A 57,244-nucleotide genomic window follows, 5' to 3' on the forward strand; every position below is an offset into this window, starting at 1 on the left:
GCCAGAAGGGCGCGGGCCGGCTGGAGATCACCACCAACGCACCGCACGGGACCCGCGAGATCCATCTGGAGTCGGGCGGCGAGACCGAACGGTTCCGCGCCGAGGGCGAGGCCTCCGAGCTGGCCGACGGCGACTTCCTGACCGCCGACGCCGCGACCTCGACCCCGGTCTTCCAGCGCTTCCGCCGCGTTGGCTGGCTGGCCCAGTGGCAGGGCTCGCACCGCGAGACCTATGTCCCGCACCCGGCTTCGGCGCCCGTTATCGAGCGCTTCTTCGCCTTCTGCGGCTGACCCTCTACTGACCCTCCAGCCCGCGCTGCTTCTCGGCGGGGGTCTCATCGGGTTCGCCATCGGCGTCCGCGTCGGTGAAGCGGGTGGGGCCCATCCGTCCCGGATTGAAGGCCATGCTGAACAGGACCCCGATCAGGATCAGGACGCCCAGTCCGACGATGAAGGTCTGCATGAGTGCTCTCCGAAGCTACTGCTGACCAACGCTGACCACCCGCGAGGGTTGCTTGCCCGCGCCTCCTACCAAAGACATGTCGCGCCCGGACCGTGGCCGTAGGAATGTCCGGGTTCGGGCGCCGTTCTGACAAGGATCAGGATCACAGCGCCAGACGCGACTTCCCGCACCGATCGCCGATATCCATGACCGACGCCCCGAACGCCTCGCCCCCCTCTCATGGTCATGGCCACGGCGGAGGCGGCAAGCCTATCTTCCTCGACGCCACGGGGCGGCGGGCGCGGCGGCTGCGCTGGGCGGCCATCGTGGTGGCGGCGGTGGCGGCCGTGGTCCTGGCCAGCTTCGTCGCCAGTCTGGTGATCCTGCCGCGCCTGACCCATCTGGCGGTGTCCAGCCCGGCCTACTCAGGCCATGTGAAGCACGGCGGCCGCCATGCGGGGAACGCCCTGCTGCGCCGCATCGCCCTGGACGACCGCAGGAACAAGGCGAAGCCCGTCGCCGCCGAGGGCGCCATCGCCGGGGCCTGGTTCGCACCCTGGGAAGACGGGGCGCTGGACAGCTTCCGCCACCACGCCGCCGATCTGACCCACGTCTATCCGACCTGGCTGGAGCTGAGCCCCGACGGCACGAGCGTCCTGACGAAGGACTATGACCCCGCGAAGAACCCGACCACCGCGCCCCTGGTGCAGGCGGCCCGGGCCAATGGCGTGCGCATCGTTCCCGTCGTCGGCAACGCCACCGAGGGTCTGTTCGACCCGCACCGCATCGACCGGATGCTGGAGGGGCCCAACGCCGATGCCGTGCTGAACCAGTTGGTCGGCTTCGTGGATCAGCATGACTTCGCGGGCCTGCAGATCGACTTCGAACAGCTGACGCCCGAGCAGATCCGCCGCGTCACCCCGTGGCTGAACCAGCTGCACCAACGCCTCGCCAGCCAGGGCAAGGAACTGTCCATCGCGCTGGAGGTCAGCCTGTCGGACGCCGACATCCGGACCCTGGCCGCGACCGTCGATTACGCCGCGGTCATGGCCTATGACGAGCACGGCGAGACCAGCGTCCCCGGCCCCATCTCCTCGGCCGGCTTCGTCAACCGGTCGCTGGACCGGTTCACGCGGCTGGTCCCGGCCGGCAAGCTGATCCTCGGCGTCGGCGTCTACGGCTACGACTGGAAGGTCGGGACCGAGGCGGCCGATTCGATCACCAACACCGCCGCCCTGACCACGGCGCAGGGCTATCGGCCCGAGGACGCTCCCGCCGACGTCATCGACTTCGACTCCGTCGCCCTGCAACCCACCTTCAGCTACCGCGACGATCAGGGCCGGATGCACGAGGTCTGGTTCCAGGACGCCGCCTCGGTCGCCAACGCCATGACCATGGCGCGCGGACGCGGCCTGCGCGGCGCGTCGCTCTGGGCCTTGGGCGAAGAGGACCCGACCAGCTGGAAGGTGTTCGGCAAGCACGCCGTTCCGGCGCCGCAGGCCGACGCGGCCATGCGCACCGTCACCCTGGCCCAGGCCATCGCCTTCACGGGCGAGGGCGAACTGCTGACCGTCACCCACGAGCCCCGGGCCGGACAGCGGACGCTGGAGCGCGATCCCGCCAGCGGCCTGATCACCGACGAAAGCTGGAGCGCCTGGCCCTCGGCCTGGACCATCCGCCGTCGCGGCGCGCCCGACCACGTCCTGGCCCTGACCTTCGACGACGGTCCCGATCCGGAGTGGACGCCGAAGATCCTCGACATCCTGAAGCAGAAGGGGGTCAAGGCGACCTTCTTCATGATCGGCGACGAGGCCGTCGGTCACCCCGATCTGGTCCGCCGCGTCCAGGCCGAGGGCCATGAGATCGGCAACCACTCCTTCACCCACCCCAACATGGCCCACGTCGGCGACGAGCGGGTCGAACTGGAGCTGACCGCCGCCGACCGGGCGCTGGAGAGCATCACCGGCCGCCAGATCACCCTGTTCCGTCCGCCCTACAACGCCGACTCCGAGCCCGACTCCTACGGCGAAATCGCGCCGATCGCCGTGGCCTCGCGCCTCGGCTATTCCACCGCGGGCGAGTCGATCGACCCCAATGACTGGGACCTGACCCGGGCGAACCCCGGCGGCACACACCGTCTGACGCCGCAGGAGATCGTCGCCTCGGTCCTGTCACAGGCCGACAAGGGCCACGCCGTCCTGCTGCACGACGCCGGCGGCGACCGGTCGGCGACCGTGGCCGCCCTGCCCGCCATCATCGATGGCTTGCGGGCGCGGGGCTACACCCTGACCACCATCGGCGGTCTGGTGGGCCAGACGCCGGACCAGACCATGCCCGCCCTGCCGAAGGACGAGCAGTCACTGATCGCGGCGGATCAGGCAGCCTTCGGCTTCACCCATATGCTGGGCGTCATCCTGTTCTGGGGCTTCAGTCTGGCCATCGGTCTGGGGCTACTGCGGATCGTGCTGATGCTCTGGCTGGCGTCGGGCAAACGCGCCCGGCCCCTGCCCACCGTCGAAGGCGCTCCGCTTCCCAAGCTCGACGTCATGGTCGCGGCCTACAATGAGGTCGAGGTCATCAACCGGACCATCGACAGCCTGCTGACCAGCCGTGACGTCGATGTGAGGGTGCTGGTGATCGACGACGGCTCGACCGACGGGACCTTCGATGCGGTCAAGGCGGCTTTCGGTCAGGACCCACGCGTCCTGCTGCGGCGCAAGCCCAACGGCGGCAAGGCCTCGGCCCTGAACGTGGCGCTCGCCGAGGCGACGGCGCCGATCGTGGTCGGGGTCGACGCCGACACCCAGCTGTCGCCGGACGCCCTGTCCAAGCTGGCGGCCTGGTTCGCCGATCCCCGCGTCGGCGCCGTCGCCGGCAACGTCAAGGTCGGCAACCGCCACAACATCGTCACCCGCTGGCAGGCGCTGGAGTATATCACCAGCCAGAACGTCGACCGCCGGGCGCTGGCCCGACTGAACGCGGTCACCGTGGTGCCCGGCGCCATCGGCGGCTGGCGCACGGAGGTGCTGCGTTCCGTCGGCGGTTATCGCTCTGACACCCTGGCCGAGGACATGGACCTGACCTGGCGGGTGCGCGAGGCCGGCTGGGTTATCGCCAACGAACCCGAAGCCCTGGCCTTCACCGAGGCGCCGGACACCCTGGGCGGCCTGCTGAAACAGCGCTTCCGCTGGAGCTTCGGCACCCTGCAGTGCCTGTGGAAGCACCGCCGGTCGGTCGGCAAGCACGGCTGGTTCGGCGGCCTGGCCCTGCCCAGCCTGTGGCTGTTCCAGATCGCGGGTCAGGTGCTGGCGCCCCTGATCGACCTGCAACTGCTGATCGCTCTCCTGATCCGCCTGCTGTCCTGGTGGGCCGCATCCCAGCACGCCGACATCAGCGCCAGCCCGGACACCACCCTGTGGCTGACCCTGACCGTCTATGCCGCCTTCACCGTGCTCGAGCTGGCGGCCAGCTGGATCGCCTATGGCTTCGATCGGGAGAGCCGGCGCGATCTGTGGCTGCTGCCGACCCAACGTCTGGTCTATCGCCAGATCATGTACGTCGTCGTCTGGCGGGCGCTGGAGCGGGCCCTGACCGGTCTGGGCCAGGCCTGGGGCAAGCTGCGCCGAACCGGGGACGTGGTGCTGGAAGCGGGAAAATGACACCGCTGGACATCTTGCCGTTCGGTCAAGATTAGTCATACAAATCCTCTCAAGAGATCGGCCCCGGGACGACGCTCCGTCCAACCCGTGGCGTCCCCCGGAGGAAGACCCATGCTGACCCGTCGTCGGTGGCTGCTGAGCGCGGCCGCCCTGCCCCTTGCTGCGAACCTCGCACCCTCATTCGCCTTGGCCGAGGCCGCGACGCCTGAGACGGTGAAGGCCGCCATGAGCCGCGCCACCGCCTTCATGACCGACAAGGTCGCGGTCCACGGCGGCTATGTCTGGTCCTATCTGGCCGACGGCTCGCGCCGCTGGGGCGAGATGGAGGCTTACCCGACCATGATCTGGACCCAGGCGCCGGGCACCCCCGAGATGGGCCAGATCTTCCTCGACGCGTATCACGCGACCGGCGACGAACAGTATTACCGCGCCGCCGAACAGGCCGCTGACGCCCTGATCGCGGGCCAGCACCCGGCCGGCGGCTGGAACTACATCATCGACTTCGCCGGCGAGGACTCGCTGAAGCGCTGGTACGAGACCATCGGCAAGAACGGCTGGCGGCTGGAGGAATTCCAGCACTACTACGGCAACGCCACGTTCGACGATCACGCCACGGTCGAGTGCGGCCGCTTCCTGCTGCGGCTGCATATGGAGAAGGGCGATCCGAAGTACCGGGCGGCAGTCGACAGGGCGGTCGGCTTCGTCCTGGACAGCCAGTATCCGAACGGCGGCTGGCCGCAGCGCTTCCCGCGGATGGGCCAGTTCTCCAATCACGGCCGGCCGGACTACACCGGCTATATCACCCTGAACGACGAAGTGGCGGAGGAGAACATCAGCTTCCTGCTGGTGGTCCTGCAGCAGCTGAAGGACGAGCGGGTGCGCGCGCCTCTGATCAAGGCGATGGAGCTGATCATCGCCCTGCAGCAGCCGCAGCCGACGCCCGGCTGGGCCATGCAATACACGGCCGACCTGAAGCCCTCGGGCGCCCGGACCTATGAACCCGCCTCCATCACCCCGCACGGCACGGCGGCGGCGGTGGAGCAACTGCTCGACTACTACCGGCTGACCGGCGAGCGGAAGTATCTGGCCCGCGTCCCGGAGGCCATCGACTGGATCGCCAGCGTCGAACTGCCACCCGAGAAGCGGGCTTCGGACGGCCGCAACTTCTATCGAAACTACGAACCGGGCACCGGCCGGCTGATCGGCACCCACCGCCGCGGCTCGAACGCCCAGAACGGCGAGTACTGGTCGGACTTCAACACCGAGAACAACCGGCCCGAGAAGCACATCAATGTCGCCGCCCTGCGTCAGCACTATGAGCGGGTCGCGGCCATGACGCCGGAGCAGGCGACGCGTGATTCGGCTCTGCTGGGACGCGGGCCGTCACTGCTGCCCCGCTATATGATCACCTCGGACGTCGGGGGATCGGACCTGAACGTCACCGAGACGCGGCAGGCGGCGGACGACGCGACCCTTCTGGTCGGCGAGCTGAACGCCGAGGGTTACTGGCCGCTGGAACTGCGCACCACCAGCCATCCCTATCAGGGCGACGGCCCGGCCAGCCCGCCGCCGGGCTTCGTCGACCGCGGCCAGGTCGGCGACGACTGGGACACCTCCCCCTTCACCGAGCCCTCGGGTCCGATGGGCATTTCCACCGGCACCTACATCAACAACATGAGCCGGCTGATCCGCTATCTGGAGGCGCACAGGGCGGCGGGCTGAGGCGCGCGGTCAGAACCAGACCACCACGAAGGCGATCAACAGCAGAATCCCCGTCGCCCGGGCCACGGCCCACAGGGCGACGGCGGCGGCCTTCACATAGGAGGTCGCCAGCTTGTGCCGGAACCAGATGGTCTGGATGACCATGAACCAGAGAGCGCCGGCCAGGGTCGCGATCGCGCCGATGATGTTCGGGATCTCCGGCCGCTGCAGGACGATGGCGCCCGCCGAGACGAAGGCCGCGCAGGGCGCCGCGAGGTAGCACTGGGCGTAGAAGGGCGCGCGCAGGGTCTCGCGGCTCAGCTTCTTGCCCTGTCTGCGGACTAGGCTGGCCGCCGAGATCAGCGGAACCAGGCTGAACATCAGCGACCGGAACAGGATCAGGTTCTGCTGCGACGTCGCCAGGGTCCGTGTGACCGTCGAGGTGGCCTCCAGCTCGGGCACATGGGCCGCGAAGGCGATCAGGTTCCACAGGACGATGGTGGCCAGCAGCACCAGCGGCGGGCTGAGCGTATCATTGTAGCGCCGGTCCTCGGCCTCGTTCTGCTCGCGGTCAGAATAGTCCATGGTCGCCAGCGGACGGCGAATGATCCGCCACATCGTCAGCGGATAGAAGATCAGCCAGCTGGCGGCCTCGAAGACGAACTCCTCGAAGCTCCGCAGGATTTTCATGAAGTCCATTCGGGCCTCTCCGGTCCTGAACACCAACCTGACGAAGAGCGGCGGGGCATTCAAGCCGGGGCAAACCCCTGCGCGGGGCGCGCACGCACGCCTCGCCTGAGGCGGAGGCCAGTCGAGATTTTCGGTGGTGGGGGAGACCGGCGCGAGGCCTGTGGTCGATCCCCCATGGTACGTCCTCTCGGGCTCGAACCGAGGACCCTCTGATTAAAAGTCAGATGCTCTAACCAACTGAGCTAAGGACGCGCCGTGGGGTGGGGGGCCTTCTGTTGCATCACGCCATTGGGGTCAAGCCTTGCTTCGCAACATCGACGCAGGAATCTGTCTGAAGCCTGCCGAATTGGCGCACGGTTTCGCCGCCTTAGGGGTGACCGGGGGACGGATGGGCGGTATGGAACGGGTCTGTCCGGAGCGCGTTTTCGCCGGACGGGGGAGGACGACGATGAAACGACTGATTCTGGCGATAGCCATCTGCGGCGCGGCGGCACTGGCTGCTTGCGACGACGTCCGTCAGCCCCAGACCGAAACCGCTCCTCCGCCGCCCGAGGCTCCGCCGGTCGCCGAGGCCGCGCCGGATCACACCGCGCCCGCGTCTGACACCGTGCCCACGCCCCCGCCGCCGGTCGAAGGGACCCTGCCGCCCGACCAGCGTCCGTCCGAAGAGACGGTGAAGCCCGAAAGCGAAACCCTGTTCTACTGACCCCCGCCACAGGGTCGCCATCAGGGGATGATTTTCGCATCCCCGGGGCGGGCTTCAGGCAGACGAAGGCTCCAGTTTGATTCCACGGCCATTCCAGCCGGCCGCGAGGGGCCAGTTTCGGACTGAAGCCCTGCGGCTCGCCCTGGTCGGCGCCCTTTTCGCCGCCATGGCCTCCCCTGTTCTGGCGGCCGAGCCCAAGGCCCAGATTCGCGGCGAGATCGACAGCGCCCTGCGCGCCCAGCTGGCCCGCGCCGTGGGCGAGGTCGACGACGCGCCGGCCAACCGGTTCGAAGCCCGCCGCCGCGCCCGCTCCTCGGTCGAGCTGGCCCAGGCCCTGCTGCGCTCCGAAGGCTACTACCAGGCGACGGTCGAGGATGTGGTCGAGGGCGAGGACAACCCCGTCGCCGCCATCAATGTCATTCCCGGGCCGCGCTTCCTGATCAGCCGGCCGGTCATCGACTGGGTCGCCCCTGCCCCCGCGCCCGATGTGGCGACCGCCGTCAACGGCGAGATCGGGCTGAACGTCGGCGATCCGGGCCGCGCCGTGGACGTCATCGCCGCCGAGGGCCGGATCGTCGCCGGCCTGACACGTCGCGGCTATGCCGACGCCAAGACCGAACCGCGCCGGGTGGTGGTCGATCACGCCGCCTTCACAGTGCAGCCGACCTACAAGATCGTCTCGGGCCTGCTGGTCCGGCTGGACGGGGTCAAGCTGGACACCGAGGGCTCGACCAACCCGAACTGGGTCGCGGGTCTGGCCCCCTGGAGCGAGGGCGACGTCTTCGATCCGGACAAGGTCGCCGAGCTGGAGCGTCGGCTGCTGGACACCGGCGTCTATGACGGCGTCGGCGTGGCCCTGGCGCCGGCCGATCAGGCCAATGCCGACGGCAACCGCCCGGTTATCGTGAGCCTGAACGACCGGCCGCGCCGCATCCTGGAGGCCGGGGCCAGCTTCTCGACCGCCGAAGGCTCGGGCGTTGATGTCATCTGGACCTGGTTCAACCACTACAACCGGGCCGACACGATCAAATTCCAGGCGCGGGCCGCCAATATCGACAGCCGTCTGGGCGTCGACCTGTCCCTGCCCCACTGGCGCCATCCGGGCCAGACGCTGAAGCTGTCGGTCGCGGCGGTCAACGAGGACACCGACGCCTATACCCGCACCGCCCTGTCGACCTCGGCCGACCTGCAGCAGCGCATCGGCCGGACGTCCTACTACAGCTACGGCGTGGGCGTGGACGCCGGGCGCTACTACGAAAACCGGTACGACCCGGTGACCCAGCTGCCGTTGAGCTTCGACCGCGACCTGGTCATCCTGACCGGCCGGGCCAGCGCCTATCTGGATCAGTCCAACAATCCGCTGAACCCGACCAAGGGCTATCGCGTCACCCTGAACGTCCAGCCGACGGCGGTGGCGGGCGAGGACACGGTGCTGTTCCTGCGCGCCGAGACCCAGGGCACGATGTACATCCCCGTCGAGAAGGATGCCCACACCGTCCTGGCCGGCCGGATCCGAATCGGCTCGATCCTCGGCGGGCAGGAGCTGACGGTGCCGTCGGACCGCCTGTTCTACTCGGGCGGCGGCGGGTCGGTGCGCGGCTATGAGTACCAGGGCGTCAATCCGCGCCTGCCTGACAATACGCCGCGCGGCGGCCTGTCCCTGTTCGAGGGCTCCATAGAGGTGCGGCGCGACATCGGCGAGAGCTGGCAGGCCGTGGCCTTCGTCGACGCCGGCGCCATCGGCTTCCAGGAGACGCCGAACCTGACGAACATGCGCTACGGCGCCGGTGTCGGGGCCCGCTTCAAACTGCCGTTCGGCCCGGTGCGCGCCGACCTCGCCTTCCCCCTGTCGCCGCAGCCCGGCGACAGCAATTTCCAGATCTACATCAGCATCGGTCAGGCGTTTTGACCGAAGAGCCGGACATCGTCGAAGCCTTCAAGGCCGAGCCTGACACCCCGGCCAAGAAGGCGGTCAGGAAACGCACCCGGCTGCAGCTGGCGGCCTTCGTCGCCGGGATCGTCACGGCCTCGCTGGTCGCCATCCTGCTGATCGGCCTGATCGGCGGGCGGATGTATCTGCTGTCGGACTCGGGACGCGGCCTGGTCACCAGCTTCGTCACCGGGACCAAGATCAGCCGCTATGGCCGGATCAATGTCGAAGGGCTGAAGGGCGACCTGTTCAACGACTTCACCCTCGACCGGGTCACCATCACCGACAGGAAGGGCGTCTGGCTGGAGGCGCGCAATGTGCGGGTCGACTGGTCCTATCTGCCGCTGCTCACCCGCCGCTTCCACGCCGACGAGATCAGCGCCGACAAGATCACCCTGATCCGCCGCCCCGAGATCGACCCGCCGGACGGCAAGCCGCCCCAGCCCGCGCCGATCAGCGTCGATATCGACCGGTTCGCGGCCAATATCGAACTGCTGGAAGGCTTCTCGAAGGAATACGGCAGGTGGCGGCTGACGGGCTCGGCCGACATCCCGCGCTTCGGGGCCAAGGACGCCGAGGTCAACGCCTACAGCCTGAACCGCCAGGGCGACTATCTGCGGATGACCGCGACCTTCGGCGGCAAGCCCGAGGACCTGCGGCTGAACCTGCGCGCCAATGAGGCGCAGGGCGGACCGATCGCGGGCTCGCTGGGCTATTCGCCCGACCAGCCCTTCTCGGCCGCAGCCCTGATCAACGGCGAGATCGTCGACGCGACGGTGAAGACCGGCCAGTTCGTTCCGCTGGTGGTCAAGGGCCACTACGGCAAGGCGGGCGCACGGATTTCGGGCTATGCCGACTTCAGCGGTTCGGACCTGCTGGAGCCCTTCGTGCGCCGGATCGGCCGCACTGCCCGCTTCGGCTTCGCCGCCGTGCCGGACGCGACCCGCAAAGGCTATCAGGGCGTCGGCTGGCGCTTCATCTCAGAGAACTTCAACTCCAACGCCCGGGGCCTGATCCGGATGTCGGACCGGTCGGCGCCCGACGGGGTCCATCTGGAGGTCGAGACCGGCTCCCTGACCCGGCTGCTCGGCCTGACGCTGGGCGGGCGCACCGCCTGGAGCGGCGTATTCAAGGGCGACGCGGCCACCTGGACCCTGACCGGTCGCGCCACCATGCTGGCCGCCGACATCGCCAGCTACAAGGCGACGCGGATGACCGGCCCCCTGAACGTTCAGGTGAAGAACGGCCGAATGGACATCGACAGCGACCTGATCACCAACGGCGGCTCGACCGAGGGCGTCATCGGGGCCCTGTTCGGCGCGACCCCGCACCTGAAGGTCGAGGCGGCGCGGATGAAGGACGGCGCCATCCTGTTCGAGAAGCTGGACCTGGTCGGCCAGGGTCTGCTGGTCAACGGCACGGGCAATCGCAACCTGACCGGGGGTCTGAGCTTCCGGGGGCAGGCGCGGATCACCGACATTGGTCGCGTGCAGAAGGGCGCCAGCGGCCAGCTGGCCGGGACGATCACCGCCTCCAACCGCTCGGGCCAGCCGTGGCGGCTGGGCTTCGACGGGCGTGGCCAGAAGGTGCTGACGGGCCTGTCCGAGCTGGACCGCCTGCTGGGCCCGACCCCGCGCGTTCAGTTCGACGGGCGGATGGAACATGAGCTGACGGTCGACAAGCTGCTGGTCACCGGGACCATGGGCGAGGCCGCGGCCCGGGGGCTGATGGGCTTCGACGGCAGGCTGAGGCTGGCGCTCAACTGGAATGCGCGCGGGCCGTTCGGCGTCGGGCCGATCGCCATCGACGGCGCCATGGTCGGCAACGGCGCCCTGACCGGCACCCTCGCCCAGCCGCGCGTGGACCTGACCGCGGGCTTCGACAAGGTTGACGCCGGGCCGCTGAAACTGACCCAGACCCAGCTGATCCTGAGCTTCAGGAAGGGGCTCGACGCCTCCGACGGCCGGGTGACCATCACCAGCGCTTCCAACTACGGTCCCGCCGCCGCCTCGGGCAGCTTCTTCCTGGGCGGCAAGGCCGTCCGCCTGACCGATGTCGACGTCGATGCCGGCGGGGTGAAGGCGCAGGGCGCGATCTCCCTGTCGGACAGCATCCCGTCCAGCGCCGACCTGACCTTCAGCGCCCGGCCCGGCGCCTTCATCGCCTCGGGCAGCGCCGAGGGCCGCGTGCGGCTGACCGAGGGAGGCGGCGACGACACCGCCATCCTCGACGTCACGGCCAAGAACGCCCGCCTGACCGGCTCCACCTACACGATCCGCAGTCTGGATCTGGAGGGTCACGGCACCCTGTCCCGCCTGCCCTTCACCCTGGCGCTGGACGTCGGCGGCGACGTGCCGATCCAGTTCAACGGCTCCGGCGTCTATGCCCGGCCGAACAACACCGACCAGAGCGTCACCCTGCGCGGCGGCGGCCGGGTGCGGGAAATCAGCTTCACCACCCGTAATCCGGCGGTCATCGCCCTCGCCGGCGACGGCAAGGTGGCCCGCGTCGATCTGAATGTCGGCGGCGGCGTCCTGCTGGGCGAGCTGCGTCAGGACTCGAATGCGGCGGTGATCCAGGCCGATCTGAGCGCCGTCGAGCTGGGCTCCCTCGTCTCGGACCTGCGCGGCCAGATCACCGGTCGGGTCTCGCTGCGCGGCGCGGGCGACGATCTGGACGGCACGGCCAATGTGACCCTGAAGCAGATCCGCAGCGTCGACGCCCCGCGCGGCCTGGCCGTGGACGGGACGCTGAACGCCACCCTGAACAACGACGTCCTGCACGTTGTCGCCGCCGCCAACGACGACACCGAGGTGCGGGCCAATGTCGATCTGACCCTGCCGGTCGAGGCCTCGGCCGCGCCGCTGAGGCTGGCCGTCGTGCGGACCCGTCCGATGTCGGGCGCCGTCTCGATCCAGGGCCAGATCCAGCCCATCTGGGACCTGTTCCTGGGCGGCGAACGCTCGCTGGCCGGTCAGGTCAGCGGCAATGCCACCATCGCCGGCACCATCGCCGAGCCGCGCATCAACGGCCGGCTGGACGTCAGGGACGGCGCCTTCCGCGACAACGCCACGGGCCTGCGCCTCAATGCCCTGACCCTGGCCAGCCGGTTCGACGACACCACCGCCCTGATCGAGACCTTCACGGCCAACGATGGCGACAAGGGCGCGGTGACCGGCGACGGACGCATCGGCCTGCGCGAGGGTTCGGGCTCCAGCTTCGAACTGGCCCTGGCGAAGTTCAAGATCATCGACAACGACATCGCCGAGGCCCACGCCTCGGGCCCGATCACCGTGGTGCGCGGCGCCGACGGCAACATCACCCTGACCGGCCAGATCGCCGTCGATGACGCCAAGATCGAGGCCAATCCGCCGGGTGTGAACGGCGTGGTCGGCATGGACGTGGTCGAGATCAACCGCCCCGGCGGCGATCCGCCCGAGGCGGACACGGCGAAACAGCGCGGCCCGCAGTTCGGCCTGAACATCCGGCTGACCTCGCCCGGCGGCGATATCCGGGTCGTCGGGCGCGGCCTGAACGTCGAGATGCGCGTCAACGCCCAGGTCACGGGCACCATCGCCCAACCGGTCCTGACCGGGAACGCCAGCGTGGTGCGCGGGGACTATGAGTTCGCGGGCAAACGGTTCGTGTTCGACGACCGGGGCACGGTCGCCCTGTCGACCGATCCCAAGCTGATCCGGCTGAACCTGTCGGCGACGCGCGACGACCCGACCCTGACAGCCACGGTCAAGGTGACCGGCACGGCCGACACGCCCAAGATCGAACTGACCTCGACCCCTGCCCTGCCTCAGGACGAGATCCTGTCCCAGGTGCTGTTCGGGCGGTCGGCGTCCCAGCTGTCGGCCTTCGAGGCGGCGCAGCTGGCTTCCGGGGTCGCGGCTCTGGCGGGCGGCGGCGGCTTCGATGTGATCGGCAACCTGCGCGAACTGGCAGGGCTGGACCGGCTGTCGTTCGGCGGCGAGGCCTCGGCCCTGACTGTCGCAGGCGGCCGCTACATCACCGACAACGTCTATCTGGAGATCATCGGCGGCGGCGAAGGCGGGGCGGCGGTCAACGTTGAATGGCAGGTCCGCCGCACGCTGGCCATCAGCTCCAAGGTCGGCGGCACGGGCGACGCCACCCTGTCGATCCGCTGGCGACGTCAGAGCCGCAACCCGGGCGCGCGGACGGACAGCCGAGCGAACCGGAACTGACCGGGCGATGACCCTCCTCGACCGCCTGGGCGTTTCGCTGCCGATCTTCCAGGCGCCGATGGCCGGGGTATCGACGCCGGAGATGGCGGCGGCGGTGTCCAACGCTGGAGGACTGGGCGGGATCGCTGTGGGCGCGACCGACGCAGCGGGGGCGGCGGCGATGATCACGGCGGTCCGGGCCCTGACCGACCGCCCATTCAATGTGAATGTCTTCGTCCATGAGACGCCGGTGGCGGATGCAGTGCGGGAGGCGGCGTGGCTGGAGGCCCTGTCGCCCCTGTTCGCGGAGTTCGGCGCCGAGCCACCGCCTCGCCTCAAGACGATCTACCGCAGCTTCGCTGACGATGAGGCCATGCAGGCCCTGCTGGTCGAGACGGCGCCGCCGGTGGTCAGCTTCCATTTTGGCCTGCCCGACGCGGGTGTGATCGCGGGCTTGAAGGCGGCGGGTTGCGTCCTGCTGGCGACCGCGACGAGCCTTGAGGAGGCCCTCGCCGTCGAGGCCGCCGGGATCGACGGCGTGGTCGCACAGGGCTGGGAGGCCGGCGGTCATCGCGGGGTCTTCGATCCGGACGCGTCCGACGACCGGCTGGGAACGATGGCCCTGACCCGGCTTCTGGTGGAGCGGACTTCGCTGCCCGTCATCGCGGCGGGCGGGATCATGGACGGACGCGGCGTGCGGGCGGCGCTCGATCTTGGCGCCGTGGCCGCCCAGCTGGGCACCGCCTTCATCGCCTGTCCGGAGAGCGCGGCGGACGGCTTCTATCGCTCAACGCTGGCCAGCGAGGCGGCAGAGCATACGGTCATGACCCGGGTGATCTCGGGCCGCCCCGCCCGCTGCCTGGCCAACCGCTTCACAGCGTGGGACGACGGGAGCCGCCCGCCGGCTCCCGCCTATCCCATCGCCTATGACGCCGGAAAGGCGCTCAACGCGGCCGCCAAAGCGCGGGGTGATGGAGGCTTTGGGGCCCAGTGGGCCGGTCAGGGCGCGCCGATGGCTCGCGGCCTTCCGGCGGCGGAGCTGGTCGCGGCCCTCGTATGGGAGATGGACAAGGTCGACTGAAGCCAAGCGACGCGAGTCTGGACTCATCCCCTCCAGGGGGATAGGAGCGGCGGATGACCCCGCTTTCCGAACTGCTGCAACAGGGCGCCGCCCACGCCTGGCTCTTCATCCCCAGCGCCATCCTGCTGGGCGCCCTGCACGGGCTGGAGCCGGGGCACTCGAAGACGATGATGGCCGCCTTCATCATCGCCGTGCGCGGAACGGTGAAACAGGCGGTGCTGCTGGGTCTGTGCGCCACCCTGTCCCACACGGTCATCGTCTGGATCATCGCCTTGGGCGGCCTCTATCTGTGGCGCGGCCTCGCCCCGGAGACCATCGAGCCCTACCTGCAGCTCGGCTCGGCCGTGATTATCATCGGTATGGGCGTCTGGATGATCTGGCAGGCGCGCCGCGAGCAGCGCCTGTCGGCCATGGGCCACCACCATGACCACGGGCACGACCATCATCACGGGCATGACCACGACCACGGCCATCCTCACCACGACGACGAAGACCGGCTGATCGACACCGGTCACGGCGTCCTGGGCCTGACGATCTTCGAGGACGGGGTTCCGCCGCGCTTCCGCATCTATGCCCAGTCCGGACGGCTGGACGCGGCGGGCAATGTGCGGATCGAAACCCGCCGCCCCGACGGGACCGGCGAAACCTACAGCTTCGTGCTCGCAGACGAGTATCTGGAATCGGTCGAGGCGATCCCGGAACCGCATGACTTCGTGGCCCGGCTGACGCTGGCGCACGGCGACCATTCACACGCCTATGACCTGGTCTATGCCGAGCACGACCATGTCCATCCGGAGTTGGACGACCTCAGCCTGACCGCCGGCTATCAGGACGCCCACGAACTGGCCCACGCCAACGACATCCGCCGCCGGTTCGCGGGCCGCAGTGTGACCACCGGCCAGATCGTCATCTTCGGTCTGACGGGCGGGCTGATCCCCTGCCCCGGGGCGATCACCGTCCTGCTGCTGTGCCTGCAGCTAAAGGCCTTCACCCTGGGCGCCGTTCTGGTGCTGTGCTTCAGCATCGGCCTGGCCCTGACCATGGTGACGGCCGGGGTCATCGCGGCCCTGAGCGTCAAGCATGTGTCGAAGCGGTTCAGCGGCTTCGGCGACATCGTGCGCAAGGCGCCCTATGTCTCGGGCGGCGTCATCCTGCTGCTCGGCCTCTATCTGGCCTGGAGCGGCTGGACCCATTTGCCCAACTGAGGAGCGACGTCATGAGCCACGCCCACAACGCCGATCTGATGAACCGCCTCAAGCGCGCCCACGGTCACCTCGCGACCATCATCCGCATGGTCGAGGAGGAGCGTGACGGGCTGGAGACGGCGCAGCAGTTGCAGGCCGTGGTCAGCGCACTCGACAAGGCCAAGACCATCCTGGTCACCGACCATATCGAACATCATCTGGAAGACGTCGTCGGTCCGCTCTCACGCGAGGCCCGCGAGAAGCTGGGCCGGCTGACTGATCTGGCGAAGTACCTCTAGAGGACTTCCAGCACCCGCTCGATGGGACGGCCGATGCGGGCGCCCTTCCCGGTCTCGACAATCGGGCGTTCGACCAGGATCGGCTCGGCGATCATGGCCTTGAGAATAGCGGCGTCGCTGGCGTCGGCGGCGAGGAGGGCCTTGGCGCCCTCCTCCTTGATCCGCAGCAGGCCGCGCAGGCCACCGCCGGTCTCCGAAGCCAGCCGGTTCAGCGTCGCCGCGTCCCAGCCGGTCTTCAGATATTCGACGATCTCGGGCTCGACGCCCCGCTCCCGCAACAGCGCCAGCGCGTTTCGCGAGGTGCTGCAGCGGGGATTGTGGAAAAGCGCAACGGGCAAAATCAGTAGGCCGAGTTGGCTGCGTCCAGTTGAAGCTTGTCCAGCTTCGAGATGCCGCGCAGGCCGGTGACGTGCAGGAGGACCTGAACGACCATGATCACGCCCGAAAGGACGATCTGCCACAGCGGCGTGACGGGGGCGTTGGGATTCATGGTCGCGGCCAGCGGCGAGGCCAGCACACCGACCAGGCCGATGACGAGCAGGACCAGGAACAGGATGGCGACCCACTGCTTGGGCGAGCGCCACTGGATGAAGGCGAAGATCGCCTGGACCACGATCATGGCGTAGCCGAACCAGATCGTCCCCTGCATGGTGGCGGAGACGATGGCGCCGGCGCCGGGGGTCTGGGCTTCAGCGGCGGCGATGGCCTGTTCGGCGATCTGGGGCTGGGTGGCCATCCAGATGGCGCCCGCAATACCGACCACCACCCCGATGATGATCGAGATGGCGCTGGCCTTTGCGGCCTTGGCGGCGTCGGTTTCCGTGTTGATCGGGGTCGTCGGCAATAGATGGGTCATGGGTGCTTCCTCAAGCTGACAGAGGGCAACCCTAGCTTGCCGAACGGCGTAACGAAACCATCGACCTTCACCTTTTCGTCGGGGAAGCCTAGGGTCCGGCCGATGCGGATTCTCACCCCCGATCAGACCGTGCTCGACCATGTGGCGGCGCGGGAGGCCACGATCATCGGCCGGGCCGTGGACTGGGCCGGGATCAACTCGGGCAGCCGCAACGCCGCCGGGCTGAACGCCATGCTGGAGGTGCTGGAGGCCGAGGCGCGTCGCCTGCCCGCCGAGGTCGTGCGCATTCCGACGCAGGGCTCGACCACCGTCGGCGACGACGGATCGGTGAAGGCACAGGCCCATGCTGACGCCCTGCAGATCACCGCCCGGCCTGAAGCCCCGGTGCAGGTCGTCCTCACGGGACATTATGACACCGTCTTCCCGGCCGAGAGCGGTTTCCAGACCGTGACGACGCGCGCCGACGGCGCCCTGAACGGCCCGGGCGTTGCCGACATGAAGGGCGGCATCTCGGTGATGTTGGCGGCGCTGGAGGCGTTCGAGACCCACCCCGACCACGCCAATGTCGGCTGGACCGTACTGTTGTCGCCGGACGAGGAGATCGGATCACCGGCCTCCGCGCCACTGCTGGCCAAGCTGGGTGCGGCAGGTCATGTCGGCATGACCTATGAACCGGCTCTGGCCGACGGAACCCTGGCGGGCGAGCGCAAGGGCAGCGGCAATTTCCACCTGATCGTCACGGGCAAGGCAGCCCATGCGGGCCGGGCCTTCCACGAGGGCGCCAACGCCGTCGCCGGCGCCGCCATCATCGCCGCCGCCCTGCACGCCCTGAACGGCCGCCGCGAAGGGGTGACGGTCAATGTCGCCAAGATCAGCGGAGGCGGCGCCCTGAACGTCGTCGCCGACAACGCCGTGGTCCGTTTCAACGTCCGTGTGCCCGATGCACAGGCCGCCGCGTGGGTTACCGACGCCGTGCACGAGATCGCCGCTACGCCGCCGTTCGAGGGGCTAACGCTGGACCTGCACGGCGGCATGACGCGGGCGCCCAAGCCGATGGACGCCAGCCAGACGGCCCTGTTCGAAGCGGTGCGCGAGACCGGCGCCCTGCTGGGTCAGACCATCGCCTGGACGCCGTCGGGCGGGGTCTGCGAGGGCAACAACCTGCACGCCGCGGGCCTGCCCAATATCGACACGCTCGGGGTACGCGGCGGCGACATCCATTCGGACCGCGAGTTCGCCTGGCCCGACAGCTTCGTCGAGCGCGCCCAGCTCTCGGCCCTGATCCTTTGTAAGCTGGCGAGTGGCGAGATCGACGCCCACCGCCTGAAATCCCTGCGTCTGGAGACGATGTAAAAGATGCTCGTCGTCCGACCTGCCCTGCCCGCCGACCTCGATCACCTGCTGGAGCTGGCCATCCTGTCCGGCCCGGGCTTCACCAGCCTGCCCGAGGACCCGGATCAGCTGACCGAGCGTCTGGATCTCAGCCGCGACAGCTTTGCGGGCGCGATTTCGCCCGAGCAGCGCTGGTACACATTGATGCTCGAGGAGAGCGACACCGGCGACATCGACGGCATCGGCAGCGTCAAGGCGGCGGTGGGGCTGAAGCGGCCCTTCTTCTCCTATCGCGTGGTCAACAACGCCTCCTCCTCGCCGTCGCTGAACATCCGGCTGGAGCACCAGACCCTGGTGCTCGTCAACGAATGCACCGGCTGGACCGAGGTCGGCTCCCTGTTCCTCAAGGCCGACCGGCGCAAGGGAGGCGCCGGACGGCTGCTCAGCCAGTCGCGCTATATGCTGATCGGCGCCGAACCCGAGCTGTTCGCCGATACGGTTCTGGCCGAGCTGCGCGGTGTCTTCACCCCCGACGGCGCCTGCCCCTTCTGGGACCACGTCGCGCACAAATTCTTCCCCATGCCCTTCGATCAGGCGGACATGATGACGGGATCGACGGACAAGCAGTTCATTCTCGACCTCGCGCCGCGCCATCCGATCTATGTCGACCTGCTGCCCGAGCCCGCCCGCGCGGTGATCGGCAAGGTGCATCCGCAAGGGGTGCCGGCCATGGCCCTGCTGGAAAGCGAAGGCTTCCGCCCCAACGGCCTGATCGACATCTTCGACGCCGGCCCGACCGTCGCCTGCGGCCGCGACAATATCCGCACCGTCCGCGACGCCCGCTCCATGACCGTGGCCATCGCCGACGAGGTCGAGGCCGAACTGCCGTCGCTGATCTCGACCGACAGCGTCGGGGCCTTCCGCGCGGTGCGCCAGCGTGTCGCGCTGGACGGCGACGTCGCCACCGTCTCGACTGAAACCGCCGACGCCCTGAAGGTCCGGGCGGGCGACACCGTACGTATCAAGGCCTGAGTGCAATCATGACCGTGTTCCAGTCGACCAACCCCGCCACCGGCGAAACCGTCTGGGAGGGCGAGGCCGCCTCCGCCGCTGACGCCGCCGCCGCCGTCGCGACCGCCCGCGCCGCCTTCCCCGACTGGGCCGACCGCCCGCGTCAGGACCGGATCGACGCCGTGAAGCGCTACCAGACCGCGCTCAAGCGGCGCGCGCCGGAAATGGCCGAGGCCATCTCCAGGGAGACCGGCAAGGCCCTGTGGGAGACCAACACGGAACTGGCCTCCATGGCCGGCAAGGTCGATATATCGATCCGCGCCTATGACGAACGCACCGGCGAGCGGACCACCGAGACCGCCTTCGGTCACGCGACCCTGCGCCACCGTCCGCATGGCGTGGCGGCGGTGCTGGGCCCGTTCAACTTCCCCGGCCACCTGCCCAACGGCCATATCGTCCCGGCCCTGCTGGCCGGCGACACCGTCGTCTTCAAGCCGTCGGAAGAGACGCCGCTGACCGGCCAGCTGATGGCCCAATGCCTGGCCGAGGCCGAGCTGCCGACCGGGGTGTTCAACCTGATCCAGGGCGGACGCGACACCGGCGCGGCCCTGCTGGACCAGACCATCGACGCCCTGATGTTCACCGGCTCGGGCGCTGCGGGGGCGTATTTCAGGAAGAAATTCGCCGACGATCCGCATGTGATCCTGGCGCTGGAGCTGGGCGGCAACAATCCGCTGGTGGTCTGGGACGCGGCCGACGCCGAAGCCGTCGCCGGGATCGTGGTCCAGTCGGCCTTCGTCACCACCGGCCAGCGCTGCTCCTGCGCGCGGCGTCTGGTGGTGCCCGAGGGACCGCAGGGCGACGCCATCGTCGAGGCGGTGGCGGCGCTGTCCGACCGTCTGGTCTTCGCGCCGTGGAACTCCTCGCCCGAGCCTTATGCCGGGCCGCTGATCTCGGAGAAGGCGGCCAACGCCGCGCTTCAGGCCCTGCAGCAGCGCATCGATCTGGGCGCGAAGGTCATCCGCGCCAGCGGCCCGGTCGGCAATCTGCCGGGCGCCTTCGTCAAGCCGGCCATCATCGACGTTACGGGCCTGAAGGTGCTGGACGAGGAGATGTTCGCGCCCTTCCTGCAGGTGATCCGCGTCCCGAGCTTCGAGGCCGCCGTCGCCGCCGCCAACGACACCCGTTACGGCCTGTCCGCCGGTCTGGTCTCGGACGATCCAAAGAACTGGGACCACTTCATCCGCCGCATCCGCGCGGGCGTGGTCAACTTCAACCGCCCGACCACCGGCGCCGCCGGCGACATGCCCTTCGGCGGCCTCGGCGACAGCGGCAACCACCGCCCGAGCGCCTGGTACGCCGCCGACTACTGCGCCTATCCGGTCGCGAGCTTCGAGGCCGGGTCGGTCAGGAACATCGAGGGCGAGATCAAAGGGTTGCGGGGGTGACCTCCGCCGTCGAAGCCAACGCCGATGGTCTGATCGGGCCAACCCATTCCTATGCGGGGCTGAGCCCCGGCAACCTCGCGGCAAGCCTGTCGAAGGGCGAGGCGTCGAACCCGCGGGCGGCGGTGCTGCAGGGGCTCGACAAGATGAAGCGGCTGGCGGACCTCGGCCTGCCGCAGTTCGTGCTGCCGCCGCATGAACGGCCCGATATCGGGTTCCTGAGAAGCCTCGGCTTCGGCGGGACGGACGCCAACGTGCTGGAAACGGCGTGGAAGGACGCGCCCGCCTATGTCGCCGCCGCCGCCTCGGCCTCGCCGATGTGGGCCGCCAACGCCGCTACGGTGACGCCGAGCGCGGACTCAGCCGACGGCCGCGTCCACTTCACCCCGGCCAATCTGCACACCAATCTGCATCGGTCGCTGGAGCATCGGCAGACGAAGCGGGCGCTGGACGCCCTCTTCCCCGACCCGGCCCGGTTCGCGGTCCACGACGCCCTGCCTGCCCACGCCCAGTTTTCCGATGAAGGCGCGGCCAACCATGTCCGCCTGTGTGCCGAGCACGGGGCGCCGGGGGTCAATCTGCTGGTCTGGGGCCGCGAGGTGCACGAGCCCTGGGACGGCGCCTTCCCCGCGCGCCAGACGCTGGAGGCGTCCCAAGCCGTCGCGCGCCGCCATCAGCTTCTGGGCGACGGGGCCGGCCGTCCCGTCTTCCCGCGTCAGGGCAGAGCGGCCATCGCCGGCGGGACCTTCCACAATGACGTGGTCTGCGTCGGCTCGCTGCAGACCCTGCTGTTCCACGAACTGGCCTTCGAAGACACGGCCGCGACCAAGGCCGACATCCGCGCCGCCGCGTCCGGCCTGTTCGAGCCGATCTTCGTCGAGATCGCCGAGGCCGACCTGCCGCTGGCCGACGCCATCGCCAGCTATCTGTTCAACTCCATGCTGATCCAGATCCCGGGCGAGGACCGGCTGACCCTGATCTGCCCCACCGAGACCCGCGACAACGCCCGAGCCCATGAGGTGGCGCAGGGACTGGCCGCCTCCAACGGCCCGATCGGCCGGGTCGAATATGTCGACGTGCGCCAGTCGATGCGGAACGGCGGCGGGCCGGCCTGTCTGAGGCTGCGGGTCGTGCTGACCGACGATGAACTGGCGGCGACCAACGCAGACATGCGGCTGACCGAGGGGCTGCACGGGGCGCTCAGCGTCTGGGCCGTCAACTGGTACCGCGACCGACTAAGCCCGGCCGATCTGGCCGACCCGGCCCTGCTGGACGAGAGCCGGGGGGCGCTGGACGAACTGACCGGCATTCTCGGCCTCGGCTCCGGCTTCTATCCGTTCCAGAGGGACTAAGCTCATGACCGCCACCGCTCCCATGACGCCTGCGCGACGCCTGCAGAACATCGTCGGCGGCTCGGCGGGCAATCTGGTGGAGTGGTTCGACTGGTACGCCTATGCGGCCTTCACCCTGTATTTCGCGCCGGTCTTCTTCCCCGACGAGGACCCGACCGCCCAGTTGCTGAGCGCCGCCGCCGTCTTCGCGGTGGGCTTCCTGATGCGGCCGATCGGGGCCTGGATCATGGGGATCTACGCCGACCACAAGGGACGCAAGGCCGGCCTGACCCTGTCGGTCAGCCTGATGTGCGCCGGCTCCCTGATCATCGGCTGCGCGCCCGGCTATGCCCAGATCGGCATCGCGGCGCCGATCCTGCTGCTGTTCGCCCGGCTGCTGCAGGGGATCAGCGTCGGCGGGGAGTACGGTTCATCCGCAACCTATCTGTCGGAGATGGCCACGCCGAAGCATCGCGGCTTCTGGTCCAGCTTCCAGTATGTGACCCTGATCTCGGGCCAGTTGCTGGCCCTGCTGCTGCTGATCGTTCTCCAAAGGACGCTGAGCACGGAGGCGCTGGAAAGCTGGGGCTGGCGCATTCCCTTCTTCGTCGGCGCCCTGCTGGCCGTTGTGGTGTTCTGGCTGCGGCGTCGGCTGGACGAGACCGCCGCCTTCAAGGCCGAGGACGTGCGGACCGCGCCCAAGTCCAGCGCCCTGCAGCTGATCCTCAAGCATCCGAAGGAGGCGCTGATGGTGCTGGGCCTGACGGCCGGCGGCACCCTCGCCTTCTATACCTACACGACCTACCTGCAGAAGTTTCTGGTCAACACCTCGGGCTTCTCCAAGACCACGGCGACCGAGATCAGCGCCAGTGCGCTCCTGATCTATATGCTGCTCCAGCCCGCCGTCGGCGCCCTGTCGGACCGGATCGGGCGCAGGCCGGTGATGATCGCCTTCGGGGTGCTGGGCGTGCTCTGCACCGTGCCGATCATGTCGGCCCTGGCCGTGACCACCAACGCCTTCGCCGCCTTCGGGCTTGCCCTGACCGCGCTGGTGATCGTCAGTGGCTACACCGCCATCAATGCGGTGGTGAAGGCTGAGCTGTTCCCGGCCCATATCCGGGCGCTGGGCGTCGCCCTGCCCTACGCCATCGCCAACGCCCTGTTCGGCGGAACGGCGGAGTACGTCGCCCTGTGGTTCAAGCTGGACGGAAACGAGAGCCGCTACTTCTGGTACGTCACCGTCATGATCGGGGTGTCGCTGCTGGTCTTCGTCTTCATGCGAGATACAAAACATAAGACGCTGATCACGCACGAATAGGGGTCAGGCCGCGAACCGGCCGCCCCGCGCCGCATAGGTCTGGGTCCCGCGCGTGATCACCCGGTCGCCCGGCAGGACGGCGTCGACGGCGATATCGGCCTGCCCCTTCAGGGCGTCATAGACAGGGCCGAAGTCCTTCAGCGTCACCTCCTTCAGCGCCTCGATCGAGGGGATGACGAAATAGACCTGCTGGAAGTCGTCGATCCGGTAGAGGGTGCGCATGACCCGCTCCAGCTCGAAACCGATGCGGTTGGGCGACGGATCCTCCAGCGCGAAGACGCTCTCGGTCGCCGAGGAGACGATGCCGGCGCCGTAGATGCGCAGCCCCTTGGCCGATTCCATGAGGCCGAACTCGACCGTGTACCAGTAGAGCCGGGCCAGCTGGGGCAGCATGCCCAGCGAGGCCGCGCGCTGACCGCCCTTGCCATAGGCCTGCATGTAATCCGCGAAATCCGGGTCCGTCAGCATGGGCACATGGCCGAAGACGTCGTGGAAGATGTCCGGCTCCTGCAGGTAATCCAGCTGGTCCGGCTTGCGGATGAACTGGCCCGAGACGAAACGGCGGTTGGCCAGGTGGTCGAAGAAGACATCGTCGGGCACCAGGCCCGGCACGCATTCGACCGTCCAGCCGGTCAGGGCCTTGAGCTTGGGATTGAGCACGGCGAAATCGGGAATGCCGCCGGTGTTCAGGTCGAGCGCCTTCAAGCCGTTCATGAAGGCGTCGGAGGCCCGGCCCGGCAGGATCTTCATCTGCCGCTCGTACAGGGTGTCCCAGGTGTCGTGCTCGACCTCGGAATAGGCGCGCCAGTTCTGGCTGATGGTCCAGTCCGCGGCGGCGCCCGGGGGCGGGGCGTCGAAGACGTGTTCGAAATCGGACATGGACGCGCTCCACTGGTGGCGTGTCTCGGAGACACGCTCTTCTTATGCCCTATCTAGGCGGCGGATGAACGCCCGGCTAGTGGATCGGCTGCTTCGCGGGGGCGTGGTGGCCTGCCGCATCAACGGTGAACCAGTGGGCCTCGTCGTCGGGACTCAAGGGTTCGACGTCCGGATCGACCTCCAGCACGCCCTCGGCGGCATAGACGAGAAAGCCCGAATCCTGGCCCATCGCCAGCACCCGATAGAAGGGCTGGTCGCGGTGGTCCGGGGCGGGCTGGTCCGCCGGCCCCGCATAGATCGGATCGACGTCGACGATCAGGCCGCGGAAGGCCTGCTCCCGGTGGCGGACAATCTGGCCGAGGCCGAATTTGGCTGTGTGCTCCTGGGTCATGATCGCAAGCTACGTCGCGGGACCTGAGCCGGATCCGTCCACGTCGTTCATGGGGGCGTCATATTCGCTTGGCGAGCGAGGCGGGCTGCGTCTAGGTTGCTCGGGACGGGCGCCGTCTTCGGTTGCGCCCATATGAAAGTTCGGCCCATGCCGGAACCAGACGGCGCGCCTTCGGGGCGCGACGAACGGTCCCAGCGCCAGAGGTCCGACCGCGCTTCGACCCCGGGCAAGTCTCGCGGCGGCGCACAGGGCCATGGAGCGTCCGGTCGGGATGCGCCGCTTTACGGCGCGCTCGATCTGGGGACCAACAACTGCCGCCTGCTGATCGCCCGCCCGGCGCGGGAAGGCTTTCGCGTGGTCGACAGCTTCAGCCGCATCGTGCGCCTCGGTGAAGGCCTCAGCCACACCGGCCGGCTGGACGACGCGGCCATGGACCGCGCCTATGACGCCCTCGCCTCCTGCGCCGAGCGGGTGGTGCGCAAGGGTCTGGATTCGGCCCGCCTGACCGCCGTCGCCACCCAGGCCTGCCGCCAGGCCGAAAACGGCGCCGCCTTCATCGAACGCGTCCGCGCGGGCACCGGCCTGAAACTGCGTATCATCGACCCGGCCGAAGAGGCCCGGCTGTCGGTCGAGGGCTGTCTGAACCTGTTCGATCCCCGCGCCGAGGCGGTGCTGGTCATCGACGTCGGCGGCGGCTCGACAGAACTGTCCTGGCTGCGGAAACAGGGGCGCGACATGAAGACGGTGGCCTGGATGTCAGCGCCGCTGGGCGTCGTCACCCTGGCCGAGCGGCATCCCGAGCCCGAGGATGTGACCGGACCCGCGGGCGCGGTCTGGTACGAGGCCATGGTCGCCGACATGGGCGCGGCCATCGCCGCCGGCGGCATCGTCGACGCCGACATGCGCGACCTGTTCGGACGCGGCCGGGGCCATATGGTCGGGACCTCCGGGGCGATCACCAGCCTGGCCGGCATCCACCTGAACCTGCGCCGCTATCAGCGCGACCGCATCGACGGCCTGTGGATGAGCCGCAAACAGTGCGAGGCGGCGGCGGATCGGCTGAAGGCCCTGGGCCCGGCCGGGCGCGCGGCCGAGGCCTGCATCGGGCCGGATCGCGCCGATCTGGTGCTGGCCGGCGCCGCCATTCTGGAGGCGGTGCAGCGCGCCTGGCCGTGCGAACGTGTGCGCGTCGCCGACCGGGGTCTGCGCGAGGGCCTGTTGCTGCAAAGAATGCGCGAGGACCGCAAGCCACGCCGTCGGCGCCGTCGCGGACGCCAACCGGCTGCAGCGGCGGAATAGTCTCTAGCGGGGCCCCGAGGCGCCGGGCGCGGCCGTTCCGGCCGGAGCCGCCGCGACCACCGAACCGCCCGCGATCTGCACCGGCAGGACGATGTCGCAGACCGAGAAGTCGGCGCCCTTCGACGCTCGCGTCATATCGACCATGGCGCGGAAGCGCGGCGAGGCCGTGTCCAGCACCTGAACGCCGGGCCGGTCGGCCTCGGGCAGGTCGGCGGCGATACGGACGGTGGTCATCCGGTCGGGATCGGTGACGATACCGCTGCCCTCGGCGCCGGTCTTGAGGCTGCGCACCACGTCCAGACCCGACACGACGGCCCCCCAGACGGTGTAGCGCTTGTCCAGCGAGGGATAGGGCTGGCGCATCAGGAAGAACTGGCTGTTGGCGCTGTCCGGATTGTCGTCGCGCGCCATGCCCGCCACGCCCGGGCAATAGACGCCCCAGCCGTGGACCATGTGGTCGGCCGTCGTGGCCATATAGCTGTCTGGCTGGGTCTGGATCGGCAGGGAGTGGACGAAGCCCAGGACGGCGCCGGCGGGGGCGGCGACCGGCGAAAAGGGCATGTCCGGTCCGCGGCGGAAGGTGAACTCGGCCTTCAGGTCGGGATAGGCGCTCTGGCCGTCGCCGGTGCCGAGCGGATCGCCGGTCTGAGCCATGAACAGGTCGATGACCCGGTGCCAGGTCAGGTTGTCGAAGAAGCCGTTGCGGGCCAGCAGCCGCATCCGCTCGACATGCAGGGGCGCGACCTCGGGGGCCAGCTCGACCAGGATGCGGCCCTTGGTGGTCTCGATGACCATCAGGTTTTCGGGCGGCACGGTGCGCCATTCCGAAGGCGGGGCGGCGGTCGGGGCGGGCGGCGGAGGCGGCGGGGTCTCGGCCGCCTGGGCGGCGCTGGCCGGAGGATGGGCCGGCGCATGAGCCGCGGTCTGGGCAAACGCGCCCGACGCCAGAATGAGGGAGGCCAGGGCCCCCGCCGTCACGGTTCTGATCATGCCGTCCCCTCCCCCGAGCGTTTTCAGCCGCCGGTCACGATCGACGGCGTCTCGACGTCGCAGATGCTGAAATTCAGCCCCAGTCGGGCCCGGGTCGCCTCATAGCGCTGGACGAAGGCGGGGCTGGTCGGCAGCAGCACCTTGACCACCGGGCGCTGGGCCTCCGGGATGGCCGAGGCCAGCTGGACCTTGGTCATCCGGTCCGGATCAGCGACGGCGCCGTCGGACGCATCGCTGCCGGCGTTCAGCGCCTTGACCACGTCCAGCCCGCTCACCACGCGGCCGAAGGTCGTGTAGTTGCCGTTGAGATTGGGGTTGGCGCCCATCATCAGATAGAATTGGCTGTTGGCGCTGTTCGGATCACCCGACCGGGCCATGCCCGCCACACCGGGGCAGAACAGGCCGCCGGCATCCACCTTCATGTCGGCCGTGACGAACATCTGGGCGTCAGGCTGCGTCTGGATCGGCACGGAGCCCAGAATGCCGCGCAGGCCGCTGGTCGAGGCGTTGGGCACGACGGCGAAGTCGGCGTTGCGCCCACGGCGGAACGAGAACTCGGCCGGAACATCAGGCAGGTCGCTTCCGCCCGAGCCGGTGCCCAGAGGATCGCCGGTCTGGGCCATAAAGCCCCGGATGACACGGTGGAACTTCAGCCCGTCATAGAAGCCGCGGTTGGCCAGGGTGCGAATGCGCTCGACGCTCTGGGGCGCCACGCGGGGTTCCATCTCCACCAGGATACGGCCCTTGGTCGTGTCGATGACCAGAAGGTTGTCGGGCGAAACCGTGCGCCAGTCGGCCGCATCGGCGGGCGGCAGGGGCGTGGCGTTCGGGGCCGCGCCCTGGGGCGGGGTCCGGGGCATGAGCTGGGCCTGGGACGGACCGGCGGCGAGGGCCATGACACCGGCGACGGCGGCGGCGAGAATGGTGAGCGGACGCGAGTTCATACGTGTTTCTTTACCCTGGCCCGCACGCGCGCGGCGACGGCGGGGCTGACGAAGCTGTCGATATTCCCGTCCAGGCGGGCGATCTCCTTGACCAGACGGGAGGCGATCGCCTGATGGCGCGGATCGGCCATCAGGAACACGGTCTCGATGTCCTGATTGAGGCGCTGATTCATCGCCGTCATCTGGAACTCATATTCAAAGTCGGCGACGGCGCGCAGGCCACGCACGATGACGCTCGCCTCCAGCTCCTCGGCGAAGTGCATGAGCAGGCTGGAGAAGGGTTTGACCACGATGTCGCCGTCGAAACGGGCCACCTCGGCGGCTACCATCTCGACGCGCTCGGCGGTCGAGAACAACGGGCCCTTGTCGTCGTTCTGGGCCACGCCGATGACCAGCCGGTCGACCAGCTTCGTGGCCCGACCGATGATGTCCATATGGCCGTTGGTCACCGGGTCAAAGGTGCCCGGATACAGTCCGATCCGCATTTTTCCGACTGGCATAAGGGGTCGCCCTCCCGCTTCAGACGGCGGTGTTAGCAGGTGCGAAAGTCACGGCCTAGAGGCTCAGCTTCCTCACTCGGCCTCGCCCGCGTCCAGCCCCTTCAGATAGGGCCGCGCCGCCAGGATGGCCTGGCTGCGGTTGCCGACGCCCAGCTTCTTGAAGATGGCGGACAGATGCTGCTTCACCGTGCCCTCGGTCAGGTTCATGTCCCCGGCGATCTGCTTGTTCAGCCGGCCGTCGGCCAGGGCGACCAGGACCCGAAGCTGGGCCGCCGACAGCGTCGAGATACGCTGCTGGAAGTCCACTGCCGCAGGCGTCGGCGCCGCGGTTTCCGGGAAAGGCACCTGTTCGCCACGCATAATCGTGCCCACCGCATTGACCAGCGAAGACACCGGCGCGGACTTGGACAGATAGGCCGAGACGCCGAACGTCCGGGCCAGGGCCACCGTATGGGCGTCGGCGCGCGAGGACACGATGGCGATCGGCACATTGGGCAGAAGCTGCTGCAACCGGATCAGGGCGCTGAACCCCGTCGCGTCGGGCAACATCAGGTCCAGCAGAACCAGCTTGATGCGGGCGCCGTTGGCGCGAGCATAGGTCTCGGCCTCAGCCGCCGTCGTGACCCGGCCGACCTCCAGATGCGGGTAGGCCGCGCCGACCGAAAGCTCGAAAGCCTCCCCGACAAGCGGGTGATCATCAACGATCAGGACAATCCACTGCATGGCGATGAATCAAGCCTCCTCGCTCCCCTTTTCCCACAACCGGGGTGTGAGGCAAACAGGAACGACATGGTTACCGAAAGATTATCGAATACTTCGGGATACATCAGTATTCTTGGTAAACATCAAATAACCATACGCATCGCTTCTGTATAGTTATCGCCAAAAGCGTATAACCTTGGTGTGTTTTGGGCCCCAATACGGGTTCCGGTTGTAGACATCGACAGTGGTGGCGGCCCATCAGGACGTCATCAGGTTGCAAACGCCCCTCAGGGAAAACGTCATGTCCAACAAACTCTTCTTCGCTGCCGCCGCCGCTCTTGTCGCCGCCGTGGCCAGCCCCGCCTTCGCGCAGTCCTCGGCCTCCACCACCGGTACGGGTTCGGTCACCATCGTCCGCCCCCTGACCATCACCAAGAACGCCGACCTGGCCTTCGGCACCGTGGTCCGCCCGGCGACGGGCTCGGGCACGGCGGTGGTCAGCGCCGCAGGCGCCCGTTCGGTCACCGGCGGCGTTGTCGGCCTGTCCTCGGGCGCCACGCCCGCCGCGGCCCAGTTCACCGTCTCGGGTGAAGGCGGCCAGTCGATCTCCATCACCATCCCGGCCAGCTTCTCGATGGCCAACGGCTCCGACACCCTGACCGTCACGACCTCGAACAACCTGACCGGCTCGGCCTCGGCCCAGACGCTCAGCAACGCCATGGGCGCCGCCGGGACCCTCGCCTTCAACGTCGGCGGCAGCGTGCCGATCGCCTCGACCACCCCGACCGGCACCTACAGCGGCTCGTTCACGGTTTCGGCGGCCTATAACTAAAGGCGTATCCGGGGCGCCGACAACGCGAGGTTGGGTTAACCTTCCGCCGTTAGTCTGCGGGTTCGAAGCCGCCCCCGGGTCCAGACCAATGCTCAGATCAGCCGCCCCTATCATTGCCGTAGCGCTCGCCCTGGCCGGCGCCGCAGCCGCCCAGACGTCTGCCGCCCCTGTGGCCACGGCGACGCCGACGGGCGCCGATCTGAACATTTCGCCGCGTCGCGTCACCTTCGACGAGACCGAGCGCGCCGCCTCCGTCTACGTCTTCAACCAGGGCGACGCCCCGGCGACCTACACCGTCGAACTGGTCGACAGGGTCATGTCATCGGACGGCCAGATCCGCGCCGTCGCCGACGCCCCCGACGCTCCGCGCTCGCCCTCGGCCATGGACTATATCCAGTACACCCCGCGCCGGGTGACGCTGCAGCCCAAGGAAAGCCAGGTCATTCGCGTCCGCGTGCGGCCGCCCGCAACCCCAGGCGAGTATCGCACTCACCTGACCGTCACGGCCCTGCCGCCCGAGACCACCGGCTTCACCGCCCAACAGGCGGCCGAGAACAATCCGAACGGCGTAGCGCTGCAGATCACCGCCCTGTTCAGCGTCAGCATCCCGCTGATCGTTCGCGACGGCGCCGTCGACGCCCGCGCCGCGGTTGAGAACGCCCGCCTGGTGGCCCCAAGCCAAGGGGCGCCGAACGGCGCGGTCAGCCTCGACCTCGTCCGCCTGGGCGCCAGCTCCGTCTATGGCGACGTCCAGATCCGCGCCGGAACGGGCGCCGACGAACATGTCGTCGGCCTGGTGCGCGGCATCGCCGTCTATCCGGAAATCGAGCGCCGCACGGTCGTCGCGCCCCTCGTCATGCCCCTCGTGGCCGGTGAGCCGGTCCGCGTCGTTTACGTCGACGATGACACCAAGGCCGGTACGGTTCTGGGGACCGCATCCGCCGCTCCCGCAGGCGCGCCCGCAGCGCAATGACCTCTGCCCGCCAGGCCACGGCGGTCGCGCTCGCCGTCCTGGCGGCGGGAACCGTGACGCCGGCCACGGCGCAGACTCTCGTGACCAATCTGGTCGTCGCGGCCGAACCCGCCCCGTTCAACGCCGACGACCTCCTGTTCATGGAGGTCCAGGCCGACGGCTATCAACTGGCCGAAACGATGAACGTCTATGGCTCCCGCGCCGGGGTCTATGTGCCGCTGGGCGAGTTCGCGCGGGTACTCGATTTTGCCATCGGCGTCTTCCCTGCCCAGCGCCGCGCCGAGGGCTGGATCGGATCGCGCGACCGCAAGCTGACCCTCGACCTCAATACGGGCGTCGCTATCGTCAACGGCAAGGCCATCACCTTCGCCCCCGGCCAGGCCGCGATCTTCGACAACGACCTCTATGTCCGCGCCGATCTGGCCGAGCAGCTGTTTCCGGTGAAGCTGCGCGCCGACGTCAACGCCCAGACCCTGACCGTCACCCCGACCGAACCCCTGCCCTTCCAGCAGCGTCTGGCGCGCGAGGCTCGCGCCGCCGGCCTGAACCAGCCCCAGGCGATCCTGCGCGTGCAGGAGGTCCCGGCGCCCTATGACCTTTTCACCCCGCCCGCCTTCGACGTGAACCTGGGCGGACAGGTGGCGCGCGACGGCGTCGACCAGTCCCACAGCTTCGACATCCGCGCGGCCGGCGACCTGCTGTACGCGGGCTTTCAGGGCTTCCTCGGTTCGGACCAGAACGGCGAACCGGCCAATGCCCGCGTCCTGTTCGAACGCAAGGACCCGGACGGCCACGCCCTCGGCCGCCTCGGCGCCACCCGCGCGGGCCTCGGCGACGTTTTCAGCCCCTCGATGTCACTCGGCGCCGGCAGCTATGGCGGCCGGGGCTTCGTCTATTCGACCGCGCCGCTGGAGACCGTCGACCTCGCCACGCCTCTGAACCTGCGCGGCGAGCTGCCCCTTGGCGAGGAGGTCGAGCTCTACGTCAACGAGGTGCTTCAGGCCGCCCGATCCACCCCGGATCAGGGCCGCTACGAGTTTCTCGACGTCCCCCTGACCTTCGGGCTGAACACCATTCGACTGGTCTTCTACGGACCGCAGGGCCAGACCCGGGAAGAGGTCCGGCGGATCAATTTTGGCGCGGGCCAGATCGAACCCGGCAAGCTGGTCCTGCGTCTGGCCGCGATCCAGCAGGACCGGTCGGTGTTCGAGCTCAAGCCCGACGCCACCCCGGACGAAAGCCAGGGCGAGGCGCGGCTTGAGGCCCTGTTCGACTACGGGATCAATACCGCCCTGACCGTCAGTGGCGGTCTGGCCCGATATACGCCCGCCGGTTTCGAACAGCGCACCCTGGGACTGGCCGGCGTCAGGGCCTCCCTGTTCGGCGTCGCGACCCAGGTCGACGCCGCCCGCGACAGCGAGGGCGGGACAGCCGCGACCGTGGGGCTGGCCGCGCGCCCGTTCGGCCTCTCCATCGTCACCCGCCACGCCGAGTACCGTGGCGGTTTCGTCGACGAGACACGTCAGGTCGGCGCCACCCAGGACAGCCTGCTGCGCCGGGCCACAGACTTCCGCGCCGACATGCAGTGGCGGGTGCGGGACACCTTCAGCCTGCCCCTGTCACTCGACTTTCGCCGCCTCGAAAGGCTGAACGGCACGGGCGAGACCAATGCCGAGTTTCGTACCTCCGCGCCGGTCGACCGCTACTATCTGTCGACCAGCCTGGCCTATGCGGACACCACGACGCTGACGACCCGCGCGCGGACCCTCATCGGCGCCTTCGACGTCGCGACGCTGGTCGCCGCCCGGGCCCAGTTTCGTGGCGGCGTCAGCTATACCGTTTCCCCGACGACAGAGCTGGACAGCGCCTATCTGACCGCCGACGTCCAGATTTCCGAGCGCCGCACCCTGCGGCTCAGCGCGGTTCAGACGCTGGGCGAACAGGAGGCGACCACGCTTCAGGCCGCCGCCTTCTGGCGCGCCAAACGCTTCGACGTGGCCCTGACCAGCGCCTGGGAGACCCGATCGGGCGAGTGGCAGGTGGGAATGCAGCTGGGGTTCGGCTTCGCCTTCGACCCGGTTGTCGGTCGCTACAATGTCGTGCGGCCGGGCGTCTCCGCCGGTGGCTCCATGGCCGTGAACGCCTTTGTCGACGCCAATGGCGACGGTCGCCGCCAGCCGGACGAACAGGGCGTATCGAAGATCGTGATCCAGACACCCGCCGGCGCCGCGATCACCGACAAGGACGGCCACATCTTCACCTCGAGCCTCGGGGACGGCGCGGCCGCCTCGATGCGGGTTAATCTGGAAGGCATCGACGATCCCTTCCTGCTGGGTCAGGCCGAGATCATCCGGACCGTGCCCCGCCCCGGACACACAACGCGCGTGGACATGCCGCTTCAGCAGTCCGGCGAGGTCGAGATGACCATCATGCTGCACCGGGACGGGGCCGAGGATCGCACCCTCGCCGCGGTCAATATCCAGCTGGTCCCCGAAGCGGGCGGCGCGCCCGTTCTGGCCCGCAGCGATCACGCCGGCGTCGTCTTCATCGAGGACGTGGCGCCCGGCCGTTACCGGATACAACTCGATCCCCAACAGGCCTCCGATCTCGGCATGACGATGACGGGCGCCACCGCGGTCGTGCTTCCCGCCGACGGCGGCTATGTCCGCTTCGGAACCGTCGTGGTTCAAATCGCTCAAGGAGGAACCGCCTGATGCGCCCGCTTTTCCTGAAGGCCTGCCTGCTGGCAGGCGCGGCCGCCTTGCTGCTTCCCCCTCCGGCCATGGCCCAAACTGCCCCCCCGAGCCGCCGCGCCAACGCGACCGGCGCGATCCAGGTCGAGCGGGCCCTGACGTTGAGCAATGTCCAGTCGATGAGCTTCGTGGCCACCCGCCGCAACCTCGACAGGGGGACCGGCAACGGCGTCGAGGCGACCAATGCCGACGCCTCCGACGCCCCGGCGGTCATCGACATCACCGGCGATCCGGGCCGCGTCTACCGGATCCAGCTGCCGGCCACCATCGACACCGCCCTCTCGGACGGCGTCATCTCCGGCTTTCAGGTCTGGAGCGAGACGGTCGGCGACGTCTCCAGGACCATGACCGGCCGCCTGAACGCCGAGGGGCACGACCGCCTGCGCATCTCCGGCGTCCTGACCACCGCCCGCGGCATGATTATCACCGAGGTCCAGACCGCCGTCCCGGTGAACATCGACTACGAATAGAAGGCGCGTACGAATAGAAGGCGCGCTGGCGCCCTCAAACCGTTGAAACGTTTTGGCGCGTGGACAGGTCCGGTTGGCTCGCTCATAGGGGGGCCGTGACCACCCTCGCTCCAAGTCCGGATTCCCGCCCCGTATCGGCCGCCCCGGCGTCCACGCGTCGGCACGATCTGGACTGGCTGCGTATCGCCGCCTTCGCCCTGCTGATCGTCTATCACGTCGGCCTCGCCTACGGCCCCTACGACTGGCACGTCCACAGCGCCCATACGCTGGAGTGGATTCGCGAAGGGGTGCTGATCACCAATCCCTGGCGGCTGACCCTGCTGTTCCTGGTGTCGGGCGCGGCGCTGCGTTTCATGACCCTGAGGAAGACGCCGGCCGAGGTCGCCAAGCTGCGCCTCGCCCGCCTCGGCCCGCCGCTGGTGTTCGGTGTTCTGGTGCTGGTGACGATCCAGTCGTGGATCGAGGCGATGGACAAGTCGCATACGCCGATCAGCTATCCGGCCTGGCTGTGGCACGAGTTCAGCCCCTCCGGCATCGCTGACGGCATCCCCCTGAACCATCTGTGGTTCGTCCTCTACATCACCGTCTACAGCTTCATCGTCGTGGCCCTGCTGAACCGGCCCGGCTGGATCGCCTGGGCGGAGGCGAAGATCGGCCCGGCGCTGAGCGGCTGGCGGCTGCTGGTCTTCCCGGCCCTCTATCTGATGGTCGTGCGCTGCATCCTGTTCCCGCACTTCGGCCTGACCAACAACATCGTCTGGGACTGGTACAACCACGCCCAGTCCCTGGCCGCCTTCCTGTTCGGCTTTCTGGCCGTGCGGCAGGAGAGCATCTGGCGCGATTTCCAGCGCTTCCGCTGGATCGGTCTGGGCCTGGCCGCCGTGGCCCTGCCCCTGATGATGCTTCAGGTCGCCCATCCCGGCGGCGGCGCCTTCTGGGGCGTGCCCCGCAATCTGGTCGTGGCGCTGGACCAGTGGTCGGTGATCGTCGCCGCCCTCGGCTTCGCCAGCCTCTATCTCAGACACTCCACCGGCCCGATCCAGACCTATCTGAACGAGGCGGTCTTCACCCTGTATCTGGCGCACCAGACGGTGCTGGTCTGCGCCATCTGGCTGATCCGGCCCGCCGGCCTGCCGGTCTGGGTCGAGGCCCCGACCTTGATCGCCATCACCATCGGCGGCAGCCTGCTGATCTATGAGATCGTGCGCCGCGTCCCCCTGCTGCGTCCCATCTGGGGTCTCAAGCCCCTGCCCGGCCGCGCCCTGTTCTCGGGTCTGGCCGTGAGCCGCTATCGCCGCCGCCGGATCCTGCTGGGGATCGGGGTCTTCGCCCCGCTTCTGGCCCTCGCCGTCGTCGGCATGGCGATCCTCGCCTATCCGGGCTTCGACAATGCGCGGCAGTACCTCAGCGAGCTGGGCGGCGCGTCATCGCCCATGCCGCGCATCTTCAACTGGGGCGTCTTCGTCGCGGGGGTGATGGCCGGGTTCGCCGGGGTCGGCTTCGGCCTGGCCGTGATCGCGATCACGCGCGCTCACATCGCCGGGTGGCTGACGGCGATCGTCTTCGTCCTGGCCGGAACGGGCCTCGCCCTGTCGACCCTGTTCCCGTATCCGGACCCCCGGCACATGTACATCAACATGGGTCTGGGCATTCAGGTCGCGCCCCTGCTGCTGCTCTGGGGCCTGGCCGGCAGCCGCGAGCTATCACGCCTGAAAGCCTTTCTGATCGGGGTTTTCGTGGTGATGACAGGCCTGACCGTCATGACCTATCATCTGGTCCTGCCGGGCACGGTGAACCCGTCCAACGTCGGCTGGTGGGAGCGGGTCTACGCCCTCGTCCTCGTTGGATGGGTCGGGATCGCAGCCTGGGCCCTGGGCCGACGGCTGCGGCATCACGCCGAGAGCCAGTGAATCCGGGGCGGTCGCGAAAAAACACGGGACCATCACAACTCTGTGATTGATTTTCACGAAAATGCGTTCATGCTGCAATGCAGTAGTCCGCGCCTCCTCCGCCTCCCAAGCGCGGATTTTCGGGGAAATCAAAGCCGTCATGAACAGCCTGGCCCTGCGTAGCGAAGACTTCCTGTCCGGAGCCGTCGAATACGGCGCCGATGGATGGCTCCCCGACGAAGCGCCGCTGGCCATGCCGCGTCAGGCGTTCGACGTTGAAACCCCGACGGTTTCCGCGACGCTGCCGACCACGCCCGCCAAGGTGAAGGCCCGCCGTCTGGTGCTGCTGGCCGCCACGGTCGTGGTGACTGCGCTGGCCGCCGTCGCTCCCTTCATCCTCTACGCCCGCCACGGCTGGGACGGTCTGGAGATGCTGGCCTTCGGCCTGTTCCTGATTCTGATCGCCTCGATCGCCTGCTGGTTCTCCAACTCGGCCATCGGCCTGTGGGTCCTGATGACGGACCGCGAGCAGGACGACCTCGACTTCCGTCCGCACCCGGCCGCGCCGACGACGCGCACCGCCCTGCTGATGCCGCTCTATAACGAAGACGCCCACACCGCTTTGGGCCGTCTTGCCCAGATCGACGCCGGTCTGGCCCGCCTTGGCGTGACCGACGCCTTCGACCTGTTCGTCCTGTCGGACACGAACAAGCAGGAAGCCCTGATGCTGGAACAGGCTGCCTTCGCCGGCTTCCGCATCCGCGCTCACTCGCAGGCCTTCTATCGTCACCGCGAAAAGAACACCGAGGCCAAGTCGGGCAACATCACCGACTGGACCCGCCGCTGGGGCGCCGCCTACGAGTTCATGATCGTGCTCGACGCCGACTCGACCATGGCCGGCGAGACCGTCCTGCGTCTCGTCGACGCCATGGAGCGCAATCCGGGCATCGGCCTGATCCAGACCGCCCCGACCATCGTCAAGGCCTCGACCCTGTTCGCCCGCGTCTCGCAGTTCAGCGTCAAGCTGTACGGCCGCGTCGCCGCCGCCGGCCTGGCCTGGTGGACGGGTTCGGAAGGCTCCTACTGGGGCCACAACGCCATCCTGCGCACCCGCGCCTTCGCCGAGGCCGCCGGCCTGCCCGTCCTGCCGGGCAAGAAGCCCTTCGGCGGCCATATCATGAGCCATGACGTCGTCGAGGCCGCCCTGCTGCGCCGCGCCGGCTGGGCCGTCCACGTCACCGCCGCCCTCGACGGTTCGTGCGAAGAAACCCCGCCGACCATCACCGACTTCATCCGTCGTGAGCACCGCTGGTGCCAGGGCAATCTGCAGCACATCGCCCTGCTGGGTTCGCGCGGCCTGAACGGCGCCTCGAAGATGCAGCTGTTCATGGGCGTTCTGGCCTATGTCGCCTCGCCCCTGTGGTTCGCCTCGCTCGTCACGGGTCTGGTGATCCAGCTCTACTATCCGATCGACTGGGCCTCGTTCTTCTACTTCCTGCACCCCGAGTTCTCGCCCTTCATGCTGGCGTCGCTGCTGGCGGGCGTGCTGCTGATCGGGCCCAAGATCATGGGCGCCGCCCTGGTCCTGTCGCGTCCGCGCGAGCGTCGCGCCTTCGGCGGCGGCGTGCAGATCATCAAGGGCATGTGCGCCGAGATCTTCCTGTCGGCCCTGTTGGCCCCGATCCTGATGGTCGCCAACACCAAGGCCGTCCTCAAGATCCTGTGCGGTCAGGACGCCGGCTGGCACGCCCAGCAGCGTGACGCCGACGGCATCACCTGGGCCGACGCCTTCCGCTCGATGCGCTGGCAGATGGGCGTGGGCCTCGGCTTCTGCGCCGCCCTCGCCTTCCGTCCGGACCTGGCCACCTTCTTCATCCCGATCGTCGGTCCGCTGCTGCTGGCCGCCCCGATCGCGGTCTGGACCTCGCGCCGCGCCACCGGCGAGGCCCTGGCGGCCAAGGGTTATCTGGTCACCCCGGCCGGCGACGAGCAGAGCGCCACGCCTTCGGTGCTGCACGGCCCGACGCGTCCCAGCCCGCTGCGCGAAGAATCCCGCGTCGCCGCCCTGCGCGCCCTGTCGAACGCCTAAGCGAGACGTCGAGCCAAAAAGAAAGGCCGCGCACGGGCATCGTGCGCGGCCTTTTCGTATCCGGCTCCCGGCTGCTCCTAGAGCTGCCCCATTGAGTTGTCGTGGTGCACGGCCTGCTGCTTCAGCCAGTCGACGAAGGCCGTGGCGCTCGGCGAGGCCGGACGATCGCGCGGCAGCACCACGTGGTACGCAAAGCCCACGGCCTGACTGCCGTCGGCGAAGGGCGCGACCAGACGGCCCGAGTTGAGGTCGGCCTGGGCCAGGGTCCGCTTGGCCAGGGCCACGCCCCGTCCCGCCAGCGCCGCCTCGATGACCATACTGGCCTGATTAAAGCGCGGTCCCCGTCGCGGGTCGGAATGCTTCACCCGTCGCGCCTTCAGCCACATGGCCCAGTCGGGGCGGCCGGGATCGCCGTCCTCGGACATGTCGTGCAGCAGGGTGTGGTGGGCGAGGTCCGCCGGCGTCCGGATCGGATGTTTGCCGTCCATCAGCGACGGCGCCGCGACCGGCAGCACCGTCTCGGCCATCAGGCGCTCGACCACATGGCCCGGATAGTCGCCGGGGCCGTAGCGCACGGCCAGATCGGCCCCGCCCTCCCCCAGGGTCGCCGGCTCCATATCCGCCGAGATCCACACCTCTATCTCGGGATGGGCGGCGTGGAAGTCATCCATGCGCGGCATCAGCCACTTGGAGGCGAACGACGGAGCGACGCTGATCGACACCTGCTTACGACGTGGCGGTTCGCGCAACAGGGACGAGGCGTCCATCAGCCGCTCGAAGCCCTCGCGCAGCAGGGGCACGGCGCCGCGGCCCAGATCGGTCAGTTGCAGCCCCTTGGCCTCGCGCTTGAACAGCGGTCCGCCGACGATGTCCTCCAGCAGGCGGATCTGCTGGCTGACCGCGCCCGGGGTCACCGCCAGCTCATCGGCGGCGCGTGAGAAGTTGAGGTTTCGCGCCGCGCTCTCGAAGGCGCGCAGGGCATTGAGGGGGAGCAACGGTCTGGCCATGGCCGTTAGAAATCCTATCACCGCGCCAAAGACAATCTGGTTTGTGCATCGCACCCCATAGGCAGAGGGTCATTTCACGACCCACGGACAGGCTTACCCCTACCGATCGAGGCCGGTGGAGCCTGTCATGAGAGTTTTTCTGGCGTCCATTCCGATGGACGGCGCCCGTATCATCATCGTTGGAAACGGCGACGCCGCCCTGGCCAAGCTGCGCCTGTTCGGCCAGACCCCGGCTGACGTCGTCTGGTTCGCACCCGGCGGCGCGCCGACCGGCCCCGGCGCCCTGCAGGGCGGTCCCGTCCCCATCGAACGTCTTCCCGAAGTCTCGGACCTGGCCGGCGCCCGACTGGTCTTCATCGCCGTCGAGGACGAGGCCGTGGCCCGCGAACTGGCGGCTCTGGGCCGTGCGGCCGGAGCCCAGGTCAATGTCGTCGACCGTCCGGCGCTGAGCGACTTCCACACCCCCGCCCTGATCGACCGCGATGAGGTCGTGATCGGCGTCGCCACCGGCGGCTCGGCCCCCATCCTCGCCCGCGACGTCCGCAGCCGCATCGAGGCCGTCCTGCCCGCGGGTCTAACGCATGTGGCGAAGCTGGCCCGCGACCTGCGCGAGACGGTCATCGCCAGCGTGCCCGACTTCATGGCGCGCCGTCGCTTCTGGGAGAGGGCCTTCCGGGGGCCGGCCGCCGACCTCGCCGCCGCCGGCCAGACCGCCGAGGCGCGCCGCGAGATGCTGCGCCTGCTGAACGTCGCCGCGCCCGAGCAGGGCGTCGTCCATATCGTCGGCGCCGGTCCGGGCGATCCCGAACTGCTGACGCTCAAGGCCCTGCGCGTACTTCAGGACGCCGACGTCATCATCCACGACCGTCTGGTGCCGGAGGCTATCCTTGAGCGCGCCCGCCGCGACGCCCGCCGCCTCTACGTCGGCAAGGCCCGCGCCGAGCATTCCGTCCCGCAGGACCAGATCGAGGCCCTGATGGTCGAGGAGGCCAAGGCAGGCCACCGGGTCGTGCGGCTCAAGGGCGGCGATCCCTTCGTCTTCGGTCGCGGCGGCGAGGAGCTGGAGGCCATGCGCCGCGCGGGCGTCGCCGTCTTCGTCGTGCCGGGCATCACCGCGGCCGTCGGCTGCGCGGCCTCGGCCGGCATCCCCCTGACCCACCGCGACCACGCCCAGGCGGTGACCTTCGTCACGGCCCAGGAGAAGCCCGGCGGCATCGCGCCCGACTGGAACCGTCTGGCCGCCCCCAACCACACCTTGGCCATCTATATGGGCGCCGACCGCGCCGAGCAGACTGCAGCGAACCTGATCGCGGCGGGCCGCTCGCCTGAGACCCCTGTGGCCATCGTCGAGAATGGCAGCCGCCCGGACGAGCGGGTCATCAACGGAACGCTCGGTGATCTCGGCGGCCTGGTCGCCCGGTCCAGCCTGACCGGCCCGGCCCTGCTGTTCGTCGGCGAATGCGCGGCCTTCTCGGCGGCGGAGCTGGATGTACGGGCGGAGCTGGTCGCATGAAGCTGATCACCGCCAACCGCCTGTCCGACGGCCGCGTCATCTATGTCGGCGAGGACGCCTCCGTCGTCGAGGACATCGCCTCGGCCGCCCTGTTCGACGGCGACGAAGCCGACGCCGCCCTGATCGCCGCGGCCTCGCAGCCCGGCACCTTCGTCAACGCCTACCTCGTCGAGGTCACCGGCCACACCCCCTCAGGCCGCGACCGGCTGAAGGAGACCATCCGTTCGGCGGGCCCCACGGTCGGCAACAGCCTCAAATTCCACGAGTCAGCCTGATGTACCGCTATGACGAGTTCGACGCCGCCCTGGTCCGGGAACGGGTCGAGGAATTCCGCGACCAGGTCGAACGCCGGGCCTCCGGCGCCCTGACCGAGGACGAGTTCAAGCCGCTGCGCCTGATGAACGGCGTCTATCTGCAGCTCCATGCTTATATGCTGCGCGTCGCCGTCCCCTATGGCGTCATGAACGGCGGCCAGATGCGCCAGCTGGCCCACATCGCCCGTACCTATGACAAGGGCTATGGCCACTTCACCACCCGATGCAACATCCAGTACAACTGGCCGGCCCTGACCGACCTGCCGGCGATCCTCGAGGATCTGGCCGAGGTCGAGATGCACGCCATCCAGACGTCAGGGAACTGCATCCGCAATACCACCACCGACGTCTTCGCCGGCGCCGCCGATGACGAGGTCGAGGATCCGCGTCCCTGGTGCGAGGTCATCCGCCAGTGGTCGACCATCCATCCCGAGTTCTCCTTCCTGCCGCGCAAGTTCAAGATCGCCGTGGTGGCGTCGAAGAAGGACCGCGCTGCGATCCGCACCCATGACGTGGGCCTGCAGATCGTGAAGGGCGCCGACGGCGGCACCGCCTTCCGCGTCTTCGTCGGCGGGGGTCAGGGCCGCCTGCCCCACATCGGTCAGGAGATCGCCGCCGCCGTCCCCGGTCCTGAGCTGTTGGCCTATCTGACCGCCATCATCCGGGCCTGGAACCTGCTGGGCCGCCGCGACAACATCCACAAGGCGCGGATCAAGATCCTCGTCGCCTCGCTGGGCATCGATGCCTTCCGCGAGGAGGTGGACCGCCACTTCGCTACCCTGCGTCAGGAGGCCCTGCAGGTCCCCGCCGAGGAACTGGCCCGCATCCAGACCTATTTCGCCCCGCCGGCCTTCGCCGAGCTGCCGCGCCAGTCGGCCGCTTTCGACCGCGCGGTATTGGCGGACCCCGATTTCGCCCGCTTCAGCCGCAACAACGTCCGCCGTCACAAGCAGGCCGGCTACGCCTCGGTCGTCATCTCGCTGAAGCCCGTCGACGGCGTGCCCGGCGATATCACCGACACCCAGATGGAGGTCGTCGCCGATCTGGCCCAGCGCTATTCGTTCGACGAGGTCCGCGCGGCCTATGAGCAGAACCTCGTCCTGCCCCACGTCCGGCTCGACGACACCCCGGCCCTGTGGCGCGACCTGCTGGCGGCGGGTCTGGGCACGCCCAACGCCGACCTGGTCACCGATATCATCGCCTGCCCGGGTCTGGACTACTGCTCTCTGGCCAACGCCCGCTCGATCCCGGTCGCCCAGGCGCTGTCGAAGCGCCTCGCCGACCTGGACTGGCAGGAGAAGGTCGGTCAGGTCCGCATCAATATGAGCGGCTGCATCAACGCCTGCGGCCACCACCACGTCGGCCATATCGGCGTCCTCGGCGTCGACCGGAAGGGCGAGGAATACTACCAGATCACCGTCGGCGGTTCGCCCGACGAACAGGCGGCGCTCGGCGAGATCGTCGGCCGCTCCCTGCCCGCGGACGAGGTCGCCCCGGCCATCCAACGCGCGCTGGACCGCTATCTCGAGGTCCGCACCGAGGGCGAGCGCTTCATCGACACCGTCCGCCGCCTCGGCGCCGATCCCTTCCGCGACGCCATCTATGCATACGAGTTCGCCGATGCCTGAGCTGCAGCTTCTCGACTCCATCCAGAACGGCCCGCGTCTCAGCGTCACGACCCCGCTCGAGGAGGTCGAGGCCGCGGCCGCGACGACCGATGTGCTGGTGCTGGAGTTCGACGCCTTCCGCGACGGGCGCGGCTTCTCGCTCGCCTCGGTCCTGCGTGAGCGCGGCTATACGGGTCGGCTGATCGCCGCCGGCAAGGTCCTGCCCGATCAGGCCCGCCACCTGCGCCGGACCGGCTTCGACGCGGTCGAACTGAACCCCGGCGCCGATCAGGCGACCTGGACACGGATGGATCAGGCTTTCAGCGCCGCCTATCAGGACGCTGTCGATCCGGCGCCCACGATCTGGGAGCGCCGCGCCGCCGCCCGCGCTGCTACGCCGACCGCTCCGACCGGGACCGAACTCGAAGCGCTTGCCGACCGGCTGAACACCGAACTCGAAGGCGCCGACGCCGCGATCATTCTCAAGGCCGCGCTGGACCCGAGCCTCGGGCTGAAGACCGCCGCCATCTCCTCCTTCGGGGCCGAGAGCGCCGCCCTGCTGCATCTGATCGCGAAGGAGGATGCGGCCCTGCCCGTGGTCTTCCTCGAGACCGGCCAGCACTTCTTCCAAACCCTGCAGTACCGCAAACAGCTGTCGGAAAGCCTTGGCCTTTCCGATGTGCGTCTGGTCACGCCCGACGCTGCGGAGAAGGCCGATCTGGACGCCCGCGACGACCTCTGGAAGACCGACGCCGACGCCTGCTGCGACCTGCGCAAGACCCGCCCCCTGGCCCGCGCCACCGTCGGCTTCACCGCCCTGATCACCGGCCGCAAGCGGCATCAGAATGCGACCCGCGCCGCGCTCAAGCCATTCGAGGTGCTGGACGGCGTGCTGCGCGTCAATCCGCTGGCCGACTGGGCCGCCGAGGACATCGAGGCCCACCTGATCACCCATGCCCTGCCGCGTCATCCGCTGGTCGAGCAGGGCTACCTCTCCATCGGCTGCCATACCTGCACCCGGCCGGTGCAGGAGGGCGAGGATGCACGCGCGGGCCGCTGGTCGGGGATGGACAAGACCGAGTGCGGCATCCATCTGGGACGTCGTGAGCCCATCGCGGCCTGACTCTCTCACCTGCCCCGCCTGCCCTGCTCTACTGAAAGACTTCCCGTGACCGTCACCCGTTCCGTCACCGACCTGATCGGCAATACCCCGCTGATCCGGCTGAACCGCCTGTCGGAAGCAACCGGCTGCGAGATTCTGGGCAAGGCCGAGTTCATGAACCCCGGCGGCTCGATCAAGGACCGCGCGGCCCTGTCGATCGTTCAATCGGCCCGCGCTTCGGGCGCGCTCAAGCCCGGCGGGACCATCGTCGAGGGCACGGCGGGCAATACGGGCATCGGCTTGGCCCTGGTCGGCGCGGCACTTGGCCACCCGGTCGTCATCGTCATCCCGCGGACCCAGTCGGAAGAGAAGAAGCAGGCCATCCGCTCACTGGGCGCCCGTCTGGTCGAGGTCGACGCCGCCCCCTTCGCCAGCCCCAACCACTTCGTCCACTATTCGGGCCGTCTCGCCGCCGAGCTGAACGAACGCGAACCCAACGGCGCCATCTGGTCGAACCAGTTCGACAACCTCGCCAACCGCGAGGCCCACTATACGACCACCGGCCCGGAGATCTGGGCCCAGACCGAAGGCAAGGTCGACGCCTTCGTCAGCGCGGTCGGCTCGGGCGGCACCCTGGTCGGCGTGTCCGCATTCTTGCGCGAACAGAACCCCGACATCCGCATCGGCCTGGCCGACCCGGCCGGCGCGGCGCTGTTCAACTGGTTCACGAAGAACGAGATGACGTCCGAGGGCTCCTCCATCACCGAGGGCATCGGGGTGGCGCGCATCACCGGCAATCTGGAAGGCTTCGCGCCCGACTTCGCCTACCGCATCGAGGACGCCGACTTCCTGCCGATCCTGTTCGATCTGGTGAAGGACGAAGGCCTGTCCCTGGGCGGTTCGGCCGGCGTGAACCTGGCCGGCGCCGTGCGTCTGGCCAGGGATCTCGGCCCCGGCAAGACCATCGTCACCTGCCTGTGCGACCCCGGCTCGCGCTATGCGTCCAAGCTTTTCAACGCCGACTTCCTGCGCGGCAAGGGCCTGCCGGTCCCGGAGTGGACTTCGGACGCCGCGCCCGAGATCGTGGCGGCCTGAGGCGGGCATCCTGACCCGATCCGACTAAAGTCAGAGGTTGCGACCAAGACTTCTGAAACCATGACGTGTCACTGATGTCCGGATCATTCCGACGTCAGTCAGGGTTCATGAACGTCCGCCTTCTCATCATCGCCGCGGTGCTCTGGGCCCTGACCGCCCTCGCGGCGCCGGCCCATGCCCAGATCGCCGTCGCCTACAGCCCAACGGGGTCCCCGGCGCTCGGCCGGATCGTGCGCGACAGCGGCGCCTCGACCTTCACCATCAGCACCAGCGGGACGGTCACCCGCACCTCCGGTTCGGCCATCCGCCTGTCGAGCGCTTCGGTGACGCCGCCGACGATCACCATCTCCTGCGGCTTTCTGAACCTGGACAGCCTGTGCGCCCTGCGTCAGGTGCGGGTGACGGTTCAGGCCGTGCCGAACGCCAATGCGAAGATCACCCACTTCTACATCAGCAGCCTGCTGGGCAATCTGCTCTATGCGGGCCAGACGCCGCCGTCGGGCTCCAGCATGACCTTCGACCTCAAGCCTCTGGGCCTGCTCGGCACCGGCACCTTCACCCTCGGCATGGATGTCTGGATCTCGGGCGGACTGGCCAGCGGGCAATATAATTTCGACTACGTCGTCACCGCGACCTTCATCTAGAGCGGCCAGAACAAAAGGATCAGCGGCGGTCCGGCCAGAAGCACCAGCAGGCTCAGTGGGGCGCCCAGCCTCGGATAGTCCGAGAACTTGTACCCGCCCGGCCCCATGACCAGCGTATTGCACTGGTGCCCGATGGGAGTCAGGAAGTCGCACGCCGCCCCGACCGCCACCGCCATCAGGAAGGGATCGGGGTTGAAGCCCAGCTGCTTCGCCAGGGTCGCGCCGATGGGGGCCACGATCAGCACGGTCGCGGCGTTGTTCAGGAAGGGAGTCACCGCCATCGAGGCCAGCATGACCCCGCCGACCGCAATCACTCCCGGCATGCCTCCGAAGACGTTGCGCAGCAGCCCCGCGATCAGATCCGACCCGCCAGTGTTCTGGATGGCGTCCGACACCGGGATCAGGGCCGCGATCAGGACCAGCAGCGGCCCGTCCAGCGCCGCATAGGCCTCGCGCATCTTCAGGCCGCCCAGCGCCACGATCACCACCGCCGCCCCGAAGAAGGCGACGGCCACCGGGACCACACCGAACCCGACCAGGGTCATGGCGATAGCCAGCACCACCGCCGGCAGGAAGCGTTTGCGCACGCTGCCCAGCCTCACCTCGCGCTCGGCCAGCGGCAGCAGGTCCAGCGCCTTCAGGGCCGTCGGCAGGCTTTGTTCGGCGCCCTGCAGCAGGACGATGTCGCCGGGCTGGAGCCTGGCCGTCCTCAGATGCTGGGTCAGCTCGTAGCCACTGCGCGACACGCCCAGCAGGTTGATGCCGTGCTGGCCATAGAGGTCGGACTGGCGCACCGACTGGCCTTGCAGCGGGGAGTTGCGGCCGATGACGGCCTCGACCACGGCGATGTCCTCGCTGGCCTTCTCCATGACGATGGGGCGGTCATCGCGGATCAGGCTCAGCTTCGAGCGGCCGAGAAACTCTTCCAGCGCCTGCTGCTCGCCCTCAACCAGAAGGACATCGCCCGGCCGGATAACGACATTGCCGCGCGGATTGGGTCGGCGCTTGCCGTCCCTGATCAGGGCCATGATCCGTACATCCCCCTCCCCACAGTCGGTCAGAGCCTTGATTGACATCGACCCCGGCGCCCAGTCCTCGGGCGCACGCACCTCGGTGGCGTAGGCGTTGGCGGCCAGGGCGGCGTTCATTGTCGCCGCCCCCTGCCGTTTCTTCGGCAGCAGATGATAGCCGAAGGCGAGGAAGGCGAGCGCAATCGCCGTCAGGCCCAGACCGACCGGGGCATAGTCGAACATGGCGAAGGGCTTGCCGAGGATCTCGTGGCGCACCTCGGCGACGATGATGTTGGGCGCCGTGCCCACCAGGGTGACCATACCCCCGGCCATGGCGCCGAAGGCCATGGGCATCAGCAGCCGCGACGGCGCCGAGCCGGTCTTCCTCGCCACCTGCAGGGCCACCGGCATCATGATGGCCAGGGCGCCGACATTCTTGGTCGCCATCGACAGCAGGGTCACCGCCCCGGTCAGGACCGGGACCTGCGACCGCTCGGTCTTCAGATGCGGCAGCACCTTCCGCATCGCCAGTTCGATGATGCCGGAGCGGGCGAAGGCCGCCGAAACGATCAGGGCGCAGGCGATGATGACGGTGACGTCGTTCTTGAACCCGTCGAAGGCCGCGTCGGCCGGAATGATCCCGACCGCCAGCCCCGCGACCAGGGCGACCACCGCCACCAGATCATAGCGGAACCGCCCCCAGACGAAGGCCCCGATGGTCAGGGCGATCAGTCCGAACGCCAGCCCCTGCTGCAATGTCACGCGGTTTCAGCCCTCAAGTCAGAAGTCTTCAACCCTCGCGAGGCTTGACCGTTCCGCGTGGCTCAGGGGTTCGCCCCATTGAAATCCGGCGTGCGGGATCAACCATGCCGCCGGAACCGCCCCGCTTTCCGGACGCTGACGGACCATGACGCTGAACGACCTGGCGAAGCTCAATGACACCAAGCTGCTGGTGTTCAGCGGCTCGACCCTGACCCTGGGCGGAATGCTTCTGGGCGCCGCGATCATCGCCGCCTCGATCATCCTGTCGCGGATCGTCGGTCGTGGCCTGAAGGGTCTGCGCGAACGCTCGCCCCAGAAGTCGACGGCGGCGCTCTATCTGCTGGAGAAGCTGACCACCTATGGCCTGGTCATCCTGGGGGTGATCTCGGGCCTGACCACGGCGGGGCTGAATCTGTCGTCCATCGCCGTCTTCGCCGGGGCCATCGGCATCGGCATAGGCCTGGGCCTTCAGGGGGTGGTCAAGGAGTTCGTGTCCGGCCTGTTCCTGATCTTCGACCGGATGGTCTCGGTCGGCGACTATGTCGAGCTGGAGAGCGGGGTGCGCGGCGCCATCATGGAGATCGGCCCGCGGGCGACGCGGCTGCGCACCAATGACAACGTCAACATCATCGTTCCCAACTCGACCTTCATCCAGGACCCTGTCACCAACTGGACGCTCAAGGGGGACACGCGGCGCATCCACATCCCCTTCAAGGTCGCCTATGGCGCTGATCGCGGGAAGGTGCGGGACGCCGTGCTGGAGGCCGCCCGCGCCAGCCCCTTCACCCTGGCCGAGACCGAGGCGCGCAAGAGCCAGGTCTGGCTGGTCGGTTTCGGCGAGAACGGCCTGTCGTTCGAACTGGTGGTCTGGCCGACGCGGGCGGCGGTCAAGCGGCCGGCCGGGATGCACGCGGCCTATACATGGCTGATCGCCGACGCCCTCGACGCCGCCGGGATCGAGATCCCCTTCCCCCAGACCGACATCCGCCTGCGCAGCGTCTTCGGCCAGGAGGGTGAATCGGCGATGGAGCAGCTGGGCTGGACGAAGCCGAAGACGAAACGGGATGCGCCGAAGCCGGTCGCCTCACCACCGCCCATAGCCGCGCCCAACGACGCGGCCGACGAGATCCTCAGTCCCCAGACCGACCCGACCGATCCCGACAACGAACCTGACGACGAGCCCGCCCCGTCCCGGAAGCGCTAGACGCCCGAGGTGTCGATCCGCGCCACCACCGACATGCCGGGGGCCAGCCGCGTGGTGACCTCCTGATTGGGGTCGATGGCGATCCGAACCGGCACCCGTTGCGCCACCTTGGTGTAGTTGCCGGTGGCGTTGTCGGGCTTGATGACGCTGAACTCCGAGCCGGTCGCAGGAGAGATGCGCTCCACATGGCCGCGCAGCTTGGCGCCGCCGAGCGAGTCGACCGTCATCTCGACCGGCTGGCCGATGCGGATGTTCTTGAGCTGGGTCTCCTTCATATTGGCGTTGACCCAGATGAGGTTGGGCACCAGCGAGGTCAGCTGGGTGCTGCCCGCCACCACCGACTGGCCGAGCCGGACCGAGACCTCGCCGAGGCGGCCATCGGCCGGGGCGACGATGCGGGTGTTGTCGAGGTTGATCTGGGCCAGACGCACCTGGGCACGGGCGGCCTCGACCGCCGCCTCCAGCGAGCCCCGGCTGACCACGGCGGAGGAGACGCCCGTCTGGGCCACGCCCTGCAGGGCATTGGCCTCGGCGACGGCGGCCTGAGCCGCGCGCAGCGAGGCCTGGGTGGTGTCGATCTGGGCCTGGGCGACCCAGCCGCCCTCGAACAGCTTGCGGGCCCGGGTGGCATTGGCCTGGGCCTGAACCAGCGCCGCTTGGGCCGAGGCGATCGAGGCGTTCCGCTGCGCAACCGTCCCTTGCGCCGACGCCTGGGTGTTGGAGGAGTTGGCGAGGGCCGCCTCTGCGGCGTGCAGGTTGGCCGTCGCCTGATCCAGCTGCTGGCGATAGATGCGGTCATCGACCGTGGCCAGAAGCTCCCCCTGCTTGACCACCTGATAGTCCTGCACGCGGACCGAGGTGACATAGCCCGAGACCTGCGGGCTGATGATCGTCACCTGGCCGCGCACGAAGGCGTTGTCGGTGTGCTGGATCGCCCCCGAGAAGGGCGGCAGCTTCCAGGCGTAGAGCACCAGACTGATCCCCACGAGGGCGACGATGCCCAGGATCACGCCGAACAGGGCGCGCTTTGCAGGGATCGCGGCGGGAGCCGGAGCGGGGGGAGCGGAAGGGTCGGTCGTGTCGGTCATGGCGGGTCTCGGGGGCGAAATCAGTGGGCGGAGGCGGCCGCGTCGGCGGCCTCGCGGGCGGCGGCGCGGTGCGCCTGAATACGGGGGCGGAAGTGCACGAACGTCGTCCACAGACAGCCGGCGGCGGCAGCGAGGGCGATCAACAGGAAGACGTCGTTGTAGGCCAGCACATGGGCCTGGGTAGTGATCTGCTGGGTCAGCAGGCTAACGCCGTCGCCGGACCGGAGGATCTGGTCGTTCTGGACCCGGGCATAAGCCCCGCCCAGCTGCTGCAGCCGAAGCACCGTTGCAGGGTCGCCCATGTTGACGGTCTCGGCGATCTGGCTGGAGTGAAACTTCTCGCGGATCGTCTCAATGGAGCCGACCAGGGCCGTCCCGGCCAGGCTGCCGACGTTCTGGATCACCGAGAAGGTCACGATGAAGCTGACCAGATTCTGCGGCGCCTTCGTCAGCACCTGGGTGATGCCGATCATCAAGGCCGGGCCGATGAACAGGGCCGAGGCGAAGGCCAGCAAAGCCTGGCTGAAGTAGAGATTGACCGGCCGGGTCAGGCTGGTCGCATGGCTGTCGATGAAGGCGCCCACCGCGATCAGGGCCAGGGCAATGGCGATGGGCTTGTAGAGCTTGGCCATGTTCAGGGTCATGGCGCTGGTCACGATCCCGGCGGCCATGGCGACCAACACGACCCAGAACAGGCTGCGCATCTGCTCCAGCCCCAGACCCATCTGCTGCAGGAAGCCGACCGAGCCCGAGGTCTGTTCCGACAGGACGACGCGCAGCAGCAGGATGGCGAGGATCAGCCGGATCAGGTCGGCGCCGCCGAGGAAGCGCAGGTCGATCAGCGGACGCTTGCGGTAGAATTCGATGATCATGGCCGTGGCCAGCAGCAGGATGGAGCCGATCAGGGCCCAGCCGATCCAGCTCGCCTCGGTCCACCATACATAGCGGCCCAGCCCGAGCACGGCGCACAGCAGGGCGATGCCCGGTGCGAACAGGGCGAAGGTCAGGAAGTCGAGCGGCTGATAGGCGTCGATGCGCTGCGACGGCGGCAGGCGCAGGGCGAAGACCCCGGCCAGCGACAGCAGGGCCAGACCCAGCTGCGACAGGTTCAATCCCTGCCAGTCGCCGATATCGAGCAGGTGGGTCGAGACGATCCGGGCGATGGGCACCGCGAAGCTGGACAGGCCGATGCCGATGATCAGCCCCTTCAGCCGGTGCGCCGCGGGGAAGGCCTGGATGATGTAGAGAAAGCCCAGCGTCGACATGCCGGCGCCGCAGATGCCCGCGACGGCCCGGGTCACCAGCTCGCTCTCGAAGCTCGAAACGAAGACGTTGGCGATCGAGACGGGCACGAAGATGCCCAGGATGATGCGGGTGAAGGGCTGGAGCCCGTACTGCTGACGGAACTTGACGAGGATCAGGTTCATGCAGGCGTTGGTCATGATGAAGACCACCGGCAGCCAGGCCGCCTCGGTCGTCGTCACCCCGAGATGCCCGGCCAGGCTCTGGATATTGGCCGTGACTACCGCATTGCCGAGGTTGCCGGTGATGGCGACCAGCAGGCCCACCGCGCCATAAGCCAGACGCAGCCGCCAGTGGTGGTCCGGCGTCGCGGGCGAGCCGATCAGGGTCGGCTTCTCATGCGGCTGAAGAGTCTTTTCGTACTCTTCCCAAGGCAAATCATGAGGGCGTGTCATGGGCGAATCCGAAGTCCGTCCAGCAGCAACGCGCGAATACGCTGTGCGAACATATCACGCTCTTCCGGCGTCGGGCGGCTGGCGCCCGCGCCGAGGATCATGGCGATGGCGCGGATGTCGCTGGGGCCGAGGTCGGGGCGAACCAGACCGGCGGCCTTGGCGCGTTCCAGCGCCCCCTCCCCCGCCTCGACCAGCTTGGTGCGGATGGGCTTGAGGGCGCCCGAGGACTGGGCCTCGCGCAGGGCGGCGTCGAGGCCGGCGTTCCTGCCCAGCACCTCGGCCAGCTGGTCGACGAACCAGAAGAAGGCCTCCGGATCGTCGCCGCGTTCGCGGGTCCGCCGGGCGAGGTCCTCAAGCTGATCCTCGAACACCGCCAGGGCCAGGGCCGTGCGGTCGGCGAAGTTGCGATAGAGGGTCGCCCGCCCGACGCCGGCCTTCTCGGCGATGACATCGAGAGGGACGTTGTAGCCCTGATCGGCGAAGGCCTCGGCGGCGGCAACCAGCAGGGCGTCACGTCTTTCAACCGCATCTTTTCGAGGGGCTCGGGCCATGGAGCGCTAAGTGGACACCAATGTCCGCTTTGACAAGCCCGTCAGACAGGTTGATGGCGAAATTTATCTCGCAGATGCGAAATCCTGCACAGTTTCCGGCGTCAGAGCCGCCAGACCTCGGACTTCTGACCCTCCTCGCCCAAGGTCCCGGCCACCCAGTTGCAGATTTCGGTGGCGGCCTCGTCGGTCCCGGCGGGCGGATTGACCACCACCATGGCGCAGCCGTTCATCTTCATCGGATTGGTCAGGGGCCGCAGACGGACCTCGGCGACCACCGTGGGATGGGCCGTTCCGAGGCGGCGCAGGAAACCGTCGAAGGTCTCCAGATCCTTGAGCGGGGTCCAGATCGCGACGGTCGCGGCCGGCCTCGCCTTGATCAGATCCAGCGTGGTTTCGGCGGCGCGCAGATAGTCGTCGGGCTGTTCGAACGGTGGGTCGATCAGGATGAGGTCGGCGGCCCCGGCCTTCGCCTCGGCCAGCACCGCCTTGAACCCGTCGCCCGGGCGCCCTGAGGCGCTCGGATGACGGCGCAGGGCGTCGACAAGCAGGGAGGCGACGTCGCCGCTGATGTCGAAGCCGGCATAGCGGTCGTCGGGCCGCAGGTGGCGCGCGATCAGCAGGGGCGAACCCGGATAAAAGCGCACCCCGCCCGCCGGGTTCACCGCCCTCACCTCCCCGGCCAAGGCCGCGACCAGAGGCGGCAGACCGTCGGCCTGCATCAGCCGCTCGACGCCCGCCTCGGCCTCTCGCGAGCGCGCCGCGTCGCCGGACAGGTCGTAGAGGCCGGCGCCCGCGTGGGTGTCGAGGACGGCGACCGTCGCCCGCTGGGCCTGCAAGGTCTTCAGCAGCCAGAGGACAAGCGCATGCTTGACCAGATCGGCGAAGTTTCCGGCGTGAAAGCTGTGGCGATAGTTCATGCCCGCTCGTCCCTCGCCCACGCGATCAGGTCAAGCGGAACCGGCCCCTGTTCCGAGCGCCAGCCGACACAGGAACCGGCGAACCTCGCGAAACGTTCGCCGCACATGCCCGACGGTTCCATCCGCTTTGTCCCCGCTCACGAACTTCCTCATGAGGTTCCGAAGGGGCTTACCTACTGCAGCGACGAGAACCCGGGTCTGAGGCGCAGCCGCAGCGGAACAGGCTTTGCCTATCACGATGCGAAGGGCGAACTGATCCGCGACAAGGCGGTGATCGATCGCATCCGCCATCTGGCCATTCCCCCGGCCTGGACCGACGTCTGGATCTGCCCGCGCGCCACCGGCCATATCCAGGCGACCGGCCGCGACGTGAAGGGGCGCAAGCAGTACCGCTATCACCCCGACTGGAGCACGGCCCGGTCGGAGACCAAATTCGATCGCCTTCCCGCCTTCGCCCGCGCCCTGCCGAAACTGCGCAAACGCGTCGAGGCAGATTTGTCCAGCCGCGGCGCCAGCCGGGACAAGGTGCTGGCCACCGCCGTACGCCTGCTGGAAATCACCCTGATCCGTGTCGGCAACGCCCAGTATGCGAAACAGAACCGCTCCTACGGCCTGACCACCCTGAACAAGCGCCATCTGGAGATGGACGGCGCGGCCCTGACCTTCGAGTTCCGGGGCAAGAGTGGGGTGGACCACAAGGTCAGCGTCCGCGACCGGCGGCTGGCGACCGTGGTGCGATCACTGCGCGAACTGCCGGGCCAGCATCTGTTCAAGTATCGCAACGCCGACGGCGACCTGTGCCCGATCACCTCCGATGACGTGAACGCCTATATCCGCGAGGCCATGGGCGACGGCTTCTCGGCCAAGGACTTCCGCACCTGGGCCGGAACGGTTTCGGCGGCACGGGCCCTGCGCGACATGGAGCTGCCAACCTCGCCCACCGACGCGAAGCGCCGGATCAACGTCTGCGTGAAGGCGGTGTCCGGCCTGCTGGGCAACACCCCAACCGTCTGTCGCGCCTCCTATGTCCATCCGGCGGTGTTCGAGGCCTATGCCGACGGCTCGCTGCGAAAGGTCCTTCCCGGATCGCAGACGGCAGGCTTCGAGAAGGCCCTGGTCAAGCTTCTGTCCCAAGCATGACAAAAAGCTGAGTTGAGCACACAGCGTTACGCGGGTAACGACGATCCACCATTCCTGAGGGGGAAACCGTCATGCGCCTGTCCAACGCCTTCCTGCGTCTCGCCGTCGTCTTCATCGTGATCGGGGTCAGCCTCGGCTACTATATGGGCGCGACCCAGAACTTCACCGCCTCGGCGGTGCACGCTCACATCAACCTGTTGGGCTGGGTGTCGATGTTCCTCTACGGCCTCTTCTATCGCGCCAATCCCGACGCGGCGGAGGGCTGGCTGCCCAAGGTCCATTTCTGGTTCGCGGTCATCGGCTTCGTGATCTTCATGCCCGCCCTTCTGATCGAAGTGCTGCAGATCAAGTCGGCGCTCGCCTTCGCCCAGATCGGCCTGATCGCCGGCCCGACCCTGGTGGTCATCGGCATGATCCTGTTCGCGATTATCGTCTTCGGCGCCACCCGCGCGCCCCGAAGCGTGGCCGCATGACGGTGTTCTGCTGGGAGGAATGCTCCCAACCCGCGTTAGAAAATCCCCTTTTGTGAGATAGGGATTAACGGTCACGGTTCCCGGGCATAGCCAGGAGGATGACCCGTGCCCGCGACCTTGCCCCGAACCGCCCGCCGCCGAAACCGCGACCTGATCTCCCTGGCGGCGCTGACGGCCTGCGTCGCCGGGCCGGCCTTCGCCCAATCCGCTGACGGCGGTGAGGCCGGCGGCGGCGCTGCGCCCCCGATCCAGACCCGCCCCGTCGTCGATCCGTCCTACGCCAGCGTCGGGGACATCGTCGTCACGGCCCGGCGCCGTGACGAACGAGCCCAGGACGTGCCGATCGCCCTGACGGTGATCAACGAGGAGCTGCTCAACCGCACCGGCGCCTATAACGTCGCACAGGTCACCCAGCTGGCCCCCTCGGTCCAGCTGCTCAGCCCCAACGCCCGCAACACGGCCATCACCATCCGGGGTCTGGGCGCCAGCTACGGCCTAGCCAACGACGGCCTCGAACAGGGCGTCGGCATCTATATCGATCAGGTCTACTACAGCCGCCCGGCGACGGCGACGCTGGACTTCGTGGACATCGACCGGATCGAGATCCTGCGCGGTCCTCAGGGCACCCTGTTCGGCAAGAACACTACCGCCGGGGCCCTGAACATCACCACCCGCGCGCCCAGCTTCACGCCCGAGGCCCAAGGCGAGCTGTCGATCGGCGACTACAACTTCGTCCAGGCCAAGGCGACGGTCTCCGGGCCGCTGATCGCCGACACCCTGGCGGCGCGCCTGTCGTTCGTCTCGACCACCCGCGACGGCACGCTCGATAACGCCACCGTCGGCCACGCCCAGAATGCCCAGAAGTCGATCAGCCTGCACGGCCAGCTACTGTACCAGCCGACCGAGAAGCTGCAGGTCCGCCTCTACGGCGATTATTCCGACCAGACCCCCGACTGCTGCACCCAGCTCTACGTCCGCGTCGGCCAGACCCTGAAGGCAGCCGATGTCCAGTTCGCGGCGCTCGCCGCCGGGCGCGGCTATGTCCCGGCCAGCACCAACCCCTACGACCGCACCGCCGACGTCGACGGTAAGATCCAGGCTGATCAGATCCAGCGCGGCTTCTCCGCCATCGTCGACTATGACTTCGGCTGGGCGACCCTGACCTCGGTCTCGGCCTGGCGGGCCTGGGACTGGCGCCCGGCCAACGACCGCGACTACACCGCGCTCGACATCACCCGCCAGTCGGCCAATCCGTCGGATCAGGACCAGTGGAGCCAGGAACTGCGCCTGTCCTCCAACGGCAAGAACCGCGTCGACTGGACCGCCGGCCTCTATGCCTTCCATCAGGCGGTGGAGACCCACGGCATCACCGAATACGGCAATGACGCCACCTACTGGCTGACCGCTCACGACGCCGCCTACAACGCCGCCACGGCGACGGACCCGCACGCCCTCGATTCCCTGCTGGCGGGCTACACCGTCTTCAACGACAGCCGGATCGAGACGGACTCCCTGGCCGCCTTCGCCCAGCTGACCTGGAACATCACCGACCGTCTGCACCTGACGCCGGGCCTTCGCTACACCCACGAGGAGAAGGACGGGGCCTATGTCTCGACCACCACCGGCGGGCTGGCCACGACCAACACGGCCCTGCTGAACCGCCGCCTCGGCGTGGCCCGTCCGCAGGCCTATTCGGCCAGCATCTCGGACGGCGATCTGTCGGGTCAGGTGGCCCTGTCCTACGACATCAGCGACAACGTCCTCGCCTATGGCTCATGGGCGCGGGGCTACAAGTCGGGCGGCATCAATATGGCCGGCATCCCCAACCTGCCGTCGGGCGCCCCGTCCCTGACCAACGCCACGGTCAAGCCCGAGGTCGTCACGACCTGGGAGCTGGGCCTGAAGACCCAGCTGTTCGACAAGCGGCTGACCGCCAACCTCGCCGCCTATCGCACCGACGTCGAGGACTACCAGGCCAATGTCGTCGACACCGGCCCGGGCGCCCTGCGTGGCTATCTGGCCAATGCGAAGAAGGTCGAGATCCAAGGGATCGAACTGGACGCCTTCGCCCGGCCGACACCCTGGCTCGACGCCTACGCCAACCTGGCCTGGACCGACGCGAAATACGCCGACTTCGCCAACGGCCCCTGCCCGCTGGAGCTGATCGGATCGACCACCGTGGCCTGTAATCTGTCGGGCAAGGACCTGCCGGGCGTCTCCCCCTGGGCGGCGTCGGTCGGCGGCGAACTGCACCGCGACGTGACCGGTCTGGGCTATGCGGGCGAGGCCTATTTCGGCGCCGACGCCAGCTATCGCTCGACCTACAACGCCGACGCCTCGGTCTCGAAATACACGGAGATTGACGGTTATACGGTGCTCAACCTGCGCGCCGGCTTCCGCGCGGACAACGGCTGGGAGGCCTTCGTCTGGGTCCGGAACGCGCTCGACGAGGACTATCTGCAGCTGCTGACGGTTCAGGCTGGCAACTCGGGTCTGGTGCTGGGCACGCCCGGCGATCCGCGGACCTTCGGCCTTACGCTGCGGGCGAAATACTGAGGTCAGGCGCCCCGACGAGGTCCTGGAGCGTGCGCCGTTCCAGGACCTCGGCCAGGGCGTCGCGGCCTTCCAGCAGGACGAAGCGGATGCCGCAGGCCTGAACGTCCACGCAGTTCTCGCAGGCCTCGAACCGGGTGCGCGAGGCGCAGGGCGTCAGGGCCAGCGGCCCGTCCATGACCCGGATGATGTCGGCGACCGAGATCTCCGCCGCCGGCCGCGCCAGAGCATAGCCGCCCAGACGCCCGCGCGAGCTGACCAGCAGCCCCTCGCGCTTCAGCCGCAGCATCACCGCCTCCAGATATTTCCGGGGCGCGGAGATGGCCTCGGCGACCTCGCCGATGGCGGCGGGGGTCGGATGGCGCTCGGCAAGCGTCATCATCGCCCGCATCGCATAGCGGGCCGTATCAGACAGCATTGACGCCGCCTTCTGAAATCACGCCGCGTCCTGCCAGTTCAGAACGACCTTGCCCGACTGGCCCGACTTCATCGCCTCGAAGCCGTCGCGGTACTGCGAATAGCCCATGCGGTGGGTGATCAGGGGCTCCAGATCCAGACCGGCCTTGAGCAGGCCGAGCATCTTGCGCCAGGTCGTGAACATCTCGCGGCCATAGACGCCCTTGATGGTCAGGGCCTTGAGGATGATCGTGCCCCAGTCGGTTTCCATGGGCCTGGACGGAAT

General features: G+C 68.5%; 49 protein-coding genes and 1 tRNA gene (2 of these 50 cut by a window edge). 31 read left to right on the forward strand and 19 right to left on the reverse strand.

Annotated features, from left to right (window positions below):
• Window positions 1–290, forward strand: partial view of a hypothetical protein gene (locus tag AC07U0_RS13405; RefSeq protein WP_494720504.1) — the 3' portion only. 226 nt of this gene lie to the left of the window's left edge; only the last 290 of its 516 coding nucleotides appear in the window; its start codon lies off the left edge, out of view; its stop codon occupies window positions 288–290.
• A 4-nt stretch (window positions 291–294) separates the two neighbouring features.
• On the opposite strand, the gene AC07U0_RS13410 is transcribed toward AC07U0_RS13405, so the two are convergent.
• A complete protein-coding gene (locus tag AC07U0_RS13410; protein ID WP_494720505.1) occupies window positions 295–462 on the reverse strand; it encodes a hypothetical protein in 168 nt (55 codons plus the stop codon).
• 185 nt (window positions 463–647) lie between these two features.
• Between AC07U0_RS13410 and AC07U0_RS13415 the strand changes: the two genes are divergently transcribed.
• Entirely contained in the window at window positions 648–4,100 is a 3,453-nt protein-coding gene (locus AC07U0_RS13415; RefSeq protein ID WP_494720506.1) for a trifunctional glycoside hydrolase family 18/polysaccharide deacetylase/glycosyltransferase family 2 protein, read from the forward strand.
• A 111-nt stretch (window positions 4,101–4,211) separates the two neighbouring features.
• Entirely contained in the window at window positions 4,212–5,822 is a 1,611-nt protein-coding gene (locus AC07U0_RS13420; protein WP_494720507.1) for a pectate lyase, read from the forward strand.
• A 9-nt stretch (window positions 5,823–5,831) separates the two neighbouring features.
• Here the strand turns inward: AC07U0_RS13420 and AC07U0_RS13425 are convergent, their stop codons facing one another.
• Both AC07U0_RS13425 and AC07U0_RS13430 read right to left on the reverse strand, forming a co-directional pair.
• Window positions 5,832–6,500, reverse strand: a complete 669-nt coding sequence (locus AC07U0_RS13425) for a hypothetical protein (protein ID WP_494720508.1) — start codon at window positions 6,498–6,500, stop codon at window positions 5,832–5,834.
• A 166-nt stretch (window positions 6,501–6,666) separates the two neighbouring features.
• Window positions 6,667–6,743, reverse strand: a tRNA-Lys gene (locus AC07U0_RS13430).
• 196 nt (window positions 6,744–6,939) lie between these two features.
• On the opposite strand from AC07U0_RS13430, the gene AC07U0_RS13435 reads away from it, so the two are divergent.
• The 6 genes from AC07U0_RS13435 to AC07U0_RS13460 all read left to right on the forward strand — a co-directional run bounded on the left by AC07U0_RS13435 (window position 6,940) and on the right by AC07U0_RS13460 (window position 15,881).
• Window positions 6,940–7,197 (forward strand): hypothetical protein, encoded by a 258-nt coding sequence (locus AC07U0_RS13435; protein WP_494720509.1) that lies wholly within the window; start codon window positions 6,940–6,942, stop codon window positions 7,195–7,197.
• 76 nt (window positions 7,198–7,273) lie between these two features.
• Window positions 7,274–9,106 carry an autotransporter assembly complex protein TamA gene (locus AC07U0_RS13440; protein WP_494720510.1) on the forward strand — a complete coding sequence of 611 codons (1,833 nt, stop codon included), beginning with the start codon at window positions 7,274–7,276 and terminating at the stop codon, window positions 9,104–9,106.
• Entirely contained in the window at window positions 9,103–13,338 is a 4,236-nt protein-coding gene (locus AC07U0_RS13445) for a translocation/assembly module TamB domain-containing protein (RefSeq protein WP_494720511.1), read from the forward strand. The genes AC07U0_RS13440 and AC07U0_RS13445 overlap by 4 nt, the downstream gene beginning before the upstream one ends.
• Window positions 13,339–13,345: 7 nt before the next feature.
• The gene (locus AC07U0_RS13450; RefSeq protein WP_494720512.1) at window positions 13,346–14,398 is read left to right on the forward strand and encodes an NAD(P)H-dependent flavin oxidoreductase; all 1,053 of its coding nucleotides are present in this window, start codon (window positions 13,346–13,348) and stop codon (window positions 14,396–14,398) included.
• A 53-nt stretch (window positions 14,399–14,451) separates the two neighbouring features.
• On the forward strand, window positions 14,452–15,603 hold the full coding sequence (locus AC07U0_RS13455) for a nickel/cobalt efflux transporter (protein WP_494720513.1): 1,152 nt from the start codon (window positions 14,452–14,454) through the stop codon (window positions 15,601–15,603).
• A gap of 11 nt (window positions 15,604–15,614) precedes the next feature.
• The gene (locus AC07U0_RS13460; protein ID WP_494720514.1) at window positions 15,615–15,881 is read left to right on the forward strand and encodes a metal-sensing transcriptional repressor; all 267 of its coding nucleotides are present in this window, start codon (window positions 15,615–15,617) and stop codon (window positions 15,879–15,881) included.
• Here the strand turns inward: AC07U0_RS13460 and arsC are convergent.
• Together arsC and AC07U0_RS13470 are read right to left on the reverse strand one after the other, a co-directional pair.
• A complete protein-coding gene (arsC, locus tag AC07U0_RS13465) occupies window positions 15,878–16,219 on the reverse strand; it encodes an arsenate reductase (glutaredoxin) (protein WP_494720515.1) in 342 nt (113 codons plus the stop codon). The genes AC07U0_RS13460 and arsC overlap by 4 nt on opposite strands.
• 2 nt (window positions 16,220–16,221) lie before the next feature.
• Window positions 16,222–16,737 (reverse strand): hypothetical protein, encoded by a 516-nt coding sequence (locus tag AC07U0_RS13470; RefSeq protein ID WP_494720516.1) that lies wholly within the window; start codon window positions 16,735–16,737, stop codon window positions 16,222–16,224.
• Window positions 16,738–16,839: 102 nt separating this feature from the next.
• Here AC07U0_RS13470 and AC07U0_RS13475 point away from each other — a divergent pair, with 102 nt between their 5' ends.
• From AC07U0_RS13475 to AC07U0_RS13495, 5 genes are read left to right on the forward strand one after another with little or no spacing between them, the layout of a single operon-like run.
• Window positions 16,840–18,090, forward strand: coding sequence for a hydrolase (locus AC07U0_RS13475; RefSeq protein WP_494720517.1), 1,251 nt, complete (start codon window positions 16,840–16,842; stop codon window positions 18,088–18,090).
• A 3-nt stretch (window positions 18,091–18,093) separates the two neighbouring features.
• Window positions 18,094–19,101: an arginine N-succinyltransferase gene (locus tag AC07U0_RS13480; protein WP_494720518.1), complete on the forward strand. Its 1,008-nt coding sequence runs from the start codon at window positions 18,094–18,096 to the stop codon at window positions 19,099–19,101.
• Between the two features lie 8 nt (window positions 19,102–19,109).
• The gene (astD, locus tag AC07U0_RS13485; RefSeq protein ID WP_494720519.1) at window positions 19,110–20,528 is read left to right on the forward strand and encodes a succinylglutamate-semialdehyde dehydrogenase; all 1,419 of its coding nucleotides are present in this window, start codon (window positions 19,110–19,112) and stop codon (window positions 20,526–20,528) included.
• Complete coding sequence (gene astB, locus AC07U0_RS13490; protein ID WP_494720520.1) at window positions 20,525–21,877, forward strand: N-succinylarginine dihydrolase; 1,353 nt, start codon at window positions 20,525–20,527, stop codon at window positions 21,875–21,877. Before astD ends, astB begins: the two co-directional genes overlap by 4 nt.
• Before the next feature lie 4 nt (window positions 21,878–21,881).
• Window positions 21,882–23,174: an MFS transporter gene (locus AC07U0_RS13495; RefSeq protein WP_494720521.1), complete on the forward strand. Its 1,293-nt coding sequence runs from the start codon at window positions 21,882–21,884 to the stop codon at window positions 23,172–23,174.
• A gap of 3 nt (window positions 23,175–23,177) precedes the next feature.
• Here AC07U0_RS13495 and phhA read toward each other — a convergent pair whose 3' ends face one another.
• Window positions 23,178–24,053 carry a phenylalanine 4-monooxygenase gene (gene phhA, locus AC07U0_RS13500; RefSeq protein ID WP_494720522.1) on the reverse strand — a complete coding sequence of 292 codons (876 nt, stop codon included), beginning with the start codon at window positions 24,051–24,053 and terminating at the stop codon, window positions 23,178–23,180.
• 76 nt (window positions 24,054–24,129) lie between these two features.
• The gene (gene hspQ, locus AC07U0_RS13505; RefSeq protein WP_494720523.1) at window positions 24,130–24,444 is read right to left on the reverse strand and encodes a heat shock protein HspQ; all 315 of its coding nucleotides are present in this window, start codon (window positions 24,442–24,444) and stop codon (window positions 24,130–24,132) included.
• A 147-nt stretch (window positions 24,445–24,591) separates the two neighbouring features.
• Between hspQ and AC07U0_RS13510 the strand changes: the two genes are divergently transcribed.
• The gene (locus AC07U0_RS13510; protein WP_494720524.1) at window positions 24,592–25,743 is read left to right on the forward strand and encodes a Ppx/GppA phosphatase family protein; all 1,152 of its coding nucleotides are present in this window, start codon (window positions 24,592–24,594) and stop codon (window positions 25,741–25,743) included.
• 3 nt (window positions 25,744–25,746) lie between these two features.
• On the opposite strand, the gene AC07U0_RS13515 is transcribed toward AC07U0_RS13510, so the two are convergent.
• The 4 genes from AC07U0_RS13515 to AC07U0_RS13530 form a co-directional block, all read right to left on the reverse strand.
• Window positions 25,747–26,733 carry a peptidylprolyl isomerase gene (locus AC07U0_RS13515; protein WP_494720525.1) on the reverse strand — a complete coding sequence of 329 codons (987 nt, stop codon included), beginning with the start codon at window positions 26,731–26,733 and terminating at the stop codon, window positions 25,747–25,749.
• Window positions 26,734–26,756: 23 nt separating this feature from the next.
• Complete coding sequence (locus AC07U0_RS13520) at window positions 26,757–27,677, reverse strand: peptidylprolyl isomerase (protein WP_494720526.1); 921 nt, start codon at window positions 27,675–27,677, stop codon at window positions 26,757–26,759.
• The gene (coaD, locus tag AC07U0_RS13525; protein ID WP_207871284.1) at window positions 27,674–28,162 is read right to left on the reverse strand and encodes a pantetheine-phosphate adenylyltransferase; all 489 of its coding nucleotides are present in this window, start codon (window positions 28,160–28,162) and stop codon (window positions 27,674–27,676) included. The genes AC07U0_RS13520 and coaD overlap by 4 nt, the downstream gene beginning before the upstream one ends.
• A gap of 87 nt (window positions 28,163–28,249) precedes the next feature.
• The gene (locus AC07U0_RS13530) at window positions 28,250–28,900 is read right to left on the reverse strand and encodes a response regulator transcription factor (RefSeq protein WP_494720527.1); all 651 of its coding nucleotides are present in this window, start codon (window positions 28,898–28,900) and stop codon (window positions 28,250–28,252) included.
• 280 nt (window positions 28,901–29,180) lie between these two features.
• Between AC07U0_RS13530 and AC07U0_RS13535 the strand changes: the two genes are divergently transcribed.
• The 6 genes from AC07U0_RS13535 to mdoH all read left to right on the forward strand — a co-directional run bounded on the left by AC07U0_RS13535 (window position 29,181) and on the right by mdoH (window position 37,885).
• Complete coding sequence (locus AC07U0_RS13535) at window positions 29,181–29,711, forward strand: DUF4402 domain-containing protein (protein WP_494720528.1); 531 nt, start codon at window positions 29,181–29,183, stop codon at window positions 29,709–29,711.
• Between the two features lie 88 nt (window positions 29,712–29,799).
• Entirely contained in the window at window positions 29,800–30,684 is an 885-nt protein-coding gene (locus AC07U0_RS13540; RefSeq protein WP_494720529.1) for a fimbrial biogenesis chaperone, read from the forward strand.
• Window positions 30,681–33,398 (forward strand): hypothetical protein, encoded by a 2,718-nt coding sequence (locus AC07U0_RS13545; protein WP_494720530.1) that lies wholly within the window; start codon window positions 30,681–30,683, stop codon window positions 33,396–33,398. Before AC07U0_RS13540 ends, AC07U0_RS13545 begins: the two co-directional genes overlap by 4 nt.
• Window positions 33,398–33,907 carry a hypothetical protein gene (locus AC07U0_RS13550; RefSeq protein WP_494720531.1) on the forward strand — a complete coding sequence of 170 codons (510 nt, stop codon included), beginning with the start codon at window positions 33,398–33,400 and terminating at the stop codon, window positions 33,905–33,907. The genes AC07U0_RS13545 and AC07U0_RS13550 overlap by 1 nt, the downstream gene beginning before the upstream one ends.
• 95 nt (window positions 33,908–34,002) lie before the next feature.
• Window positions 34,003–35,817 (forward strand): acyltransferase family protein, encoded by a 1,815-nt coding sequence (locus tag AC07U0_RS13555; RefSeq protein WP_494720532.1) that lies wholly within the window; start codon window positions 34,003–34,005, stop codon window positions 35,815–35,817.
• A 139-nt stretch (window positions 35,818–35,956) separates the two neighbouring features.
• On the forward strand, window positions 35,957–37,885 hold the full coding sequence (mdoH, locus tag AC07U0_RS13560) for a glucans biosynthesis glucosyltransferase MdoH (protein WP_494720533.1): 1,929 nt from the start codon (window positions 35,957–35,959) through the stop codon (window positions 37,883–37,885).
• 77 nt (window positions 37,886–37,962) lie between these two features.
• Here mdoH and gcvA read toward each other — a convergent pair whose 3' ends face one another.
• Window positions 37,963–38,892: a transcriptional regulator GcvA gene (gene gcvA, locus AC07U0_RS13565; RefSeq protein ID WP_494720534.1), complete on the reverse strand. Its 930-nt coding sequence runs from the start codon at window positions 38,890–38,892 to the stop codon at window positions 37,963–37,965.
• 127 nt (window positions 38,893–39,019) lie between these two features.
• On the opposite strand from gcvA, the gene cysG reads away from it, so the two are divergent.
• From cysG to AC07U0_RS13595, 6 genes are all read left to right on the forward strand, one after another.
• On the forward strand, window positions 39,020–40,405 hold the full coding sequence (cysG, locus tag AC07U0_RS13570; protein ID WP_494720535.1) for a siroheme synthase CysG: 1,386 nt from the start codon (window positions 39,020–39,022) through the stop codon (window positions 40,403–40,405).
• Window positions 40,402–40,680 (forward strand): DUF2849 domain-containing protein, encoded by a 279-nt coding sequence (locus AC07U0_RS13575; RefSeq protein ID WP_494720536.1) that lies wholly within the window; start codon window positions 40,402–40,404, stop codon window positions 40,678–40,680. Before cysG ends, AC07U0_RS13575 begins: the two co-directional genes overlap by 4 nt.
• On the forward strand, window positions 40,680–42,347 hold the full coding sequence (locus AC07U0_RS13580; RefSeq protein WP_494720537.1) for a nitrite/sulfite reductase: 1,668 nt from the start codon (window positions 40,680–40,682) through the stop codon (window positions 42,345–42,347). The genes AC07U0_RS13575 and AC07U0_RS13580 overlap by 1 nt, the downstream gene beginning before the upstream one ends.
• Window positions 42,340–43,449 carry a phosphoadenylyl-sulfate reductase gene (locus tag AC07U0_RS13585; RefSeq protein ID WP_494720538.1) on the forward strand — a complete coding sequence of 370 codons (1,110 nt, stop codon included), beginning with the start codon at window positions 42,340–42,342 and terminating at the stop codon, window positions 43,447–43,449. Before AC07U0_RS13580 ends, AC07U0_RS13585 begins: the two co-directional genes overlap by 8 nt.
• A 45-nt stretch (window positions 43,450–43,494) precedes the next feature.
• On the forward strand, window positions 43,495–44,523 hold the full coding sequence (locus AC07U0_RS13590; protein ID WP_494720539.1) for a cysteine synthase A: 1,029 nt from the start codon (window positions 43,495–43,497) through the stop codon (window positions 44,521–44,523).
• A 107-nt stretch (window positions 44,524–44,630) separates the two neighbouring features.
• Window positions 44,631–45,167 (forward strand): hypothetical protein, encoded by a 537-nt coding sequence (locus AC07U0_RS13595; protein WP_494720540.1) that lies wholly within the window; start codon window positions 44,631–44,633, stop codon window positions 45,165–45,167.
• On the opposite strand, the gene AC07U0_RS13600 is transcribed toward AC07U0_RS13595, so the two are convergent.
• Window positions 45,164–46,939 carry an SLC13 family permease gene (locus AC07U0_RS13600; RefSeq protein WP_494720541.1) on the reverse strand — a complete coding sequence of 592 codons (1,776 nt, stop codon included), beginning with the start codon at window positions 46,937–46,939 and terminating at the stop codon, window positions 45,164–45,166. The two genes, AC07U0_RS13595 and AC07U0_RS13600, sit on opposite strands and share 4 nt — an antisense overlap.
• Window positions 46,940–47,084: 145 nt before the next feature.
• Here AC07U0_RS13600 and AC07U0_RS13605 point away from each other — a divergent pair, with 145 nt between their 5' ends.
• A complete protein-coding gene (locus tag AC07U0_RS13605; RefSeq protein ID WP_494720542.1) occupies window positions 47,085–48,143 on the forward strand; it encodes a mechanosensitive ion channel family protein in 1,059 nt (352 codons plus the stop codon).
• Here the strand turns inward: AC07U0_RS13605 and AC07U0_RS13610 are convergent.
• From AC07U0_RS13610 to rlmJ, 4 genes are all read right to left on the reverse strand, one after another.
• Window positions 48,140–49,231, reverse strand: a complete 1,092-nt coding sequence (locus AC07U0_RS13610) for an HlyD family secretion protein (protein WP_494720543.1) — start codon at window positions 49,229–49,231, stop codon at window positions 48,140–48,142. The two genes, AC07U0_RS13605 and AC07U0_RS13610, sit on opposite strands and share 4 nt — an antisense overlap.
• Before the next feature lie 20 nt (window positions 49,232–49,251).
• A complete protein-coding gene (locus AC07U0_RS13615) occupies window positions 49,252–50,928 on the reverse strand; it encodes an MFS transporter (RefSeq protein WP_494720544.1) in 1,677 nt (558 codons plus the stop codon).
• Entirely contained in the window at window positions 50,925–51,479 is a 555-nt protein-coding gene (locus AC07U0_RS13620; protein WP_494720545.1) for a TetR/AcrR family transcriptional regulator, read from the reverse strand. The genes AC07U0_RS13615 and AC07U0_RS13620 overlap by 4 nt, the downstream gene beginning before the upstream one ends.
• A gap of 101 nt (window positions 51,480–51,580) precedes the next feature.
• Window positions 51,581–52,396 (reverse strand): 23S rRNA (adenine(2030)-N(6))-methyltransferase RlmJ, encoded by an 816-nt coding sequence (gene rlmJ, locus AC07U0_RS13625; protein WP_494720546.1) that lies wholly within the window; start codon window positions 52,394–52,396, stop codon window positions 51,581–51,583.
• Window positions 52,397–52,501: 105 nt separating this feature from the next.
• Here rlmJ and AC07U0_RS13630 point away from each other — a divergent pair, with 105 nt between their 5' ends.
• The 3 genes from AC07U0_RS13630 (at window position 52,502) to AC07U0_RS13640 (ending at window position 56,565) form a co-directional block, all read left to right on the forward strand.
• Entirely contained in the window at window positions 52,502–53,536 is a 1,035-nt protein-coding gene (locus tag AC07U0_RS13630; protein ID WP_494720547.1) for a DNA topoisomerase IB, read from the forward strand.
• Window positions 53,537–53,607: 71 nt separating this feature from the next.
• Entirely contained in the window at window positions 53,608–54,009 is a 402-nt protein-coding gene (locus AC07U0_RS13635; RefSeq protein ID WP_494720548.1) for a hypothetical protein, read from the forward strand.
• 105 nt (window positions 54,010–54,114) lie between these two features.
• Window positions 54,115–56,565 (forward strand): TonB-dependent receptor, encoded by a 2,451-nt coding sequence (locus AC07U0_RS13640; RefSeq protein WP_494720549.1) that lies wholly within the window; start codon window positions 54,115–54,117, stop codon window positions 56,563–56,565.
• Here the strand turns inward: AC07U0_RS13640 and AC07U0_RS13645 are convergent.
• Both AC07U0_RS13645 and tdh read right to left on the reverse strand, forming a co-directional pair.
• Complete coding sequence (locus tag AC07U0_RS13645) at window positions 56,543–56,980, reverse strand: RrF2 family transcriptional regulator (protein ID WP_494720550.1); 438 nt, start codon at window positions 56,978–56,980, stop codon at window positions 56,543–56,545. The two genes, AC07U0_RS13640 and AC07U0_RS13645, sit on opposite strands and share 23 nt — an antisense overlap.
• A gap of 18 nt (window positions 56,981–56,998) precedes the next feature.
• Window positions 56,999–57,244, reverse strand: the end of a protein-coding gene (gene tdh / locus AC07U0_RS13650; protein WP_494720551.1) for an L-threonine 3-dehydrogenase. The gene runs 807 nt beyond the window's last position; 246 of the gene's 1,053 nt are visible here — the last part of the coding sequence; its start codon lies off the right edge, out of view; it ends in the stop codon at window positions 56,999–57,001.

This window comes from Brevundimonas sp. GW821-FHT02A10 (assembly GCF_059422025.1).

What these genes read in the sequence shown, in the direction of transcription:
- AC07U0_RS13410 (WP_494720505.1), bottom strand. Translation starts at nt 462, where the DNA reads ATGCAGACCTTCATCGTCGGACTGGGCGTCCTGATCCTGATCGGGGTC.
- AC07U0_RS13415 (WP_494720506.1), top strand. Translation starts at nt 648, where the DNA reads ATGACCGACGCCCCGAACGCCTCGCCCCCCTCTCATGGTCATGGCCAC.
- AC07U0_RS13420 (WP_494720507.1), top strand. Translation starts at nt 4,212, where the DNA reads ATGCTGACCCGTCGTCGGTGGCTGCTGAGCGCGGCCGCCCTGCCCCTT.
- AC07U0_RS13425 (WP_494720508.1), bottom strand. Translation starts at nt 6,500, where the DNA reads ATGGACTTCATGAAAATCCTGCGGAGCTTCGAGGAGTTCGTCTTCGAG.
- AC07U0_RS13435 (WP_494720509.1), top strand. Translation starts at nt 6,940, where the DNA reads ATGAAACGACTGATTCTGGCGATAGCCATCTGCGGCGCGGCGGCACTG.
- AC07U0_RS13450 (WP_494720512.1), top strand. Translation starts at nt 13,346, where the DNA reads ATGACCCTCCTCGACCGCCTGGGCGTTTCGCTGCCGATCTTCCAGGCG.
- AC07U0_RS13455 (WP_494720513.1), top strand. Translation starts at nt 14,452, where the DNA reads ATGACCCCGCTTTCCGAACTGCTGCAACAGGGCGCCGCCCACGCCTGG.
- AC07U0_RS13460 (WP_494720514.1), top strand. Translation starts at nt 15,615, where the DNA reads ATGAGCCACGCCCACAACGCCGATCTGATGAACCGCCTCAAGCGCGCC.
- AC07U0_RS13470 (WP_494720516.1), bottom strand. Translation starts at nt 16,737, where the DNA reads ATGACCCATCTATTGCCGACGACCCCGATCAACACGGAAACCGACGCC.
- AC07U0_RS13475 (WP_494720517.1), top strand. Translation starts at nt 16,840, where the DNA reads ATGCGGATTCTCACCCCCGATCAGACCGTGCTCGACCATGTGGCGGCG.
- AC07U0_RS13480 (WP_494720518.1), top strand. Translation starts at nt 18,094, where the DNA reads ATGCTCGTCGTCCGACCTGCCCTGCCCGCCGACCTCGATCACCTGCTG.
- astD (WP_494720519.1), top strand. Translation starts at nt 19,110, where the DNA reads ATGACCGTGTTCCAGTCGACCAACCCCGCCACCGGCGAAACCGTCTGG.
- AC07U0_RS13495 (WP_494720521.1), top strand. Translation starts at nt 21,882, where the DNA reads ATGACCGCCACCGCTCCCATGACGCCTGCGCGACGCCTGCAGAACATC.
- phhA (WP_494720522.1), bottom strand. Translation starts at nt 24,053, where the DNA reads ATGTCCGATTTCGAACACGTCTTCGACGCCCCGCCCCCGGGCGCCGCC.
- hspQ (WP_494720523.1), bottom strand. Translation starts at nt 24,444, where the DNA reads ATGACCCAGGAGCACACAGCCAAATTCGGCCTCGGCCAGATTGTCCGC.
- AC07U0_RS13510 (WP_494720524.1), top strand. Translation starts at nt 24,592, where the DNA reads ATGCCGGAACCAGACGGCGCGCCTTCGGGGCGCGACGAACGGTCCCAG.
- AC07U0_RS13515 (WP_494720525.1), bottom strand. Translation starts at nt 26,733, where the DNA reads ATGATCAGAACCGTGACGGCGGGGGCCCTGGCCTCCCTCATTCTGGCG.
- AC07U0_RS13520 (WP_494720526.1), bottom strand. Translation starts at nt 27,677, where the DNA reads ATGAACTCGCGTCCGCTCACCATTCTCGCCGCCGCCGTCGCCGGTGTC.
- coaD (WP_207871284.1), bottom strand. Translation starts at nt 28,162, where the DNA reads ATGCGGATCGGACTGTATCCGGGCACCTTTGACCCGGTGACCAACGGC.
- AC07U0_RS13530 (WP_494720527.1), bottom strand. Translation starts at nt 28,900, where the DNA reads ATGCAGTGGATTGTCCTGATCGTTGATGATCACCCGCTTGTCGGGGAG.
- AC07U0_RS13535 (WP_494720528.1), top strand. Translation starts at nt 29,181, where the DNA reads ATGTCCAACAAACTCTTCTTCGCTGCCGCCGCCGCTCTTGTCGCCGCC.
- AC07U0_RS13540 (WP_494720529.1), top strand. Translation starts at nt 29,800, where the DNA reads ATGCTCAGATCAGCCGCCCCTATCATTGCCGTAGCGCTCGCCCTGGCC.
- AC07U0_RS13545 (WP_494720530.1), top strand. Translation starts at nt 30,681, where the DNA reads ATGACCTCTGCCCGCCAGGCCACGGCGGTCGCGCTCGCCGTCCTGGCG.
- AC07U0_RS13550 (WP_494720531.1), top strand. Translation starts at nt 33,398, where the DNA reads ATGCGCCCGCTTTTCCTGAAGGCCTGCCTGCTGGCAGGCGCGGCCGCC.
- mdoH (WP_494720533.1), top strand. Translation starts at nt 35,957, where the DNA reads ATGAACAGCCTGGCCCTGCGTAGCGAAGACTTCCTGTCCGGAGCCGTC.
- gcvA (WP_494720534.1), bottom strand. Translation starts at nt 38,892, where the DNA reads ATGGCCAGACCGTTGCTCCCCCTCAATGCCCTGCGCGCCTTCGAGAGC.
- cysG (WP_494720535.1), top strand. Translation starts at nt 39,020, where the DNA reads ATGAGAGTTTTTCTGGCGTCCATTCCGATGGACGGCGCCCGTATCATC.
- AC07U0_RS13575 (WP_494720536.1), top strand. Translation starts at nt 40,402, where the DNA reads ATGAAGCTGATCACCGCCAACCGCCTGTCCGACGGCCGCGTCATCTAT.
- AC07U0_RS13580 (WP_494720537.1), top strand. Translation starts at nt 40,680, where the DNA reads ATGTACCGCTATGACGAGTTCGACGCCGCCCTGGTCCGGGAACGGGTC.
- AC07U0_RS13585 (WP_494720538.1), top strand. Translation starts at nt 42,340, where the DNA reads ATGCCTGAGCTGCAGCTTCTCGACTCCATCCAGAACGGCCCGCGTCTC.
- AC07U0_RS13595 (WP_494720540.1), top strand. Translation starts at nt 44,631, where the DNA reads ATGAACGTCCGCCTTCTCATCATCGCCGCGGTGCTCTGGGCCCTGACC.
- AC07U0_RS13605 (WP_494720542.1), top strand. Translation starts at nt 47,085, where the DNA reads ATGACGCTGAACGACCTGGCGAAGCTCAATGACACCAAGCTGCTGGTG.
- AC07U0_RS13610 (WP_494720543.1), bottom strand. Translation starts at nt 49,231, where the DNA reads ATGACCGACACGACCGACCCTTCCGCTCCCCCCGCTCCGGCTCCCGCC.
- AC07U0_RS13615 (WP_494720544.1), bottom strand. Translation starts at nt 50,928, where the DNA reads ATGACACGCCCTCATGATTTGCCTTGGGAAGAGTACGAAAAGACTCTT.
- AC07U0_RS13620 (WP_494720545.1), bottom strand. Translation starts at nt 51,479, where the DNA reads ATGGCCCGAGCCCCTCGAAAAGATGCGGTTGAAAGACGTGACGCCCTG.
- rlmJ (WP_494720546.1), bottom strand. Translation starts at nt 52,396, where the DNA reads ATGAACTATCGCCACAGCTTTCACGCCGGAAACTTCGCCGATCTGGTC.
- AC07U0_RS13630 (WP_494720547.1), top strand. Translation starts at nt 52,502, where the DNA reads ATGCCCGACGGTTCCATCCGCTTTGTCCCCGCTCACGAACTTCCTCAT.
- AC07U0_RS13635 (WP_494720548.1), top strand. Translation starts at nt 53,608, where the DNA reads ATGCGCCTGTCCAACGCCTTCCTGCGTCTCGCCGTCGTCTTCATCGTG.
- AC07U0_RS13645 (WP_494720550.1), bottom strand. Translation starts at nt 56,980, where the DNA reads ATGCTGTCTGATACGGCCCGCTATGCGATGCGGGCGATGATGACGCTT.